At 70.9% G+C, this 41,052-nt stretch carries 40 protein-coding genes and 2 pseudogenes; 11 read left to right on the top strand and 31 right to left on the bottom strand.

Features of this window, described 5'->3' with window-relative positions; all coding sequences use genetic code 11:
- The first annotated feature begins 251 nt into the window (after positions 1–251).
- Complete coding sequence (locus tag ACFU3E_RS32855; RefSeq protein ID WP_384166623.1) at positions 252–1,499, top strand: ABC transporter substrate-binding protein; 1,248 nt, start codon at positions 252–254, stop codon at positions 1,497–1,499.
- 22 nt (positions 1,500–1,521) lie between these two features.
- Here ACFU3E_RS32855 and ACFU3E_RS32860 read toward each other — a convergent pair whose 3' ends face one another.
- The 4 genes from ACFU3E_RS32860 to ACFU3E_RS32875 are packed head-to-tail and all read right to left on the bottom strand — an operon-like array spanning position 1,522 to position 5,137.
- Positions 1,522–2,262 (bottom strand): ABC transporter ATP-binding protein, encoded by a 741-nt coding sequence (locus ACFU3E_RS32860; RefSeq protein ID WP_384166625.1) that lies wholly within the window; start codon positions 2,260–2,262, stop codon positions 1,522–1,524.
- 2 nt (positions 2,263–2,264) lie between these two features.
- Positions 2,265–3,149, bottom strand: a complete 885-nt coding sequence (locus tag ACFU3E_RS32865) for an ABC transporter ATP-binding protein (protein WP_384166627.1) — start codon at positions 3,147–3,149, stop codon at positions 2,265–2,267.
- The gene (locus ACFU3E_RS32870) at positions 3,139–4,131 is read right to left on the bottom strand and encodes a branched-chain amino acid ABC transporter permease (RefSeq protein WP_384166629.1); all 993 of its coding nucleotides are present in this window, start codon (positions 4,129–4,131) and stop codon (positions 3,139–3,141) included. Before ACFU3E_RS32870 ends, ACFU3E_RS32865 begins: the two co-directional genes overlap by 11 nt.
- Before the next feature lie 10 nt (positions 4,132–4,141).
- The gene (locus ACFU3E_RS32875; RefSeq protein ID WP_384166631.1) at positions 4,142–5,137 is read right to left on the bottom strand and encodes a branched-chain amino acid ABC transporter permease; all 996 of its coding nucleotides are present in this window, start codon (positions 5,135–5,137) and stop codon (positions 4,142–4,144) included.
- Between the two features lie 112 nt (positions 5,138–5,249).
- On the opposite strand from ACFU3E_RS32875, the gene ACFU3E_RS32880 reads away from it, so the two are divergent.
- Positions 5,250–6,170: a class I SAM-dependent methyltransferase gene (locus ACFU3E_RS32880; protein WP_384166633.1), complete on the top strand. Its 921-nt coding sequence runs from the start codon at positions 5,250–5,252 to the stop codon at positions 6,168–6,170.
- Between the two features lie 119 nt (positions 6,171–6,289).
- Positions 6,290–6,565, top strand: coding sequence for a DUF6332 family protein (locus tag ACFU3E_RS32885; RefSeq protein ID WP_384166635.1), 276 nt, complete (start codon positions 6,290–6,292; stop codon positions 6,563–6,565).
- Here ACFU3E_RS32885 and ACFU3E_RS32890 read toward each other — a convergent pair.
- Together ACFU3E_RS32890 and ACFU3E_RS32895 are read right to left on the bottom strand one after the other, a co-directional pair.
- Positions 6,535–6,837, bottom strand: a pseudogene (locus ACFU3E_RS32890) (DNA-binding response regulator); the annotation flags it as partial. The gene ACFU3E_RS32885 and the pseudogene ACFU3E_RS32890 overlap by 31 nt on opposite strands.
- 63 nt (positions 6,838–6,900) lie before the next feature.
- The gene (locus ACFU3E_RS32895) at positions 6,901–7,593 is read right to left on the bottom strand and encodes a TetR/AcrR family transcriptional regulator (RefSeq protein ID WP_384166637.1); all 693 of its coding nucleotides are present in this window, start codon (positions 7,591–7,593) and stop codon (positions 6,901–6,903) included.
- Between the two features lie 170 nt (positions 7,594–7,763).
- On the opposite strand from ACFU3E_RS32895, the gene ACFU3E_RS32900 reads away from it, so the two are divergent.
- Positions 7,764–8,213, top strand: a complete 450-nt coding sequence (locus tag ACFU3E_RS32900; protein WP_384166640.1) for a nitroreductase family deazaflavin-dependent oxidoreductase — start codon at positions 7,764–7,766, stop codon at positions 8,211–8,213.
- On the opposite strand, the gene ACFU3E_RS32905 is transcribed toward ACFU3E_RS32900, so the two are convergent.
- Complete coding sequence (locus tag ACFU3E_RS32905) at positions 8,197–9,438, bottom strand: geranylgeranyl reductase family protein (protein WP_384166643.1); 1,242 nt, start codon at positions 9,436–9,438, stop codon at positions 8,197–8,199. The genes ACFU3E_RS32900 and ACFU3E_RS32905 overlap by 17 nt on opposite strands.
- A gap of 394 nt (positions 9,439–9,832) precedes the next feature.
- Here ACFU3E_RS32905 and ACFU3E_RS32910 point away from each other — a divergent pair, with 394 nt between their 5' ends.
- Positions 9,833–11,188 carry a dipeptidase gene (locus ACFU3E_RS32910; protein WP_384166646.1) on the top strand — a complete coding sequence of 452 codons (1,356 nt, stop codon included), beginning with the start codon at positions 9,833–9,835 and terminating at the stop codon, positions 11,186–11,188.
- A 225-nt stretch (positions 11,189–11,413) separates the two neighbouring features.
- Here ACFU3E_RS32910 and ACFU3E_RS32915 read toward each other — a convergent pair whose 3' ends face one another.
- From ACFU3E_RS32915 to ACFU3E_RS32975, 13 genes are all read right to left on the bottom strand, one after another.
- Positions 11,414–12,499: an ABC transporter ATP-binding protein gene (locus ACFU3E_RS32915; RefSeq protein WP_384166649.1), complete on the bottom strand. Its 1,086-nt coding sequence runs from the start codon at positions 12,497–12,499 to the stop codon at positions 11,414–11,416.
- A 26-nt stretch (positions 12,500–12,525) separates the two neighbouring features.
- Positions 12,526–13,626 carry an ABC transporter ATP-binding protein gene (locus ACFU3E_RS32920; RefSeq protein WP_384166652.1) on the bottom strand — a complete coding sequence of 367 codons (1,101 nt, stop codon included), beginning with the start codon at positions 13,624–13,626 and terminating at the stop codon, positions 12,526–12,528.
- Between the two features lie 26 nt (positions 13,627–13,652).
- Positions 13,653–14,645, bottom strand: coding sequence for an ABC transporter permease (locus ACFU3E_RS32925; protein WP_384166655.1), 993 nt, complete (start codon positions 14,643–14,645; stop codon positions 13,653–13,655).
- A gap of 77 nt (positions 14,646–14,722) precedes the next feature.
- The gene (locus ACFU3E_RS32930) at positions 14,723–16,399 is read right to left on the bottom strand and encodes an ABC transporter substrate-binding protein (RefSeq protein WP_384166658.1); all 1,677 of its coding nucleotides are present in this window, start codon (positions 16,397–16,399) and stop codon (positions 14,723–14,725) included.
- 79 nt (positions 16,400–16,478) lie between these two features.
- Positions 16,479–17,510: an ABC transporter permease gene (locus tag ACFU3E_RS32935; protein ID WP_384166661.1), complete on the bottom strand. Its 1,032-nt coding sequence runs from the start codon at positions 17,508–17,510 to the stop codon at positions 16,479–16,481.
- A gap of 308 nt (positions 17,511–17,818) precedes the next feature.
- On the bottom strand, positions 17,819–18,862 hold the full coding sequence (locus ACFU3E_RS32940; RefSeq protein WP_384166664.1) for an NUDIX domain-containing protein: 1,044 nt from the start codon (positions 18,860–18,862) through the stop codon (positions 17,819–17,821).
- A gap of 145 nt (positions 18,863–19,007) precedes the next feature.
- Positions 19,008–19,208, bottom strand: coding sequence for a hypothetical protein (locus ACFU3E_RS32945; RefSeq protein WP_384166667.1), 201 nt, complete (start codon positions 19,206–19,208; stop codon positions 19,008–19,010).
- Between the two features lie 65 nt (positions 19,209–19,273).
- Entirely contained in the window at positions 19,274–19,510 is a 237-nt protein-coding gene (locus ACFU3E_RS32950; RefSeq protein WP_384166669.1) for a hypothetical protein, read from the bottom strand.
- A 50-nt stretch (positions 19,511–19,560) separates the two neighbouring features.
- Positions 19,561–19,836 (bottom strand): hypothetical protein, encoded by a 276-nt coding sequence (locus ACFU3E_RS32955; protein ID WP_384166671.1) that lies wholly within the window; start codon positions 19,834–19,836, stop codon positions 19,561–19,563.
- Between the two features lie 143 nt (positions 19,837–19,979).
- On the bottom strand, positions 19,980–22,382 hold the full coding sequence (locus ACFU3E_RS32960) for an ATP-binding cassette domain-containing protein (protein ID WP_384166674.1): 2,403 nt from the start codon (positions 22,380–22,382) through the stop codon (positions 19,980–19,982).
- Positions 22,383–22,479: 97 nt separating this feature from the next.
- Positions 22,480–22,896: a VOC family protein gene (locus tag ACFU3E_RS32965; protein ID WP_384166676.1), complete on the bottom strand. Its 417-nt coding sequence runs from the start codon at positions 22,894–22,896 to the stop codon at positions 22,480–22,482.
- Positions 22,897–22,906: 10 nt separating this feature from the next.
- On the bottom strand, positions 22,907–23,350 hold the full coding sequence (locus ACFU3E_RS32970; protein ID WP_384166679.1) for a helix-turn-helix transcriptional regulator: 444 nt from the start codon (positions 23,348–23,350) through the stop codon (positions 22,907–22,909).
- 156 nt (positions 23,351–23,506) lie between these two features.
- Entirely contained in the window at positions 23,507–24,460 is a 954-nt protein-coding gene (locus ACFU3E_RS32975; RefSeq protein WP_384166682.1) for an ROK family protein, read from the bottom strand.
- 193 nt (positions 24,461–24,653) lie between these two features.
- Between ACFU3E_RS32975 and ACFU3E_RS32980 the strand changes: the two genes are divergently transcribed.
- The gene (locus tag ACFU3E_RS32980) at positions 24,654–25,718 is read left to right on the top strand and encodes a LacI family DNA-binding transcriptional regulator (protein ID WP_384166723.1); all 1,065 of its coding nucleotides are present in this window, start codon (positions 24,654–24,656) and stop codon (positions 25,716–25,718) included.
- A gap of 7 nt (positions 25,719–25,725) precedes the next feature.
- Positions 25,726–26,541, top strand: coding sequence for a hypothetical protein (locus tag ACFU3E_RS32985; protein ID WP_384166685.1), 816 nt, complete (start codon positions 25,726–25,728; stop codon positions 26,539–26,541).
- On the opposite strand, the gene ACFU3E_RS32990 is transcribed toward ACFU3E_RS32985, so the two are convergent.
- Positions 26,487–28,346 carry a serine/threonine-protein kinase gene (locus ACFU3E_RS32990; protein ID WP_384166688.1) on the bottom strand — a complete coding sequence of 620 codons (1,860 nt, stop codon included), beginning with the start codon at positions 28,344–28,346 and terminating at the stop codon, positions 26,487–26,489. The two genes, ACFU3E_RS32985 and ACFU3E_RS32990, sit on opposite strands and share 55 nt — an antisense overlap.
- Positions 28,347–28,505: 159 nt before the next feature.
- Positions 28,506–29,807, bottom strand: coding sequence for a DUF6986 family protein (locus ACFU3E_RS32995; RefSeq protein WP_384166691.1), 1,302 nt, complete (start codon positions 29,805–29,807; stop codon positions 28,506–28,508).
- Positions 29,808–29,999: 192 nt separating this feature from the next.
- Between ACFU3E_RS32995 and ACFU3E_RS33000 the strand changes: the two genes are divergently transcribed.
- Positions 30,000–30,905, top strand: a complete 906-nt coding sequence (locus tag ACFU3E_RS33000) for an endonuclease/exonuclease/phosphatase family protein (RefSeq protein WP_384166694.1) — start codon at positions 30,000–30,002, stop codon at positions 30,903–30,905.
- 56 nt (positions 30,906–30,961) lie between these two features.
- Here ACFU3E_RS33000 and ACFU3E_RS33005 read toward each other — a convergent pair whose 3' ends face one another.
- From ACFU3E_RS33005 to ACFU3E_RS33020, 4 genes are all read right to left on the bottom strand, one after another.
- Positions 30,962–31,924, bottom strand: a complete 963-nt coding sequence (locus ACFU3E_RS33005) for an electron transfer flavoprotein subunit alpha/FixB family protein (RefSeq protein ID WP_104789089.1) — start codon at positions 31,922–31,924, stop codon at positions 30,962–30,964.
- Between the two features lie 55 nt (positions 31,925–31,979).
- Positions 31,980–32,768, bottom strand: a complete 789-nt coding sequence (locus tag ACFU3E_RS33010) for an electron transfer flavoprotein subunit beta/FixA family protein (protein WP_384166697.1) — start codon at positions 32,766–32,768, stop codon at positions 31,980–31,982.
- Between the two features lie 218 nt (positions 32,769–32,986).
- Positions 32,987–33,478 (bottom strand): flavin reductase family protein, encoded by a 492-nt coding sequence (locus ACFU3E_RS33015; RefSeq protein ID WP_384166700.1) that lies wholly within the window; start codon positions 33,476–33,478, stop codon positions 32,987–32,989.
- A gap of 83 nt (positions 33,479–33,561) precedes the next feature.
- The gene (locus ACFU3E_RS33020; RefSeq protein WP_384166703.1) at positions 33,562–33,975 is read right to left on the bottom strand and encodes a thioredoxin family protein; all 414 of its coding nucleotides are present in this window, start codon (positions 33,973–33,975) and stop codon (positions 33,562–33,564) included.
- Between the two features lie 85 nt (positions 33,976–34,060).
- Here ACFU3E_RS33020 and ACFU3E_RS33025 point away from each other — a divergent pair.
- Positions 34,061–34,469, top strand: a pseudogene (locus ACFU3E_RS33025) (DUF4395 domain-containing protein).
- A gap of 188 nt (positions 34,470–34,657) precedes the next feature.
- Complete coding sequence (locus ACFU3E_RS33030) at positions 34,658–35,386, top strand: lysophospholipid acyltransferase family protein (RefSeq protein ID WP_384166706.1); 729 nt, start codon at positions 34,658–34,660, stop codon at positions 35,384–35,386.
- A 22-nt stretch (positions 35,387–35,408) separates the two neighbouring features.
- On the opposite strand, the gene ACFU3E_RS33035 is transcribed toward ACFU3E_RS33030, so the two are convergent.
- The 5 genes from ACFU3E_RS33035 to ACFU3E_RS33055 form a co-directional block, all read right to left on the bottom strand.
- A complete protein-coding gene (locus ACFU3E_RS33035) occupies positions 35,409–36,110 on the bottom strand; it encodes a B3/4 domain-containing protein (protein ID WP_384166709.1) in 702 nt (233 codons plus the stop codon).
- A 12-nt stretch (positions 36,111–36,122) separates the two neighbouring features.
- Entirely contained in the window at positions 36,123–36,695 is a 573-nt protein-coding gene (locus ACFU3E_RS33040; protein WP_384166711.1) for a transglutaminase domain-containing protein, read from the bottom strand.
- 104 nt (positions 36,696–36,799) lie between these two features.
- Positions 36,800–37,870: a threonine aldolase family protein gene (locus ACFU3E_RS33045; RefSeq protein ID WP_384166714.1), complete on the bottom strand. Its 1,071-nt coding sequence runs from the start codon at positions 37,868–37,870 to the stop codon at positions 36,800–36,802.
- Positions 37,867–38,616, bottom strand: a complete 750-nt coding sequence (locus ACFU3E_RS33050; protein ID WP_384166726.1) for an SDR family NAD(P)-dependent oxidoreductase — start codon at positions 38,614–38,616, stop codon at positions 37,867–37,869. Before ACFU3E_RS33050 ends, ACFU3E_RS33045 begins: the two co-directional genes overlap by 4 nt.
- Positions 38,617–38,666: 50 nt before the next feature.
- A complete protein-coding gene (locus ACFU3E_RS33055; RefSeq protein ID WP_384166717.1) occupies positions 38,667–40,064 on the bottom strand; it encodes a DUF6421 family protein in 1,398 nt (465 codons plus the stop codon).
- Between the two features lie 249 nt (positions 40,065–40,313).
- Between ACFU3E_RS33055 and ACFU3E_RS33060 the strand changes: the two genes are divergently transcribed.
- The gene (locus ACFU3E_RS33060) at positions 40,314–40,997 is read left to right on the top strand and encodes a glycerophosphodiester phosphodiesterase (RefSeq protein WP_384166720.1); all 684 of its coding nucleotides are present in this window, start codon (positions 40,314–40,316) and stop codon (positions 40,995–40,997) included.
- Positions 40,998–41,052 lie beyond the last annotated feature (55 nt).

The raw sequence follows: 41,052 nt of genomic DNA on the forward strand, positions 1-41,052 counted from the left end.
ACACCGAGCCAAGAAGACACGCACCACCACAACCGACCTGACCAAGCACTACTAGGGGGCTTCCAGACGTGATCCGGACGCCCTGCGTGACCTGAGGAGGGAACGCGGGGTCGAGGCGAGAAGTGCAATCAGCCAAAAAAGTGTACATTCTACACTTTTCCTGACCTCGAATGAGTTCTACGCTCGTGTACAAATGGCGGGCGGAGGGCCGGCCAGTCGACCACCGCCGCCTGTAACGAGCGGAGGCGGAGATGAAAGCGTCGATACGGCGGTCCGCGGTCTTCGCAAGCGCGGCTGCTCTCGTGATAGCCGTCTGCGGTGCGACGGGCACTGCCCAGGCCGAGCCGGGCGATGGTGAGCTCCAGTTCGGCTACGTCCTGCCGGAGACGGGACAGCTGGCCTACCTCGGCCCACCCCAGATCGAGTCGCTGAAGTTCGCGATACAGAAGATCAACGACGCCGGCGGGGTCCTGGGCAAGTCCGTGCCGACTGTGGTCTCCAGTGACGAGGCGGGCCAGGAGGCCGTGGCCGCACAGTCGGCGGACCGGGTCCTCGCGGCAGGCGTGGACGCGATCGTGGGCGCCGCGGCTTCCGGTATGTCGCTGGCGTTCATCGACCGGGTGACCGGGGCGGGCGTCGTGCAGTGTTCGGGTTCGAACACCGCTCCCACCTTCACCGACTACGAGGACGACGGCTACTACTTCCGTACCGTCCCGAGCGACGCGTTGCAGGGGCCCGTCCTGGCGGATGTCGTCCGCGACGACGGCCACGACCGGGTGGCCCTGGTCGCACGGGCGGACGACTACGGGCGCGGCCTGATGGAGGCCACCCGCGACACGCTGGAGGAGCGCGGTGCGACGGTGACGCTCGCGGAGACCTACGACCCGAAGGCGACCAACTTCGACCAGGTCGTCCAGCAGGTGGAGAACTCCCGGCCGGACGCCGCCGTGGTGATCGCCTTCGAGGAAGGCACGCAGATCCTGCAGGGCATGATCGAGTCCGGCCTCGGGCCCGACCAGATCGGCGTCTACGGCGCCGACGGACTGCGCAGCGAGGAACTGCCCTCGCTGGTCGCCCCGGGCCAGCCGGAGAGGCTCTCCGGGATGAAGGGGACCGCGCCGGCCTCGGCGGAGAACGAGCAGTACGTGAAGGAGCTGAAGGAGTTCGCGCCGGATCTGAAGGAGCTGCAGTTCGCACCGCAGGTGTTCGACTGCGTGACGACGATCGCGCTCGCCGCCGAGAAGGCCGAGTCCGACGACCCGGGCGAGTACGTGAAGGAGATGAACGGGATCACCAAGGACGGCGAGAAGTGCAACTCCTTCGCCGCCTGCAAGGAGCTGCTCGCCGACGGCAGGGACATCGACTACGACGGTGTGAGCGGGCCGCTCGACTTCACCGACAAGGGCGAACCCGGCCAGGCGACGATCGAGGTGTACGGCTACGACGACGAGGGGAAGCTGCAGACCCTGCGCACCGAGACCAGCACGGCCGAGGAGTGACCGGGAGGACCGACAGCGGGAGTCAGCGGACGCGGGCGAGCGTGCCGAGGTAGAGCTCGATCACCTTCTCGTCGTGCAGCAGGGCCGTACCCGTGCCGGTGTACGCGTTGCGGCCCTGGTCGAGGACGTAGCCGCGGTCGCAGAGCTGCAGGCACCTGCGGGCGTTCTGCTCGACCATGAGCACGGCTACGCCCGCGCTGTTGATCATTCTGCACCGGTCGAAGACGTGGTCCTGGTGGAGCGGTGACAGGCCGGCCGACGGCTCGTCGAGCAGCAGCAGCTGCGGCTCCATCATCAGGGCGCGGGCCATCGCGAGCATCTGGCGTTCGCCGCCGGACATCGCGCCGGCCTTCTGCCTGCGGCGGTCGGCCAGCACGGGGAAGAGCTCCTCGATCGCCGTGACCCGCCGCGCGTGGTCCTTGGGCCGCAGATACACGCCCATCCGCAGGTTCTCCTCGACGGTCAGCGTGGGGAACACGTTCTGCAGCTGCGGTACGTAGCCCACGCCGCGCCGGACCAGCTCGTGCGCGGGCCGGCCGGTCACGTCCTCGCCGCGCAGCCGCACGGTCCCGCCGCGCACCCGCAGCAACCCGAAGACGGCCTTGACCAGCGTCGACTTGCCTGCGCCGTTGGGGCCGATCACGCCGACCACCTCGCCCGGCCGCACCTCGATGCTGCATCCGCGCAGCACGTCGACACCGGGGATGTAACCGGCGACGACGTCGTCGGCCGCCAGCACCGGTACCTGTTCCTCAGCGGACATCGCTACTCCTCCTCGCCCTTCTCCTCGGTCATCTCCTCGGTCGTCTCCGGCTCGTCGTGCCGCTTGCCCAGGTAGGCGTCGACGACGGCGGCGTTCCGGCCGATCGTGTGCGGTGGGCCCTCTGCCACCAGGCGGCCGTCGGCCATGACCGCCACCCAGTCGCTGATGCCCATCACCACGTCCATGTCGTGTTCGACGAAGCACACCGTCAGCCCCTCGTCCCGCAACCGCGTGATGTGTCCGAGCAGCGACTGGGTCAGCGCGGGGTTCACCCCGGCCATCGGCTCGTCGAGCAGGAGCATGACCGGCCGGGTCATCAGCGCGCGGGCCAGTTCCAGCAGTTTGCGCTGACCGCCGGAGAGCGTGCCGGCATGGTCGTCGCGCAGGGGCCCGAGCCGGAACCGGTCCAGCAGTTCGTCCGCCCGGCGCTCGAACTCCCGCTCCTGCCCACGCCACAGCGGCCGCAACAGCGCGGGCAGCACCCGCTCGCCACGCTGCCCCGGCGCGGCGAGCAGCAGATTCTCCAGCACCGTGAGCCGGGCGACCACCCTGGAGAGCTGGAACGTACGGACCAATCCGCGCCGCGCCACCCGGTGCGCCGGGGCGCCGGTGAGCGGCCGTCCGTCGAACGACCACCGGCCGCCGTCGGCCCGGTCGAACCCGCTCACCACGTTGAACAACGTGGTCTTGCCTGCGCCGTTGGGCCCGATGAGCGCCGTGATGACCCCGCGCTGCACCTCCAGGTGCTCGACCTGGACGGCGACGAGGCCACCGAAGGTACGGGTCACCTGGTCGAGGACCAGCAGGGGATCGGGCTTGCGCACCCCCGGCTCGGGATCGATCGCGGAGAGCCGGTCCGGGCGGGATCCGACAGGGTCAGCGGCCACTGAGCAGCATCTCCTTCCGGCTGCCGAGGATGCCCTGCGGCCGGAACGCGACCAGCAGGATCAGGGCGACCCCGACCAGGGCGAAGCGCACCGCGCCGACCTCCGAGGTACTGATGAGGTCCGGCGAGATGTACTCCGCGTTGATGGCCTGGCGGAGCGCGCTGTCGAGGAAGCTGAGGACGAACCAGAACAGGACCGCGCCGACGACCGGTCCGAGGATCCGCCCGGCACCCCCGAGGACGAGCAGCGTGTACAGGAAGAACGTGACGCCCGGATCGTAGCTGTCCGGGTTCACGGACTGCACCTGGATCGCCTGCATCATGCCCGCGACCGCCCCGATGACGCCGCCGAGCACGAGGCTCTGCATCTTGTACGCGTAGACGTTCTTGCCGAGGCTGCGCGCGGCGACCTCGTCATCACGGATCGACCGGATGACACGGCCCCAGGGGCTGTGGATCAGCAGGGCGAGCAGGCTTCCGACCACGAGCACCAGCGTCCACCCGACGATCATCACCCAGAGGTCGCGGGCACTGAACCTCACGAGCCACACACCGTAGGTGTCGGGCTCGATGGGGCTGAGCGCGTAGAAGTCGTTCGCGAACCTCTGCAGCCCGAACACTCCACCGGTGACCGGCTCGGCCCAGCTGGAGCGGTAGAACAGCCGCAGTGTCTCCCCCGCCGCGATCGTGGTGATCGCGAGGTAGTCGGCGCGCAGCCGCAGGGTGGGCAGGCCGAGGAGCAGGGCCAGCACGATCGCGCAGGCGATTCCGCCCAGGACGCCGAGCCACATCGGGCCGCCGTACGTCGACACGGTGATGGCGAGCCCGTAACCGCCGACCAGCATGAATCCGACCTGGCCGAAGTTCAGCAGTCCCGTGTAGCCGAAGTGCAGGTTCAACCCCATCGCGGCGAGCGCGTAGACGGCGGCGATGGGGCCGATTCCCGAGCGCAGGGCGTCGGAGACGATGTCCGAGAAGTCCATGGCGCACCCCTCACCCGACGCGTTCGGCCCGGCCGAGGATGCCCTGCGGCCGGACGAGGAGGACGAGGATGAGGACGAGCAGCGCCCAGGCGTACTGCAGGTCGACGGGGAACCACAGGGTGGACATCTGGGCGACGATTCCGATGACGAGGCTGCCGGCCATCGCACCGTAGGCGGAGCCGAGCCCTCCCAGGATGACCCCGGCGAACATGAGCAGCAGGAGCTTGAAGCCCATGTCCCAGGTGACGATCTCGACCAGGCCGAAGAAGACCCCGCCGAGCGCGGCCAGCCCGCCACCGAGCATCCACACGAACAGCACCACCCGCTGCACGTCGATGCCCGAGGCCTCCGCGAGGTCACGGTTGGCGGACACGGCCCGCACGGCCGTGCCGATCCGCGTCTTCTGCAGGAGCAAGGCGATGCCGAGCAGCACCACTACGGCGAGCAGGGTGACGGTGAGGTCCCGCGGGGTGATGCCGGCCGGTCCGATGCCGATCGTGCTCTGGATGTCGTACTGGGCGTAGGAGGCGGGCCGGGTTCCGTACAGCACGAGTACGACGTGGCGCAGCAGCAGCGAGAGCCCGATGGTGACGATGAACATGTTGATCAGCCCGGTGCCCCGAGCCCGCAGCGGGCGCCAGATGCCGCGATCGACCGCCGCGCCCAGCAGGGCGCCGAAGACCACCGCGGCGACAGCGGAGGGGATGAGGTGCCAGCCCGGACCGGCGGCGGAGACGTTGAGGAAGAACGCGAAGGTGGCGCCGATCGTGACGAACTCGCCGTGCGCGAAGTTGATCAGATGGATGGTGCCGAAGATCAGCGAGAGCCCGACCGAGGTGATCGCGATGATCACCCCGAACTGGATACCGTCGATCAGTGCCTGCAGAGAGCGCGCGGTGAACGTGGGGCCGCGCGGGACTTCCTCGCCCTGTGCCCGCGCGGAGATCGCGGGCGCCATCACGAGGACCAGGGCGAGGGCCGGCACGAGCATCCGCTGATAGCGCACTGTGGTTCCGGTACGTCACGAACGTCCCTTATGGGCCCAGTGTAAGCGCAGGTCGGGGCGGTGACACGGGCAGTGGGACCGGTATGGGCGTCCACGGAGCGGAGGATGCGGAATGGGTGACAGCGGGGACCTCGCGAGTGCGTACAACGACGACAGTGTGCTCTTCCGGGTGCTGCGGCACCTCGGCTGGGACAGCCTGGTCGACATCGGCTACTTCACGCTGCCCACCCTGCCGCTCGTGGTCCTGGCCGGGCCGGTGCCCTTTCAGCGCCGACTGGCTCGCCGGTCGCTGGCGTTGCTGGACGCCCGGCCCGGACAGCTCGTCCTGGATGCCGGATGCGGTCGTGGTGACACCACGGCGCGGTTGGGCGCCGCGGGATGCCGGGCGCTGGGGGTGGACGTCCAGCCCGCGCAGATCGACCGGGCACGTCGCCGCTTCGGCGGCGGTTCCGGCACGCGCTTCGCCGTCGCCGACGCCACGGCTCTGCCGCAGCGGGCAGCGGAGATCCCGCTGACAGATGGTTCCTTCGACCGCGTGCACTGCCTGGAGGCCGCCTTCCACTTCGGCCATGAGGGCCGTAGGTCATTCCTGAGCGAAAGCTTCCGGCTGCTCCGCCCAGGAGGCCGGCTCGTCCTCGTGGATGTCACGTCCCGGACGGACCAGCCGATCGGGACCCTCGACCCGAACGGCCTCGTACGCGGGACCTGGCACTTCGACGACCTCGAACCGTGCGAGCGGTACCCGCTGATGGCTGCCGCCGCCGGCTTCACCACGCGCCGGGTCCTCGACTGGACCACCCCCGTACTCCACCGGGCAGCCCGGCTCTGTGCCCTGTTCGCCGGCGCCGCGTCCACCCGGGCCGGCCGACAGGCCCTGTGCGTGCGGTGGCCCGGTCTCAGAACGCTCGACGTGCAGGACTGGGACGAGGTCATCACCGTCGTCCGAGCCCATCGGGCCATCGGGCGCGTCACGCGCTACACGGCGTACGTCCTCGACAAGCCCGCGTCCGGCGCCGCCGGCGTTGCCCTCTAGACGATCTGCGGACATACGGACGGCTGGAACCCGCACGCTCAGGGCAGGGGACAACGCCTCCCGAGGGCGCCCGGCGGGACGCGCTTGCCCACCGGGCGCCCTCCTGTTTGACTCGCCCTATGACCAGTCACGGGGGACGGCGCACGCAGGCCGAACGGGACGCGATCACCGTCGAGATCGGGTACGCGCTGTGCAGTGCGGCCTTCGCCGCGGCGGTCGTCTTCGGGGCCGTGGCCGGCCCCGCGCTGCTCTTCGACCTCCCGGACACACCGGAGCGTCTGCTGCTGCGCACCGGGGTGGTGCTCGCGCCCGTCCTCTTCGCTGCCCGGGTCGTCAGTGTGCTGGTCCGGTTCCGCTCGGCGGATCAGCCCGGCCGCACCAGCCCGGACTCGTAGGCGAGCACGACCAGTTGGGGCCGCTCGCGGGCGCCCGGCCTCACCGTGCGGCTGACGTGAGGCTTCCCGGTGGGCGGGCTGACGACCGGGCGGTGCGCGATCTCCTCGGTGGACAGGCCGATCCCGACCAGCGCCATCACCTCCCGCTCGGTGAGCCGCCCCGGGGTGCCGGCCGCCGCCGCTTCCCTGTCCCGGGAGGTGAACCCGGAGATCAGCCGCCGTGTCACGCCCGGCGACAGCAGCGCGTCGCCCGCGACCAGCGCCCCTACGGCGCCCGGGAGTCACGCGTACTCCCCGGGTCCGCGTAGGCCGCCCGCCCTCGCCGGACCGGCGGCCTACGCGGACCCGGGCGCCAGCCCCACGCCGCGGGCCAGTCGCCCCGCCGCGTGCCGGAAGAACCTCTCCCGGTCCTCCACCACCCGGTGGAACTGGCCGAACACCTCGAAGCCGACCAGTCCGTACAGCTGCGCCCAGGCCGCGACGAGTGCCGTCACGACCTCCGGCGGGAGGTCGGGGGCGAGGTCGGCGGCCATGCGGCCGGCCTCCGGGCGAAGGTCGGCCGGCAGCGAGGGCCGGGCAAGCCCCTGGCCCTGGTGGGCGTCGCGGGCGATGCCGATGAGCAGGAGGCCGACGCGGGCGGCGGCCGGGACGGTGGCGTCGGGGGCCGTGTATCCGGGGACGGGCGATCCGTAGATCAGCGCGTACTCGTGGGGGTGGTCCAGCGCCCAGCCGCGCACGGCCTCACAGACCGTGATCCAGCGCTCGAAAGGGCCGGCCGTTGCCTCGTGGGCCGCCTCTGCGCTCTCGCCGAGGGAGTCGTAGGCGTCGATGATGAGAGCGGTCAGCAGGTCGTCGCGGCTGGGGAAGTAGCGGTACAGCGCGGAGGAGACCATGCCGAGCTCACGGGCCACGGCCCGCAGGGAGAGCCGGGCGGCGCCCTCCGCAGCGAGCTGTCTGCGGGCCTCGTCCTTGATGGCCTCGGTGACTTCGATCCTGGCCCGGGCACGGGCGCCGTGTGCGGTGCTCATGCCGGGCAGTCTCCCATGAAAGCGGAGCAGTGCACACAAGCGAGAGCACTGAACAAAAAAGAGAGCAGTGCTCTTGCATCAGCGTGGCGACCTCGGGCAGACTGGCGTCAGAGAGCGAGAGCAGTGCTCACAGAAGAGAGCGCCTCTTCGCCGTCACCCGAGGGGGCCCCGTGTCCACGCACGTCCAGAAGCCCGGCTGGTTCACCGTCAACGTCCTCAACCGCATCGTGGCCTGGATGACCCGCCGCGGCATCAGCGTCTGGGGCTCACGGGTCCTCGCCGTCCGCGGCCGCAGGAGCGGCCAGTGGCGCACCACCCCGGTCAACCTGCTGGTCCTGGACGGCAAGCAGTACCTGGTCGCGCCCCGCGGCCACGTGCAGTGGACACACAACATGCGCGCGGCGGGCGGCGGCGAACTGCACCTCGGCAAGCGCGTGGACACCTTCACCGCGACCGAGGTCGGCGACGACGACAAGACCCCGATCCTGCGGGCCTACCTCAAGCGCTGGAAGGCGGAGGTCGGGGTCTTCTTCAACGGGGTCGGCCCCGGCTCCCCGGACGCCGAGCTGCGCCGCATCGCCCCCGACCACCCGGTCTTCGAGATCACTCCGACGAGCTGACCTCGCCGCCCGTCGCGGGACGGCGGTCCAGTGCGGTCAGGGCCCGCTGGGCCACCGGATACGTGCGGACGATCTCGCCCAGCGATGTCGAGCCCTGTGTGATCTCCTTGAACGCCTTCCAGGCCGGGCGGAAGCTCGTCAGCGCCGCGTGGAACAGCCCGGGACGGCGCTCGAACACCGTCAGCAGCCGCTTGCCGACGCTCATCTCCACCCCGAGCCCGGCCTTGACCGCGAACGTGTAGTTGAGAGCCTGCCGGCGCGTGTCCACGGCGTCGTGCGCCTCGGCGATCCGCACCGCCCATTCCCCTGCGAGCCTGCCGGACCGCAGCGCGAAGGAGATGCCCTCACGGGTCCACGGCTCCAGCAGCCCCGCGGCGTCTCCGCACACCAGCACCCGTCCGCGCGAGAGCGGCGAGTCGTCGGCGCGGCAGCGGGTCAAGTGTCCCGAGGAGATGCTGGGTTCGAAGCCCGCGAGACCCAGCCGGCCGATGAACTCCTCCAAGTACCGCTTCGTCGCGGCGCCTTCGCCACGGGCCGAGATCACCCCGACCGTCAGGGTGTCGCCCTTGGGGAAGACCCAGCCGTAACTGCCCGGCATGGGGCCCCAGTCGATGAGCGCCCGGCCCTTCCAGTCCTCGGCGACGGTCTCCGGCACCGGGATCTCCGCCTCCAGGCCGAGGTCCACCTGGTCGACCTTGACCCCGACATGCGCCCCTATGCGGCTGGCGCTGCCGTCGGCCCCGACCACGGCCCGCGCGAGCAGGACCTCGCCGCCCTGCAGGACCACGGCGACCGTGCGCCGGTCCGGGACCGCCGAGCCGTGCTGCTCGACCCGCTGGACCGTGACGCCCGTACGCAGCTCGGCGCCCGCCTTCTGCGCGTGCTCGACGAGCTGCTGGTCGAACTCGGGCCGGTTGATCAGCCCGAACAGCATCTGCTTGGAGCGGCGCGTGCGCGTGAAACGGCCGTTGCTGGAGAACGTCACCGCGTGCACCCGGTCCCTGAGCGGCAGCTCGAAACCGGGCGGCAGGGCGTCGCGCGAGGGGCCGATGATGCCGCCGCCGCACGTCTTGTACCGCGGCAGCTCCGCCTTCTCCAGCAACAGCACGCGTCTGCCGGCCACCGCCGCCGCGTACGCGGCCGAAGCCCCCGCGGGTCCCGCGCCCACCACGACGACGTCCCACACGTGCCGCACGTCGTCCGCCGAAGAGTTCTCGCTGCTCACGATGGTCTACTGCTCCCGATCAAGCCGCCTGCCGCTGTCTCCCGCATCCTACGGCGGCGGTCACCGCAGGCCGCTGTGGGAGGATCGGCGACGTGGGTGGCCCTCAGGGGTCCTTTCACTATGCCCGCCCGGGTCGCGCGGCCTGGCACCACGCCTCGCCGCGTTGCCGAAGAGCCCTGGTGGCTCCTCCCCCGAGCTCTCGCCTTCGCTCGAGCAGGGGGCACCCCCATCGACGGCTCTCCGGCGCCCTGCGATGCACGGCACCAGACCACGCGACCCGATCGGACGCTCATAGTGAAAGGACCCCTTGCACGGGGCCGCGTCCACACCACACGATCACCGCGTACCGAGAGGTACGCATCCGTACAACGTCGCACACACGAGGAGCGTGCCCATGTCGTCGAATCCGGTCGCCGAGACCGTCGCCTCGCTGATGCCCAGGGCGAAGGAGGAGCTCGCCGAACTGGTGGCCTTCCGGTCGGTGGCTGACTTCGACCAGTTCCCGAGGAGCGAGAGCGAGGGCGCCGCCCGCTGGGTCGCGGACGCACTCGCCGCCGAGGGTTTCGAGGACGTGGCCCTGCTCGACACCCCCGACGGCACGCAGTCGGTCTACGGCTGTCTGCCCGGCCCGGCGGGCGCGAAGACCGTCCTGCTCTACGCCCACTACGACGTGCAGCCGCCGCTGGACGAGGCCGCCTGGACGACCCCGCCCTTCGAGCTGACCGAGCGGGACGGGCGCTGGTACGGGCGCGGGGCCGCCGACTGCAAGGGCGGGTTGGTCATGCACCTGCTGGCGCTGCGCGCGCTGAAGGCGAACGGCGGTGTCCCCGTCCATGTGAAGGTGATCGCCGAGGGCTCGGAGGAGATGGGCACGGGTGGTCTGGAGCGGTACGCGGAGGAGCACCCGGACCTGCTGGCGGCGGACACGATCGTCATCGGCGACGCCGGCAACTTCCGGGTCGGCCTGCCGACCGTCACCTCCACCCTGCGCGGCATGACGATGGTGCGGCTGCGGGTCGACACGCTCGCGGGCAACCTGCACTCGGGCCAGTTCGGCGGTGCCGCGCCGGACGCGCTCGCCGCGCTCATCCGCGTGCTGGACTCACTGCGCGCCGAGGACGGTTCGACGACCGTCGAGGGGCTCTCCGGGGGCGCGGCCTGGGAGGGACTGGAGTACGCGCAGGAGCAGTTCCGGCAGGACGCCAAGGTGCTGGACGGTGTGGAGCTGATCGGGTCCGGGACGGTCGCCGACCGTATCTGGGCGCGCCCCGCCGTCACGGTGATCGGCATCGACTGCCCGCCCGTGGTCGGCGCCACCCCGTCCGTGCAGGCGAGCGCCCGAGCGCTGATCAGCCTGCGGGTGCCGCCGGGGGTGGACGCGGGCGCGGCGACCAAGCTGCTCCAGGCGCATCTGGAGGCACACACCCCGTGGGGCGCGCGGGTGAGCACCGAGCAGATCGGCGAGGGCCAGCCGTTCCGCGCCGACACCACCAGCCCGGCGTACCAGGCGATGGCGGCCGCGATGGCGGTGGCCTACCCGGGGCAGGAGATGCAGTACGCGGGGCAGGGCGGCTCCATCCCGCTGTGCAACACGCTGGCCGCCCTCTATCCGCGTGCGGAGATCCTGCTGATCGGGCTGAGCGAGCCGGAGGCCCAGATCCACGCCGTGAACGAGAGCGTGTCCCCCGAGGAGCTGGAGCGGCTGTCGGTGGCGGAGGCGCTGTTCCTGCGGAACTACGCGGCGAACTGACCGCTCTGCCCACAGCTGACACGGTCGCCGCCCCACCCGTCGACGGCACGGTGATGCCGGGGGTGTTCAACCTCGATCGCGCGCAGGTCCTCGCGGGCTGCCTGCGCCTGGCCGGACTGGACGCGGACGTGGCCTGCTTCGGCCACGGAGATCCGGTGACGGAGCAAGCGCGCCGCGCGCTGCGGAACGCGCGCACGGGTGGCGCGCCCCCGCGTGCGACCCCGCCTAGTCCAGGGCCGGGTCCAGGACGATGTCCTCCTCGCGTGCGGTGACGGACGGCTCCTCGGGGAAGTGGCAGGCGGTCAGATGACCCGAGGGGCTGCCCTCGACGCGCACCAGGGGCGGTTCCTCCAGGGCGCACTTCTCCTGTGCCTTCCAGCAGCGGGTGCGGAAGCGGCAGCCGGAGGGCGGGTCGACCGGGGAGGGCACGTCCCCGGCCAGCCGGATGCGTTCGGGCCGCTGTACGGCGTCCGGGTCGGCCTCGGGCACGGCGGACAGCAGCGCGTGCGTGTAGGGGTGCCGGGGCCGGGTGTAGAGCGACTCCCGGTCGGCGACCTCGACGATCTTGCCCAGGTACATCACGGCGACCCGCTCGGAGAAGTGCCGTACGACGGCCAGGTCGTGGGCGATGAAGAGGAAGGCGATGCCGAACTCCCGCTGGAGGTCCTGGAGCAGGTTGACGACCTGTGCCTGGATGGAGACGTCCAGCGCCGAGACGGGTTCGTCGGCCACGATCAGCTTCGGCCGCAGGGCGAGGGCGCGGGCGATGCCGATGCGCTGGCGCTGGCCGCCGGAGAACTCGTTCGGGTAGCGGTTGTAGTGCTCGGGGTTGAGCCCGACGGTCTCCAGGAGTTCCTGGGCGCGCTTCCTGTGGCCCTGGGGCGGGTTGATGCCGTTGAGCCGCATCGGTGTCTCGACGATGGTGCCGACGGTGTGCCGGGGGTTCAGCGACGCGTACGGGTCCTGGAAGATCATCTGGAGGTTGCGGCGGGCCTCCCGCATCCGCGCGGGCGACCGGTGCGTGATGTCCTCGCCGTCGAACACGACGGAGCCGCCGGTGGGTTCGAGCAGCCGGGTGATCAGGCGGCCCGTGGTCGACTTGCCGCAGCCGGACTCGCCGACCAGGCCCAGCGACTCACCGGGCCCGACCGAGAAGTCGATGCCGTCGACGGCGCGGACGGCCCCGATCTGCCGCTGGAAGATGATGCCCTGCCGGATCGGGAAGTGCTTCTGCAGACCGCGTACGTCGAGGAGGTTCTCGCCGGCAGGGCGGTCGGTGCTCTGCCCCGTGAGGGGCTGGGTGGTGCTCACGGCTTGCTCCCTTTCGTCCGCCGCCGTCACTGCGCGGCCCGTGCGGCTGCGGCGCCGCGGTCGTCCGGACCGGCCCCGCCGCGGATCTCCTGCTTGGCGTCGTCGCTGAGATGGCACGCGGCGAGGTGCCGTTCGCTGCCGGGGACGAGACGCAGTCCGGGCCGCTCCGCCGGGCAACGGCCCTCCGGGACCCGGCCCTTGTAGGCGCAGCGGGGGTGGAAGGAGCAGCCCTCCGGCAGGTTGATCAGGCTGGGCGGGGTGCCGGGGATGGGGTCGAGCCGTTCGCCGACGTCGCCGCCGAGGTGCGGCATCGACTGCAACAGGCCCCAGGTGTAGGGGTGCTGGGGCTGCTTGAGCACGTCGCGGGTGGTGCCGTACTCGATGCGGCGGCCGCCGTACATCACCAGGATGTCGTCGGCGACGTCGGAGACCACGCCGAGGTCGTGCGTGATGAGGACGACGGCGGAGCCGAACTCCTCCTGGAGGTCGCGGATCAGGTCCAGGATCTGCGCCTGGACGGTGACGTCCAGGGCGGTGGTGGGTTCGTCGGCGATGAGCAGGGCGGGGTCGCACACCAGCGACATGGCGATCATGGCGCGCTGGCGCATGCCGCCGGAGAACTGGTGCGGGTAGTCCCTGACGCGGCGCTCGGGCTGCGGGATGCCGACCCGCTTCAGCATCTCCACCGCACGGTCCTTCGCCTCCTTCCTGGAGACCTTGTGGTGCACCCGGTAGGCCTCGGCGATCTGGGAGCCGACGGTGAAGAAGGGGTGCAGCGCGGACAGCGGGTCCTGGAAGATCATGGCGACCGTGCGGCCGCGCAGGGCACGCATCCCGGCCTCGGGCAGGGCGACGAGTTCCCTGCCCTCCAGCCAGATCTCGCCGGAGACCTCGGCGCGGGTGCCCTTGTGCAGTCCGAGCAGGGCCAGTGAGGTCACCGACTTGCCGGAGCCGGACTCGCCGACGATGCCGAGGGTCCGGCCCTTGTCCAGGGCGAAGGAGACGCCGTCGACCGATTTGACGAGGCCGTCCTCGGTCGGGAAGTGCACCCTCAGGTCGCGTACGTCGAGGAAGGGTGCGGGCGGGGGTGTGACGTCCGCGGGCTGCGGTGAGGTCTGAACGGACACGGGTGTTCCTAAGGACGAAGAAGGACTCAGGCGAGGCGCACGCGCGGGTCGACGAGGCCGTACACCAGGTCGACGACGACGTTGGCCAGGACGACGAACGTCGCGGCGAAGAGCGTGGTGCCGAGGATGACCGGCAGGTCGGAGTTCTGGACGGAGTCGACCGCGAGCTTGCCGATGCCGTTGATGCCGAACACCGACTCGGTGATGACCGCGGAGCCGCCGATCAGGGAGCCGACGTCCATGCCGAAGATGGTGATGACCGGGGTGATGGCGGCCCGCAGTCCGTGCTTGAGGACGACGGTGGCGGCCGGCAGGCCCTTGGCGCGGGCGGTGCGCATGTAGTCCTCGGCGAGGACCTCCAGCATGGAGGAGCGGGTGAGCCGGGTGTACATCGCGAGGTAGACGACGACCAGGGTGGCCCAGGGCAGGATCAGGCCCTTGAACCAGCCGGCCGGGTCCTCGGTGATCGAGGTGTAGCCGGAGGTCGGCAGGATCTGGAACGTGTCGACGAAGAGGTAGAGCAGGAGCAGGCCGATGAAGTAGATCTGCACCGACACGCCGAACAGGGCCACTCCGACCGCCGCCTTGTCGGCGGCCCGGCCCCTGCGTACCGCGGCGACGGTGCCGAGGCCCACGCCCAGGATCAGGAAGGCGACCGCGGCACCGAGGCCGAGGGAGAGGTCCGCCGGGAAGTCCGACAGGAGGGTGGTCAGAACGGGGGTGTCGGTCTGGAAGGAGACGCCGAGGCAGGGCGCGCCGCAGTGGATGCGGACGCTCTGGTCGCCGAAGTCACGGCCGGCGAACAACCCCTTGAGGAACTCCCAGTACTGCGTGAGGTAGCTCTGGTCCAGGCCCAGCGAGTGCTTGATCTCCGCGAGGCGCGAGGGCGAGCAGGTCTTTCCGCAGGCCAGGAGTGCGGGGTCGGACGGCAGCGCGAAGAAGATGAAGAAGGTGATCGTGGTGATCACCAGCATGATCACGGCCGCTGCCAGCAGGCGTCTGATGAGGTAACGAAACATGGGGTGCCGGGACCTGACGTGAGTGGGATGCCCGCCGGCGGCCAGGCCGCCGGCGGGGTTCGGTGGAGACGGTTCCGTCAGTGCTTGATGTAGACGTGGACCAGGCTCGGCTCGGCCAGGATCGTGTCGGGGATGACCCCGCCGACCTTGGAGCCGGACATGTCGCTGAAGTTCATGTACGTCAGCGGGATCACGGCGGCGTCCTTCAGGACCTGCTCGTCCAGCTGACCGTAGGTCGCGTTGCGCTGCACGACGTCGGTCATCTTGGCGGCCTTGTCGATCAGGGCGTTGACCTTCGGGTCGTTCAGGTAGGAAAGGTCCTGGTTCGACTGCGGGTTCTTCTTGATCAGCCGGCCGTCGAAGAGGGTGGGCAGCACCGTGGAGGCGTTGGGCCAGTCGGCGATCCAGTCGCCCCAGGTCAGGTCGTACTGGTTCGTCGTGTTGTTGACGGTGCTGAAGTAGTTCGACGCGTCGATCGGGGAGATGTTGACGCGGATGCCGATGTGCTCCAGGGCGGTCTTCACGGCGTCGGCGAAGTGCTCCTGGGTGGGAGTGTTCTCGACGGCGATCGACATGGTGGGCTTCGGGTTGCCCGCCTGCTTCATCAGCGCCTTCGCCTTGGCGAGGTTGCCTGCCGGGTTGGAGCCGTACAGGTTGAACTTCTTGTAGCCGCCGATGCCGGGGCTCAGCATGGTGGTGGCGTAGTCGCCGTACGCGGAGCCGCCGAAGGCGCCGCGGACGGTGGTCTTGTCGATGGCGTACTCGATCGCCTCGCGGACGCGGATGTCCTTGACGCGGGTGGTGTTGATCGCGAGGTAGTTGATGCCGGGCGCGGCGATCTTGTAGTAGCGGCTCTTCAGGGACGGGTCGTTGGCGAGCTGTGCCAGGTCGGATCCGGCGATGGGCCACTGCTGGATCGAGGTCTGGGCTGTCCCGGCGTCGGCCTTGATCTGCTGGTCGATGGCGGACTCGTCCTGGCCGAACGTGACGTCCATCTCGTCGACGTTCTGCTGCCGTATCGGGTCGGTCGACTGAGACCAGTACTTATTCCTGGTGAGGACGAGTTCCTTGTTCTTGGTGTACGACTTGATCATGTAGGGGCCGTCGGACCAGACCTTGGTGTCGTAGGTCGAGCCGGTGTCACGGGCCTTGGGCACGGCGGCCCAGCCGGTCATCGAGGTGGTCTCGTTGAAGTCGGCCACCGGCTGGTTCAGATGGAAGACGATCGTGTACTTGTCCGGCGTCTGGATGGAGTCGAGTTCCTTGCCCTGGTACGGGCCCTTGTAGTCGGCGCCGCCGACGAGCCACTGGGCCGCGTAGGGCGGGCCGCCGTTGATGTCGGAGGAGAAGAACCGCTCGACGCCGTACTTGACATCCGGTGCGGTGACCTCGGTGCCGTCCTGGTACTTGACGCCGTGGCGCAGACGGAAGGTCCAGACGGTGGCGCCCTTGGAGGGTGTGCCGGTGCCGGTGGCCAGGTCGCCGACCAGCTTCGGCTTCGAGCCTGTCTCGTCCCAGCCCGTGAGGGCCCGGACGATCTCCTGGTCCATGCTCGAGCCCTCGGTCGTGTAGACGCGCTGGGGGTCGAGGTGGTCGAAGTCGGCCTTGTTCAGGACGGTCAGGGTGCCGCCCTTTCCGGGGGAGCCGCCGGCGCTGTTGCCGGAGGACCCTCCGCATGCGGTGGCTCCGAGGGCGATCGCGACGGCGGTTGCCGTGAGAGCGACCGTGTGCGATCTGCGCGTGCTGCGCGTCATGGGGGAAACTCCGTTCTTGCTGCGGGCTCGGCGCGTGTTCGTGGGGCCGCCGGCCGAGACTCGGGGGGTGGCTGGTGGGTCAGCCGCGCCGGGCGCGGGGATCCAGGGCGTCCCGGACGCCGTCCCCGAGCAGGTTGAGCGCCAGGACCAGGAGGAGGAGCAGGACGCCGGGCACGAAGAGGTACGTCGGGTCCTGCAGGAAGAACTGGGAGGCGTCCGACAGCACGGCTCCCCAGTCGGGGTTGGGCGGGATGACACCGACGCCCAGGTACGACAGCGCCGCCTCGGTGGTGATGTTCTGCGGGACGGCGAGCGCGAAGGAGATCAGGATCGGCGCCCACAGGTTGGGCAGCAGCTGCCGGAAGAGGATGTGCCGGCGGCCGGCGCTCATCAGCCGCGCGGCGTCGACGAACTCCCGCTCGCGCAGGGACAGTACCTGCCCGCGCACCAGACGGGCGGTGTACGCCCAGGCGAAGACCGCGATGTTGAGGACCAGGACGAGCAGCCGGAGGTTCTCGTCGGTGCCGCCGTGGCTGTCGGTCTGCAACGCGTTCTGGATCACCGGGGTGAGCGCGATGATGAACAGCAGCTGCGGGAACGCCAGCATCACGTCCATGATCCGGGACAGCAGGGAGTCGACCCGGCCGCCGAAGTAGCCGGCGGCGAGCCCGGCCACGACACCGACCGCGGTGGACAGTACGGCCGAGGCGAATCCCACGTAGAGGGAGGTGCGCAGGCCGTAGACGATGCGGGCGAACAGGTCGTAGCCGGTGCCCGGTTCGACGCCGAGGAGGTGCTGGGCGCTGATGCCGCCCAGTGATCCGTAGGGGACGTTGCCCGTGTCCGGATTGATCGCCTTGTTGTCGGGGGTGATCGGTCCCCAGCCGGTCAGTGCGGTGAGTACCGGCGCGAGGAGGGCGATCGCGATGAACAGGAGGGTGGCCGCCAGGGCGGCCGTGGTGACCTTGTCCCGCCTGATCCGCCGCCAGGCCGTCCGGGCCGGTGAGCGTCCGGCGACGACGGTGCCGCCGGGTCTGGAGTCCTGCGTCGACGGCTCGGTCAGCAGCGCGGTGCCGCCGCCGGTGTCGACCGGCTGGTGTTGCGTGGTCATCGTTCGGACATCCCGGATCTGCCCCTGGGGCAAGGAAATTGAGTGGCGGTCGTTGCTTCCGCCGTGAGACTCTGCGGACTTTCGCAATGGCGTGCGAGTCCGGTCAAGCCGCGCAGGGGTGAGAAAAGGGATTGTTTGCGGACATGGAGAAGTGTTGGCGAGAGCGGGGAATGTGATTACCCACCGCGTGAGTGTGTGCGGGAGATTCCTTGGGAAGTGATTGGCCGTGACTCCGGCGCCGTTTCCTTTTGCTTTTCCCTCGGAATCCCCCGTGCCGGGTAAAGGGCGCGCGAGCGGCGAGCCCGGTGTCAGCCGACCGGCACCCCGGCTTCCAGGTAGAGCGCGGCTCCGCGTTCGCGGGCCCGCAGGGCCCAGCGCAGCCGCTCGTAGCGCACCGGGGGCAGCAGGTCGGCGGCCTCCTGCTCGGTGACGAACCGCCAGGCGCGCAGCTCCGGGCCGGGCAGCAGCAGCCGCCCGGCCTCCGCGGAGTGCAGGAGGCCGCCGTCGAAGAGGAGGCGCAGACCGCCGAACCCGGGGGGTGCGGGGCGCTCCCAGTCGACGACGAGCAGGCTCGGCACCTCGTCGAGGCTGATGCCGGTCTCCTCGGCGACCTCCCGCATCCCGGCCCGCGCGGGCGCCTCGCCGGGTTCGACGACGCCGCCGGGGAATTCCCAGCCGGCCTTGTACGTGGGGTCGACGAGCAGCACCCGGTCCTGCTCGTCGAAGAGGAGCACTCCGGCGGCGACGGTCTCGGCGGTGGGCTCGGGCGTCTGCACGATGTCGCAGACGGGCACGGAACCGCTGGTGACGGCCTCGGCGATCCGGACGGCCGTCTCGTACGGCGTGAGATCGCCGGTGTCGACCGGATGGGCGTCGGCGGTGAGCCAGGAGGCGAGGGCGGCCCGGTACGGCTCGATGTGGTCGAAGGACCACTGGCGTATGCGTATCTCGCCGTCGGGCAGGTCCCGCGGAACCTCACGGCCCGCTATCCGCTCCCGCAGTATCGTTTCAGCCGGAGCGAGCAGGATGTGGCTGACCGGAATCCTGCGCGCGGCCAGGCCGCCGAAGATCTCGTCGCGGTATTCCTGGCGCAGCAGGGTCATGGGGACGACGAGGGTCCCGCCGAGTTCGGCGAGCATCGCGGCCGCCGTGTCGATCACCAGCCGCCGCCAGATCGGCAGGTCCTGGAAGTCGCCGACCTCGGCGAGGTGTTTGGGTGGCAGCAGCTGGGCGAGCGCGCCGCCGATGATCTCCGGGTCGAAGAGCGTGCTGTTCGGGATCAGTTCGATCAGTTCCCGTGCGGTGGTGGTCTTCCCCGCACCGAACGCGCCGTTGATCCAGACGACGGTCACAGGTCCCCCTCTTCTGTTGGCCCCCTGAGGCTTGCCCGCTCCACCCTGCCACGGAAACCAGCCGCAGTTGAGGGCGCATGACGACGGCGCCGGCGCCCCCTCACGCGGGAGCGACGGCGCCGTGGCTGCGGGGCCGTGCGGCTCGTCAGCCCTTCTTCTTCGCCTGGGCGCCGTCCTCCCGGTCCAGGGACAGGCTGTCCTTGGCGACGGTCTCGTCGAGGCTCTTGAGGGTCTCGTCGACGCTCAGGGTGCCGAGGCTGTCCCCGAGGGCGTGGGACGGGGTGACGGCCGCGACGACGAAGCCGGTGGCGAGGGAGGCGATGGCGAGCATGCTGCGCTTCTTCATGCCCGACTCAACTGCCGGACCCGCCCCGGGGTCACGCAGCCGCGTACGACCGGGCGAGGCGGGCGCTACGCGGAGTCGCCGTCCCGGTCGGTCGCCCACACTCCCGGACCGCCGCCGCGCCACTCGATCAGCCCCGTGGCGGCCACGTACGCCGCGTCCGCGTCCTCGATCCCGGCGCGCCGCAGGAACTCGGCGACGTCGAGCGGCCCGTAGGCGATGCCGAGGAACTGGTCGTCCACACGGACCCGCCGGCCGCCGTCCGCGGCGGGCGGGTAGACCACGACGGGCTTCACGGACGCCATGGCACCAGGGTGCGCGGGGACGGTGCCGGCCGCGCGCCGGGATGGGCCGTTCAGCCCGCCTTCCGCGACGGCCGGAACTCGTGGACGTCGGCGGTGAGGGTGCCGTCCTGCTGCTCGTAGTGGGACAGGGCGAGGCCCAGGCCGAAGAAGGTGGGGGCCCATTCGCCGACGAAGATGCCCCAGCGGTCGGCACGGGCGACACCTGTGCCGGATTCCATCTTCCGCGAGCCCACCCAGGCGACCACACTGAGGCCGATGGAGGCCATGCCGGCCATGTAGGCGTGCTCGCTGCGGACGCCCATCTCGTGCATCTTCTTGATGATCATCAGCGGCTCCGTTCCGTGGGGGATTTCAGGAGACGGAGTGCCCTCGACCGGCGCCGATATTCGCATGATTTGTACTTGATGTCCGACATGGAGGCCGTGAGGCGAGCCCTCGAGTGCTGGCCTCACGGCCGCAAAGGCCTCCGTCAGGCGCCCACGTAGGCCGCCAAGTGCTCCCCGGTCAGCGTGGAGCGGGCCTCGACGAGGTCGGCCGGGGTGCCCTCGAAGACGATCCGGCCGCCGTCGTGGCCCGCACCGGGGCCGAGGTCGATGATCCAGTCGGCGTGCGCCATGACCGCCTGGTGGTGCTCGATCACGATGACCGACTTGCCGGAGTCGACGAGCCGGTCGAGCAGGCCCAGCAGCTGCTCCACGTCCGCGAGATGGAGACCGGTGGTCGGCTCGTCGAGGACGTACACGCCGCCCTTCTCGCCCATGTGCGTGGCCAGCTTCAGCCGCTGCCGCTCGCCGCCGGACAGGGTGGTGAGCGGCTGGCCGAGGGTGAGGTAGCCGAGCCCTACGTCCGCGAGCCGCTCCAGGATCTTGTGTGCGGCGGGCGTGCGGGCCTCTCCGCTGCCGAAGAACTCCTCGGCCTCGGCCACCGGCATCGCCAGCACCTCGCTGATGTCGCGGCCGCCGAGGCGGTACTCCAGCACCGACGCCTCGAACCGCCTGCCCTCGCACTCCTCGCACGGGGTGGCGACGCTCTGCATGATCGCCAGGTCGGTGTAGATGACACCGGCACCGTTGCAGGTGGGGCAGGCACCCTCGGAGTTGGCGCTGAACAGCGCCGGCTTCACCCCGTTGGCCTTGGCGAAGGCCTTGCGGACCGGGTCGGCCAGCCCGGTGTACGTCGCCGGGTTGCTGCGCCGGGAGCCGCGGATCGGGGTCTGGTCGATCGCCACCACGCCCTCGGCCCCTGCTTGCCGGGGCATCGCGCCGTGCACGAGCGAGCTCTTGCCCGAGCCGGCGACACCGGTGACCACGGTCAGGACGCCGAGCGGGATGTCGACGTCGACGCCCTGCAGGTTGTTGGCCGCGGCACCCCGGATCTCCAGCGCGCCGGTGGGCCTGCGGACCGTCGCCTTGATCTTGGCCCGGTCGTCGAGGTGCCGGCCGGTGACGGTGTCGCTGCCGCGCAGCCCCTCCAGGGTGCCCTCGAAGCAGACGGTGCCGCCCGCCGTGCCGGCGCCGGGGCCGAGGTCCACGACGTGGTCGGCGATGGCGATCGTCTCCGGCTTGTGCTCCACGACCAGCACGGTGTTGCCCTTGTCGCGCAGGCGCAGGAGGAGGTTGTTCATCCGCTGGATGTCATGGGGGTGCAGGCCGATGGAGGGCTCGTCGAACACGTAGGTGACGTCGGTGAGCGAGGACCCGAGGTGGCGGATCATCTTGGTGCGCTGTGCCTCGCCGCCGGAGAGCGTGCCCGAAGAGCGGTCGAGCGAGAGGTAGCCGAGCCCGATCTCCACGAACGAGTCGAGGGTGTGCTGGAGCTTGGCGAGCAGGGGCGCCACCGACGGCTCCTCGAGCCCGCGCACCCACTCCGCCAGGTCGCGGATCTCCATCGCGCAGGCGTCGGCGATGCTGACCCTGCCGATCTTCGAGGAGCGGGCGAGCTCACTGAGCCGGGTGCCGTCGCAGTCCGGGCACCGGGTGAAGGTGACCGCCCGGTCCACGAAGGCCCGGATGTGCGGCTGCATCGACTCGCGGTCCTTGGACAGGAACGACTTCTGGATCTTCGGGATCAGCCCCTCATAGGTGAGGTTGATGCCGTTGATCTTCACCTTGGTCGGCTCGCGGTGGAGGAAGTCGTGCCGCTCCTTCTTGGTGTACTCGCGGATCGGCTTGTCCTTGTCGAAGAAGCCCGACTCGGCGATGACCCGCACCACCCAGCCGCCCCCGGTGTAGGTGGGGATGGTGAACGGGTCCTCGGAGAGCGACTTGGAGTCGTCGTAGAGCTGGGTGAGGTCGATGTCGGAGACCGTCCCACGGCCCTCGCAGTGCGTGCACATGCCGCCGGTGCGGCTGAAGGTCACCTTCTCCGTCCTGGTCTTGTCGGCGCCGCGGTCGACCGTCATGCCACCGCTCGCCGAGACCGACGCGGTGTTGAAGGAGAACGCGCCGGGCGGGCCGATGTGCGGCGTGCCCAGCCGGCTGAAGAGAATCCGCAGCATCGCGTTGGCGTCGGTGGCGGTGCCGACCGTGGAGCGGGGGTCGGAACCCATGCGCTGCTGGTCGACGGCGATCGCGGTCGTCAGCCCGTCCAGCACGTCGACCTCGGGCCGGGCCAGGTTCGGCATGAAGCCCTGCAGGAAGGCGCTGTAGGTCTCGTTGATCAGCCGCTGCGACTCCGCCGCGATCGTGTCGAACACCAGCGAGCTCTTGCCCGAGCCGGAGACACCCGTGAACACCGTGAGCCGTCGCTTCGGGATCTCGATGCTGACGTCCCTGAGGTTGTTCTCGCGCGCGCCGTGCACGCGGATCACGTCATGGCTGTCGGCAACGTGCGGCCCGGGCGACTGTCTGTCCGTCGTCGTGGCCTTGCTCATGGTGTCTCCATCTGTCGGGCGGGGCTGCCGCGCTCGGACGATCTCGTTCCCCCGCGCCGGTCGCCGAGGGACGGCGCGGGGAATGCGGTGCGGGGGGCTACTGCGCCTTCAGCTGCTGGATGCGGACCATGTTGCCCGCGGGGTCGCGGAAGGCGCAGTCGCGAACGCCGTAGGGCTGGTCCACCGGCTCCTGGACCACCTCGGCGTCGCCCGCCTGCACCCGCTCGAAGGTGCCGTCGACGTCGGTGGTGGCCAGGACGATGCTGGCGTAGGTGCCCTTGGCCATCATCTCGGCGATGGTGCGGCTCTCGTCCTCGGTGATGCCGGGGTCGGCGGCCGGCGGGTGCAGCACGATGTTCGTGCCGGGCTGGCCGACGGGACCCACCGTGATCCAGCGCATGCCCTCGTATCCGACGTCGTTTCTGACTTCGAAACCGAGGGTGTCGCGGTAGAACGCCAGGGCGGCGTCCGGGTCGTCGTGGGGAAGGAAACTGGCGTGAATGTGAAGGTCCATGGCCATCACGCTAGTTTCGGCTCGGGGCGGGCGCTTCTCGATTCCTGATCGGTCTGGTCACCTGCTTCGCCACGCACGACGGAATGCCCGCCGTCGCGCGCGCCGCCTCGCGCCGGTAGGCACTGGGCGGCATGCCGACCAGCTCGGTGAAACGGGTGCTGAAGGTGCCCAGCGACGCGCAGCCGACCTCGAAGCACACCTCGGTGACGCTGAGGTCCCCCCGGCGCAGCAGCGCCATCGCGCGCTCGATGCGCCGCGTCATGAGGTAGCTGTAGGGCGACTCGCCGTACGCCTGCCGGAACTCGCGGCTGAGGTGCCCGGCCGACATGTGCGCACCCCGGGCGAGTGCCTCGACGTCCAGAGGCTTCGCGTACTCCCGGTCGATCCGGTCCTTGACGCGGCGCAGCCGGGCGAGGTCACGCAGGTGCTGCGCCGAGGCGGGTCTGCTGCTCACAAGCGTGATCGTGCCACATCGCACGCACGTGCGGTTGATTTCCGGCTATACGGACCGAACCGGTCCGTATAGCCCCGGGGTCACCGTCAGCACCCGCACCGGCCCGCATCACGCCACCGCAGGCTGAACGTTCCTGCCCGATCAGCCGACCCGGTCTCACACCCCGGCCGCCGCCGCGTCCGTCCGCTTCGCCAGGGCTGCCGCCGCCGCGCCCACCAGCCCGGCGTCGGTTCCCATCTGCGCGGGCGCCACGGTCAGGTGCCGGACGAAGGACAGCGTCGCGTAGGTGCCGAGGGCCTTGCGCAGGGGCGCGAGGAGAAGGTCGCCCGCCTTGCCCACTCCCCCGCCGATCACGGCGATGTCGATCTCCGCGAGGGTCGCGGTGGCGGCGATACCGGCGGCCAGGGCCTGGGCGGCCCGCTCGAACGACCCGACGGCGACCGGGTCGCCGGACCGGGCGGCGGCGGCCACCGCGGCGGCGGACGTGTCCCCGTCAGGGCCGGGCCGCCAGCCGTTCTCCAGGGCGCGCCGGGCGATGTTGGGGCCGCTCGCGATGCGCTCCACGCAGCCGCGCGAGCCGCACGGGCAGAGGTCGCCGTCGAGGTCCACGCTGATGTGGCCGATGTGGCCCGCGTTGCCGGTGGGCCCGGGATGCAGCCGGCCGCCGAGCACCAGACCGCCGCCGACACCCGTGGAGACGACCATGCACAGCGCGTTGTCGTGGCCGCGGGCGGCGCCCTGCCAGTGTTCGGCCGCCGTGATCGCCACCCCGTCGCCTATCAGCTCGACGGGCAGGCTCCCGGCGGCGGCCCGGACCCGCGCGACGAGCGGGTAGTCACGCCAGCCCGGCACGTTCACCGGGCTCACCGTGCCCGCCGAGGCGTCCACCGGTCCGGCACTGCCGATGCCGACTGCCGTGACACGCTCCCACAGCGGCGACGCGGTGAGCTCGCCGAGCACCTCCTCCACGGCCCGCATCACGGTGCCGCCGTCCTCCCGGGCAGGCGTCGGCCGCTGGGCGCGGACCAGGATCCGGCCGTGGCCGTCCACCAGGGCGCCGGCGATCTTGGTGCCGCCGATGTCGAGCGCGGCCACGAGGTCGGTGTGCATCAGAGTCGGATCTCCCCGTCGGGCATGAGAAAAACGCCGAGAATGGCCATCAAGCAGGGCAGGCAGCAGGCCGGTCCCGCGGCGGTGCACGGGCCGACGATTGCGGTGGACAGTCTCCCCCGAGCCTGACAACGTTGTCCAGGCTCTATGCTCGACGCCACATCCTCATACAAACCCAGGATCGACGCACCCCCTGGACGACAGGACAGGACACCGCACCGTGCCCCAGACTCCCCTCCGATCCGCCACGCGCTACGGCACCCGGCCGACCATGAAGGACGTCGCGGCACGCGCCGGAGTCGGCCTCAAGACGGTCTCCCGCGTCGTGAACGGCGAGCCGGGGGTCACCCCCGAGACGGAGCGGCGGGTCCAGGAGGCGATCGACGCCCTCGGCTTCCGGCGCAACGACAGCGCGCGGGTGCTGCGCAAGGGCCGTACGGCGAGCATCGGCCTGGTCCTGGAGGACCTCGCCGACCCCTTCTACGGGCCGCTGAGCCGGTCGGTGGAGGAGGTGGCCCGCGCGCACGGTGCCCTGCTGATCAACGGCTCCAGCGCCGAGGACCCCGAGCGCGAACAGGAGCTGGTGCTGGCCCTGTGCGCACGGCGGGTGGACGGGCTGGTGGTGATCCCGGCCGGGGACGACCACCGGTACCTGGAGCCGGAGCTCAAGGCGGGTGTCGCCACGGTGTTCGTGGACCGGCCGGCCGGGTACATCGACGCCGACGTGGTCCTGTCGGACAACTTCGGCGGCGCCCGCGACGGCGTCACCCACCTCATCGCGCACGGGCACCGCCGGATCGGCTTCATCGGCGACATGCCCCGCATCCACACCGCCGCCGAGCGGCTGCGCGGCTACCGGGCCGCGATGGAGGACGCCGGCATACCGGTGGCGGAGTCCTGGATGTCCCTCGGCGTCACCGGCCCCGAGCGGGTACGCGGAGCCGCCGAGGAGATGCTGAGCGGCCCCGACCCGGTCACGGCGATCTTCGCGGGCAACAACCGGGTGACGGTCACCGTGATCCGGGTGCTCGCCGAGCAGGTCCGCCGGGTCGCCCTGGTCGGCTTCGACGACATCGAGCTCGCCGACCTGCTCCAGCCTGGCGTCACGGTCGTCGCCCAGGACGCGTCGGACATCGGCCGCACCGCGGCGGAACGCCTCTTCCGGCAGCTGGACGGCTCCCTTGTCACCCCCGAGCGCATCGAGCTGCCGACCCGGCTGATCACCCGCGGCTCGGGCGAGATCCCCCCGGCGGACTGAGCGGCCCGTGGACGACGCCACCGATCGCACGCTGCGAGCACTGGGCCTGGCCGAGGCGCCGCGCGAGCACCCGCTGCTGTATCCGGGCGCGTGGCCCGCTGATTCCGGGCTCCTCGACGGAGACCGCTTCCTGCCGCTGGAGCGGCTGGTGTACGAGGACCGCACGCCGGTCATCGCCATCGGCTCCAACGGCTGCCCGGGGCAGTTGCGGCACAAGATGGCGGAGTTCGGGATCAGGTCGCCGCTGCCGATGGCGAAGGCCCGGGTCACGGGGGTCGACGCCGGCGTCTCCGCGCATGTGAGCCGCACGGGGTACGTGTCGGCCTCACCGGTCGGCGCCCCGGACACTGTGCGGGAGCTGTTCGTCCTGTGGCTCGACGCGGAGCAGCTCGCGGTGATCGACACGAGCGAGGGCGCGCCGGTGCCGGGCGGCAACTTCGACCGGGCCTGGCTGCCGTCGCCCGACATCCGCATCGTCCTCGCGGACGGCACGCGCCTGCCCGGGGCGTACGCCTACGTCAACCGGCACGGCGTCCTCCACGACGGCACGGGCACTCCGCGCACGCACCCGGGTGAGCGGGAACTGCTGACCGAGCTCCTCGTCGGCTTGCCGCGCCTGCGGGAGCTGTTCGGTGTCGTGCCCGAGGAGTTCTGCGCGCGGGCCCGCGGCGACCGGCGGCTGTGCGAGCGGGGCACGCGGCTGTTCATCGAGGAGAAGCTGGTGACGGCCTCGGGTCTCGAGCGGTACGTGGCCGTCTCGGCGCGCGTTCAGCAGAGCGGGAGCCCGGGGACCGGCGCGTCGTTGTCGCCGCCCTTGATGTAGACGTCGCTGACCCAGACGTCGGTGTTGCCGCTGTCGTCGTCGGTCTTCGCCCACCAGACGTTGGTCCACTCCCCGGACGACTCGCGGCGGCCCAGGTTCTGCTGACAGTAGAAGTAGTTGGTGCCCGCTTTGAGGATGCCGGCCTTGGTGCCGGAGGCGGTGTAGGAGTCTGCGGTCTTCCAGACCTGGCAGTTGTACTTGCCGCCGCCGATGGCGTGGCAGACCGGGGCCGGGGTGGTCGGGCCTCCTGTCGTGGCGCCGGCGGCGGAGCCGCCCCCGGAGGTGCCGCCGCCGGCGGACCGGTCGGGGTCCGGGGTGGTCGCCCGGCCGGTGGGCTCGGGGCTTTTGTTGTCGCGGGGCTTCTCGGACGGTGCCTTGCCCTTGTCGTCGCCCTGTTGCGTCGCTCCCGGGGCGTTCGAACCGTCGTCCGCACCACCGGGCTCGGCGGCCCCGGCGTCCGCACGGGCGGCGTCGGTCCGCGCCCCGGTCTCCTTGCCGCCGGAGTCGCCGAGCAGGGCGGCCGTGGTACCGGCGGTGGCGAGGACGACGGTGACGGCCACGGCGGCGAGCAGGACGCGTGCCTTGCGGCGGGACGCGGCACGGTCGGCGTTCATCGGGGCGGTGGCGGCGGAAGCACCGGGGGCGGCGCTGCCGGGATCGACCGGACCGAAGCCCTGGGGGCTGGTGCCCGGGCCCTGCGGACCGAAGCCTTGCGGCGCCGGGTGGCCGGGGCCGGCGTGGCCCGGCCCGCCCTCCCCCGCCGCTCCCGCGGCTCCGAACGCGGCTGCCGCGCCGAAGCCCGGTGTGTCCGTGCCCTCTCGAGGTCCGGCGGCGCCCTGCCGAGGAGGTCCGAACCCCGGCGGTGCCGACGGGACGCTGCGCTCCGTCTCCGCGCGCGGGGGTGAGACCGCGGGGCCTCGCAAGGAAGAGGTCGGCGTGTCCGTGCCGCCGCCGTCCGCGACCGCCTGGAGCAGTGCGCGGGCCTGGTCGGCCTCGGGGCGGGACTCGGGACGCTTGTCCAGCAGCCGCCGGAGGACGGGCGCGAGGGGGCCGGCGCGGCGGGGCTCCGGCAGCGGCTCGGTGACGATCGCGGTGAGCGTGGAGAAGGTGGATGTGCGGCGGAAGGGCGAGGAGCCCTCGACGGCCGCGTACAGCGTGGCGCCCAGGGCCCAGATGTCGGAGGCGGGGCCCGGGTCGGCTCCCTGGGCGCGCTCGGGGGCCAGGTAGTCGAGGGAGCCGACGAGTTCGCCGCTGCGCGTGAGGTGCGTGGCCGAACCGTCCCCCGGATCGTCCATCGTGGCGATGCCGAAGTCGGTGAGGACGACCCGGCCCGAGCGGTCGAGCAGGATGTTGCCCGGCTTGACGTCACGGTGCAGGACGCCCGCGGTGTGGGCGGCGGCCAGCGCGTCCATGACCTTCGCCCCGATCCCGGCCGCCTCACCCGGGTCCAGGGTGCCGCGCTCACGCAGCACGTCGTCCAGGGACGGCCCGTCGACCAGTTCCATGACGATGACCGGGCGGCCGTCGACCTGGGCGATGTCGTGCACGGCGATGACGCCGGGGTGGCGCACCCGGGCCGCCGCACGGGCCTCGCGCTGCATCCGCAGCTGCAGGCCGGCCAGTTCGGGACCGGCCGCGTCGGTGTAGGTGCGCAGTTCCTTGACCGCGACCTCACGGCCCAGGACCTCGTCGACGGCCTTCCAGACGACGCCCATGCCGCCCCGGCCCAGCTGGGCCGAGACGCGGTAACGCCCTGCCAGCAGCCGGCCGGCCCCGTCCGCCTGCCCGTACTCCCCCGTTGACACCGCTGCCCCGTTCCTGTGACCCACCGGATGCACTGACACGCCCGTACGTGGCGTACAGACTACGGGGCGGCAGTGGCGGCGACAGCAGGTGAGGGCGGCTGTGACAGGGCCGGTACGTGCCGTCCGGTACGTCGTACGGACGCCGTCAGGCGGAAGCCGTCAGGCGGAGGCCGTCAGGTCTCCCCGCCGGGGCACCGCGAAGCTCTCCAGGTCGGCGCGGGTCAGTCCGGTCAGCCGGGCGACCTCCCCGATGTCCAGGGCGCCGCAGTCCAGGCCGCGCAGCAGGTAGCCGCTGAGGGCCTTGGCGGTGGCGGGCTCGTCCATGACGTCGCCGCCGGTGCGGTTGGCGTAGCGGGCGAGGCGGGCGGCGGCCTGCTCGAAGCCCTCGCGGTAGAAGGCGAAGACAGCCGCGTAGCGGGTGGGGATGTGGCCGGGGTGCATGTCCCAGCCCTGGTAGTAGGCGCGGGCCAGAGCGCGGCGGGTGAGGCCGTAGTGCAGGCGCCAGGCGTCGTGGACCTTCGCGGTGGGGCCGACCGGCAGGACGTTCGTCGAGCCGTCCGAGACGCGGACACCGGTACCGGCCGCCGCGACCTGCATGACGGCCTTGGCGTGGTCCGCGGCGGGGTGGTCGCCGGCCTGGTGGGCGGCGGAGACGCCGAGGCAGGCGCTGTAGTCGAAGGTGCCGTAGTGCAGTCCGGTGGCGCGGCCCTCGGCGGCCTGGATCATGCGGGCGACGGTGGCGGTGCCGTCGGCGGCCAGGATGGACTGGCTGGTCTCGATCTGGATCTCGAAGCCGATCCGGCCGGGTGCGAGACCGTGCGTCTTCTCGAAGGCGTCCAGCAGCCGCGCCATGGCGGTGACCTGCTCGGCGTACGTCACCTTGGGCAGGGTGAGCACCAGCCCGGCGGGCAGACCGCCGGACTCCATCAGGCCGGTGAGGAAGATGTCGAGGGTGCGGATGCCCCGGGCGCGTACGGGCACCTCCATGCACTTCATGCGGATGCCCATGTACGGGGCGGCCGTGCCGTCCGCGTAGGCCTCGGCGACGATCCGGGCGGCCCGGGCGGCGGCCTGGTCCTCCTCGGCGTCGGGGCGGTTGCCGTAGCCGTCCTCGAAGTCGACGCGCAGGTCCTCGATCGGTTCGCGCTCCAGCTTGGCGCGCACGCGCGCGTGGACGGGCTCGGCGAGCTCCTCGGAGAGACCGAGGACGGCGGCGAAGGACGCGGCGTCGGGAGCGTGCTCGTCGAGGGCGGCCAGCGCCCGCTCGCCCCAGGTGCGGATGGTGTCGGCAGCGAAGACGTCTCCGGGGACGTAGACGGTGTGCACGGGCTGACGGGTGCCGGGGTCTCCCGGGTAGCGGCGCTCCAGTTCCGCGTCGACGGGGGCGAGGGAGGCGCTGATCTCCTCGCTGATGGCACCCGCGAGACTCGTCGCCACGTTCTCCTGCCGGCCCTGCCCCATTCCACACCCTCCATTTTCCGTAAAGCGGAATCAAAAATCCGCAGAACGAAGCTAACTGCCGATCTTCACCCTGGTCAACACCGTCTTGAAGGGCGGTTCCCCATCCTTCACCCTTGGTCACCGCCGACCCGCCCTCATCTTCCGTATTCAGAAGGCAAGCTTCATCCTGACGTGCAAGGGGAGGGAGACCACGTGCCGAACGAGGTCGGAGTGACGCGCCGCCACGGGCTCAAGGCGGCGGCGGCCGTCGCCGTCGCAGGACCGCTGCTCACCACCGCGGGCCCCACACAGCCCGCGTCCGCCGGCGAGCACCCGGGCGCCCTGGACGTCATGACGTTCAACGTCCGCTTCGGGACCGTCGTCGACAGGACACCGCGCTGGGAGGTGCGCCGACCGGTGATGCGAGAACTGCTGCGCCGCGAGCGACCGCACGTCATCGGCACCCAGGAAGGGCTCTACCGGCAAGTGCGCGCGATCGAGAAGGATCTCGGCGAGCACTACGACTGGATCGGCACCGGACGCGGGGGCGGCAGCAAGGACGAGTTCATGGCGGTCTTCTACGACACGCGCAGACTTGAGCCGATCGAGTTCGACCACTTCTGGCTGTCCGACACCCCGTACGCGATCGCCTCGAACACCTGGGACGCGGACTGGCTGCGCATGGTGACCTGGGTCCGTTTCGCCGATCTCGCCGACGGGGGACGGGAGTTCTACGTCCTCAACACCCACCTGGACAGCGTCAGCCAGTACGCCCGGGAACGCGCGGCGGGGCTCATCGGCGAGACGATCGCCGCGTGGGACCGGTCGTCACCGGTCATCGTCACCGGCGACTTCAACGCGGCCGCCCACGACAACCGGGTGCACCACCTCATGCTGGACATCGGACTGGTGGACGCCTGGGACGCGGCGGCCTCGCGGGGTCCGGCGTACGGGACGCACCACGGCTACCGGGCGCCCAGGCCCGGCGGGCGGCGCATCGACTGGATCCTCACCACGCCCGGGGTGACCACGCACTGGGCCGGGATGAACACCTTCAGCGCGGACGGGACGTATCCGAGCGACCATCTGCCGGTGCAGGCCTCGATGACCCTGGGATGAGAAGAGCCCCCGTGACCGTTCGCGCGGTCACGGGGGCCTTCTGCGGCCCGGGTCGATCAGCCCTTGCGGGTCTTGATCTCCTCGGTCAGGGCCGGGACGACGTCGAAGAGGTCGCCGACGACGCCGTAGTCGACGAGGTCGAAGATCGGGGCCTCGGCGTCCTTGTTGACGGCCACGATCGTCTTCGAGGTCTGCATACCGGCGCGGTGCTGGATCGCGCCCGAGATGCCGTTGGCGATGTACAGCTGCGGCGAGACGGACTTGCCGGTCTGGCCGACCTGGTTGGTGTGCGGGTACCAGCCGGCGTCCACCGCGGCACGCGAGGCACCGACAGCGGCACCGAGGGAGTCGGCGAGCGCCTCGATGATCGCGAAGTTCTCCGCGCCGTTGACGCCACGGCCACCGGAGACCACGATCGCGGCCTCGGTCAGCTCCGGACGGCCCGTCGACTCACGCGGCGTACGGCCGGTGACCTTGGTGCCGGTGGCCTGCGCGGAGAAGGACACGGACAGCGCCTCGACCGCACCGGCGGCCGGGGCGGCCTCGACGGCGGCGCTGTTCGGCTTGACCGTGATGACCGGGGTGCCCTTGGAGACACGGGACTTGGTGGTGAAGGACGCGGCGAACACCGACTGCGTGGCCACCGGGCCCTCGTCGCCGGCCTCCAGGTCGACGGCGTCGGTGATGATGCCGGAGCCCAGGCGCAGCGCCAGACGGGCGGCGATCTCCTTGCCCTCGGCGGAGGACGGGACCAGCACGGCGGCCGGGGACACGGCCTCGTGGGCGGCCTGCAGCGCGTCGACCTTCGGTACGACCAGGTAGTCGGCGTACTCGGCGGCCTCGTGCGTGAGGACCTTGACCGCGCCGTGCTCGGCGAGCGTGGCGGCGGTGTCACCGGCGCCGTTGCCCAGCGCGACGGCGACCGGCTCGCCGATGCGGCGGGCCAGGGTCAGCAGCTCCAGGGTGGGCTTGCGGACGGCGCCGTCCACGTGGTCGACGTAGACGAGAACTTCAGCCATGGGACTTCTTCTCTCCTGCTTGCGAAAGATGAGGGGCGGTCAGCGAATGCCGGGCTCAGATGAACTTCTGGCCCGCGAGGAACTCAGCGAGCTGCTTGCCGCCCTCGCCCTCGTCCTTGACGATCGTGCCCGCGGTGCGGGCCGGGCGCTCGGCCGCGCCGTCGACCGCGGTCCAGGCGCCCTCCAGGCCGACCTCCTCCGCCTCGATGTCGAGGTCGGACAGGTCCCAGGACTCCACCGGCTTCTTCTTGGCCGCCATGATGCCCTTGAAGGACGGGTAACGGGCCTCGCCCGACTGGTCGGTCACGGACACGACCGCCGGGAGGGAGGCCTCCAGGCTCTCGGAGGCGGCGTCGCCGTCGCGACGGCCCTTGACCGTGCCGTCCTCGACGGAGACCTCGGAGAGCAGGGTGACCTGCGGGACGCCCAGGCGCTCGGCGAGCAGCGCGGGCACGACGCCCATGGTGCCGTCGGTGGAGGCCATACCGGAGACGACCAGGTCGTAGCCGGCCTTCTCGATCGCCTTGGCCAGGACCAGGGAGGTGCCGATGGCGTCGGTGCCGTGGATGTCGTCGTCCTCGACGTGGATCGCCTTGTCCGCGCCCATGGACAGCGCCTTGCGCAGGGCGTCCTTGGCATCCTCGGGGCCCACCGTCAGAACGGTGATCTCCACGTCGTCGTCGGAGTTCTCGGAGATCTGCAGCGCCTGCTCGACCGCGTACTCGTCGAGCTCGGAGAGCAGACCGTCCACGTCGTCCCGGTCGACGGTCAGGTCATCGGCGAAGTGCCGGTCGCCGGTGGCGTCGGGCACGTACTTCACAGTGACAACGATCCTCAAGCTCACGCCGGCTCTCCTACTGCATCGTCATTTCCATGCTGCCTACTTGCAGGCAGCATAGGCGCCTCTAGCGTCCGATCCCGGTCGGGGCGACCCACGCCCCGAGCGAAATATTACTCGTCAGTACACCCAGTTCGTTCCCGCTAAGCAAGCGCTTTGAACTGTGACCTTCGCAACGCAGCGTAACCGGAACTCGACGGTCACGCAGCCCGGGGGCACCTGGCTCAGTCACCCAGACGCTGGAATCGTCCCTGGTGGTAGAGGAGCGGACGGCCGGTGCCCGTGGGGTCCCCGTGCACGACCTCGGCGAGCACGATCCGGTGGTCCCCGGCGGGCACGCGCGCGACGATCCGGCCGACCAGCCAGGCCAGCACCCCGTCGAGGACGGGAACGCCCTCGGGCCCCTCCCCCCAGGCGGTGGGCGGACCGAAGCGGTCGGCGCCGCTGCGGGCGAAGGTGGCGGCCAGCTCCTGCTGGTGCTCACCGAGGATGTGGACGCCGACGTGGTCCGCCGCCGCGATCGCGGGCCAGCTGGAGGCGCCGGTGCCGACTCCGAAGGACAGCAGGGGCGGCTCGGCGGAGACGGACGTCAGGGACGTCGCGGTGAAGCCCACCGGACCCGCCTCGCCACGAGCGGTGATGACGGCGACCCCTGCCGCGTGCCGCCGGAAGACCGAGCGCAGGAGGTCGGGCGTGGCGAGAAGGTCCGCAGGCATGGGGTCAGGCTGACGATAACTGGTACGCGCGGTCAAGCTGGTTCCGTGATGTGGGAGATGGCTCACTGGCGGCGTCACACCCGTCACACCGCCTCCCCCAGCGCGGCGATCACGTCGGCCTTGCGCGGCTGCCCCGTGGCCCGCCGCACCACGCGGCCGTCGGCGTCCAGGACCAGCACGGTCGGGGTCTTCAGGACGTCCAGCCGCCGTACGAGATCCAGGTGGGCCTCGGCGTCGATCTCGACGTGGGTCACGCCCGGCACCAGGCCGGCGACCTCGGCGAGAACCCGCCGGGTCGCCCGGCAGGGCGCGCAGAACGCGCTGGAGAACTGCACGAGCGTGGCCCGCTCGCCGAGTTCCGCGCCCAGTCCCGCCGCATCGACCCGCTTGCCGTCGTCGCGCCCGCGCACCCGCACTCTCCCGCCCCGCCGCCGTTGCGGCACTCCGAAGGCGCTCGCCGCCGCGAGCACCACCACGCATACCACCAGTCCGGTCATCACCTGCTGCAAGCGTTCACGAGACCGCAAAGATTCCCGGCCCCTCCACCCGGCCGCCCTGCGGAACGCTTGGTTCCCATGGGGCATCGATGTGAGGGGGCCGCGTTTCGGCGCGGCCGTCACGACCGCAGTCCTGGCGGTCGTTCTGGTCACGGGGAACGCCTGGCTGCTGACCTGGCAGACGCTGGCGTTCCCGCTCGGCGCCGCGGGCGGGGTGAGCCGCCCCCTACGGCCTGCTGTTCGCCAAGGCCGTACGGCCGCGACTCGGGCCGCCGACGGAATTCGAGGCGCCCGAACCGCCGCGCTTCGCCCAAGTGGTGGGGCTGTTTCTCGCCGGACTCGGGCTCGTCGGCCCCGCCCTGGGGCCCGGCCGGCTGGGACTCGCGGCGACCGGTGCCGCGCTCGCCGCCGCCTTCCTCACTGCGGCGTTCGGGTACTGCCTGGGCTGCGAGTTGTACCTGCTCGTGCGGCGGGTGACGGTCCGCGCGGAGTAATGGGAGCGCAAAAGCACGAGGTGGGAACCGGCGGGCGACGTGACGAGAATCTCCCCGCCGACAGGCACGAGGACTGGCTACCCGGCCGTTCTTCGGGCACGATCTGCGGCAAGCCGTAAACCTACGGCTGCGTAACTTTTCCACTGGGAATCCCTTCCCAGGCAGAGCAGGAAGGGTCCGACCCGCCCATGGCAGAGCTCGTCTACCGTCCCGTCGTCGGTTTCGCCCGCACGCTGTTCAAGGTGTGGGACCTCAAGATCGACTGCCAGGGTTCGGAGAACATCCCGCGCTCGGGCGGCGCCGTGCTGGTGAGCAATCACATCAGCTACCTGGACTTCGTCTTCGACGGCCTGGCGGCGCTGCCGCAGAAACGTCTCGTGCGTTTCATGGCGAAGGAGTCCGTCTTCCGGCACAAGATCTCCGGCCCGCTGATGCGCGGGATGAAGCACATCCCCGTGGACCGCAAGCAGGGCGAGGCGGCCTACGCCCACGCCCTGGACTCGCTGCGGTCGGGCGAGATCGTCGGGGTCTTCCCGGAGGCGACGATCTCGCAGTCGTTCACGCTGAAGAGCTTCAAGTCGGGCGCCGCGCGCCTGGCGCAGGAGGCCGGCGTCCCGCTGATCCCGATGGCGGTGTGGGGCACACAGCGGCTGTGGACCAAGGGCCAGCCGCGCAACTTCAAGCGCAGCCACATCCCCATCACGATCCGGGTGGGCGAGGCGATCGAGGCCTCCCGCGACAAGTACGCGGGCGCCATCACACGCCAGCTGCGCGAGCGCGTCCAGGAGCTCCTGGAGGCCGCCCAGCGCGCCTACCCCGTCCGTCCGAAGGGCCCGGACGACACCTGGTGGATGCCGGCCCACCTCGGCGGCACGGCCCCGACGCCGGAGCAGGTGCGGGCGGCCGAGGCGCACTGACGCCGCCCCGGGCCGGGCTAGCTCAGGCGGAGGGCTCCGGAGCGCGGACGGCGATGTCCGCTCCCGGGCTGAACTTCGACAGCAGCTCGGCGAGTTCCGCCGCGGCCGCCGCCACCTCGGCGACCCGCATCGGTGTGAGGCCCTCCAGCAGGAAAATGCCCGATGTCGTCTGCTCGGTGAGCCGGGTGCGCGGGCCCTGGCGCCAGTTCCAGCGGCGGCAGGTCACGCCCGCGTCGTCGCGCCACACCACTTCGCCCACGTCGGGGTGCTCGACGGTCCCCTCGCCTCCGGCGACGGTCACGAAGTCCTCCTCCCCCGTGGCGCGGATCAGGCGCATGCCGCCCTGGATGCGGTCGGCGTCCTCGCCGCCGACGGGGATCAGGTGGGCGACGGAGATGGCGTTGTAGAGGTCGACGAGCAGGTTGATCCGGGGCAGCCCGGCCTCCGAGAGGGCCCGCTTGGCCAGCGCCTCCGCGGAGTTGCGGGTACGGGACGGCTTCGAGCCGAACGCCGTGTAGGTCTCGCGCCAGGCGGCCATGTGCGGGTCCTCGTGCGGAGCGCGGCCGTCCAGCCGTACGGCGAGCCGGCGCGCCGCGTCGTCCAGCAGCGCCGAGCTGGCGTCGCTGCTCGGCCCGTTGACCAGGCCGTGCGCCTCGATCGCGACGTGGGTGAAACCCGGCGCGAGAGCGCGTACGTCGTCGGACACGGTCAGCGTGAGCGTCATGGTCGCCTTGCCTCAGAGTGCGGTGGGGAGTGTCTGCCACAGGTGCGGCCGGTCGCGAGCTGCCGTGAGGGCGTCCAGGACGACCGGATGCGGTGCAGCATACAGGACTGGATAGTCCAGTTCATTGGACGCAAGGTCGGGCGTGAAGGCGAGCCGTTCACCGTCGAGGGAGAACCGGGCGTCGACACCGGGCCTGTTGCCCCGGGGGTCCTGCCGGTGCCACGCGCCGTCGAACCGCACGGCCACCAGGCCGTGCACCACCTCGAACTTCTGGTAGCACAGCGCGGCGGGGATGCCCTCGGCCCGGAGCAGCGCGGCCAGCGCGTGGGCCTTGGCGTAGCAGATGCCGGTGCGCTGCTCCAGGACATCGGAGGCGCGCCAGGTGACACGGAGATCGCCGGAGTCCTGCGAGTGCGGGATGGCGTCGCGCACGAACTCGAAGGCCGCTTGCGCATACTCATACACGTCGTCAGCCCCGACGGCGAGCTTCGCCGCCGTCTCGCGCACGAGCGGGTGATGGTGGTCGATCGCCTCGTCGGCTGCCACAAAGGCAGAAAGGTCCGGTGTTTGCTGGATCAGCTGCATGCGGGCAGAGCGTAGAGAGGGACCCACTCCACGGTCAATCTTTTTACGCCCTGCAGCATACGTATGCACCATCGGCGGTGCGCGGATCGTCGATGGCGACGGCCCTAGCGGGCCATCTCCTCCTTCAGCGCCGCCAGGAACGCGTCCACGTCCTCCTCGGTCGTGTCGAAGCCGCACATCCAGCGGACGTCGCCCGCGGCCTCGTCCCAGAAGTAGAAGCGGAACCGCTTCTGGAGGCGCTCGCTCACGTCATGGGGCAGCCGGGCGAAGACCGCGTTGGCCTGCACCGGGTAGAGGATCTCCACACCGTGCACGGCCCGCACGCCCTCGGCGAGGCGCTGAGCCATCTCGTTGGCGTGACCGGCGTTGCGCAGCCACAGGTCCCGGGCGAGCAGGGCCTCCAGCTGCACCGACACGAAGCGCATCTTGGAGGCGAGCTGCATGGACAGCTTGCGCAGATGCTTCATGTGGCTGACGGCGTCCTGGTTGAGGACCACGACGGCCTCGCCGAACAGGGCGCCGTTCTTCGTGCCGCCCAGGGAGAGGATGTCGACGCCGGCGGCGTTGGTGAGCGTCCGCATCGGGACGTTCAGGGTGGCGGCGGCATTGGCCAGCCGGGAGCCGTCCAGGTGCACCTTCATGCCGTGCGCGTGGGCGTGCTCGCACAGGGCGCGTATCTCCTCCGGCGTGTAGACCGTGCCCAGTTCGGTGGCCTGGGCGATGGAGACCACCTGCGGCATCGCCCGGTGCTCGTCGTCCCAGCCGAACGCCTGCCGGTCGATCAGTTCGGGCGTGAGCTTGCCGTCGGGCGCCGGAACGGTCAGCAGCTTCAGGCCGCCGACCCGCTCCGGGGCCCCGCACTCGTCGACGTTGATGTGCGCGCTCTCCGCGCAGATCACCGCGCCCCAGCGGTCGGTGACCGCCTGGAGCGCGACGACGTTCGCGCCGGTGCCGTTGAAGACCGGGAACGCCTCGGCCGTGGGCCCGAAGTGGCTGCGGATCACGTGCTGGAGGTTCTCGGTGTACGCGTCCTCGCCGTAGGCGACCTGGTGCCCGCCGTTGGCCAGGGCCAGGGCTGCGAGGACCTCCGGGTGGGCCCCGGCGTAGTTGTCGCTGGCAAACCCGCGGACCTCGGGGTCGTGATGACGGCGGGCGTCGGTCTTCGGCGGGTTCACGGCTTCTCGGTGAGCCACAGACGGTTTCCGTTCACTTCGGCGGCGGGCTTCTCCCAGACCTCGGTGATGGCCTCGGCCAGGTCCTTGACGTCGGTGAAGCCCGCGAACTTCGCGTTGGGGCGGTCGGCGCGCATCGCGTCGTGGACCAGCGCCTTCACCACCAGGATCGTAGCCGCCGAGGTCGGGCCCTCGGTGCCCCCGGCCTTGCGGAAGGCGTCGGCCAGGGCGAGCGTCCAGGCCTCGGCGGCGGCCTTGGCGGCGGCGTAGGAGGCGTTGCCCGCCGTCGGCTTCGAGGCACCGGCGGCGCTGATCAGCACGTACCGCCCGCGGTCGCTGCGCTGCAGGCCCTCGTAGAACGCCAGCGAGGTGTGCTGAACGGTGCGGATCAGCAGCAGCTCGAGGAAGTCCCAGTCGTCGAGACTCGTCTTGATGAAGGTCTCACTGCCGCGCCAGCCGCCCACGAGGTGGACGAGGCCGTCGACGCGGCCGAAGTCCTTCTCGATGTGGGCGGCCCAGTCGCGCGTGGACTGCAGGTCCAGCAGGTCGACCGGTTCGCCGGTGACCGTCGCGCCTCCGGAGGCGTACCGAGCCGCGTCCACGGCCTCCGCCAGCCGCTCCGGGTCGTTGTCCGCGGCGGCGACCGTCGCCCCCGCCTCGGCCAGCCTAAGGATCGCCGCCCGGCCGGCGGGACCGCCCGCTCCGGCCACCGCGATCACCGCACCGCTGAGAGCTCCGTTCCCCGCCATCTTCTTCGCCTCCTGAGCAGCGTTCCCGGTCTCGTGGAAGACTCCGCCGCTCACGCGGCGATCCGCTCGGCGCTGTCCGCCGTGATGCCCTTGGTGGAGGCGATCACGTGCTTCAGCTTCCTGGACAGTGCCTCATAGAACATGCTCAGCGGAAACTCGTCCGGAAGCACGTCATCGACGAGTCTGCGCGGCGGCTGCGTCGTGTCCAGGGCGTCGGGACCCTTGGCCCACTTCGATCCCGGGTGCGGGGAGAGGTAGGTGGAGACCAGCTCGTAGCCGGCGAACCAGTGGACGAGCTTCGGGCGGTCGATGCCGTCGCGGTACAGGTCCTCGATCTCGGCGCACAGCTGGTTGGTGACCTGCGGGGCGCGCTCCCAGTCGATGGTGAGCTTGTTGTCGGTCCAGCGGACGACATCGTGCTTGTGCAGGTAGGCGAAGAGGAGCTGGCCGCCGAGGCCGTCGTAGTTGCGCACGCGCTCACCGGTGACCGGGAAGCGGAACATCCGGTCGAAGAGGACCGCGACCTGCACGTCACCGGCCTGCGGGACGCCGTCGGCCGAGAGCTTCACGGCCTCCCTGAAGGCGGTGAGGTCGCAGCGCAGCTCTTCCAGGCCGTACATCCAGAACGGCTGGCGCTGCTTGATCATGAAGGGGTCGAAGGGCAGGTCGCCGTGGCTGTGGGTGCGGTCGTGGACCATGTCCCACAGGACGAACGCCTCCTCGCAGCGCTTCTGGTCGTGGACCATCGCCGCGACGTCCTCGGGCAGCTCCAGGCCCAGGATGTCGACGGCGGCGTCGGTCACGCGGCGGAAGCGGGCGGCCTCGCGGTCGCAAAAGATGCCGCCCCAGGTGAACCGCTCCGGGGCCTCGCGCACGGCGATGGTCTCGGGGAACAGGACGGCCGAGTTGGTGTCGTAGCCCGCCGTGAAGTCCTCGAAGGTGATGCCGCAGAAGAGCGGATTGTCGTAACGGGTGCGCTCCAGCTCGGCCAGCCAGTCCGGCCAGACCATGCGCAGCACGACCGCCTCGAGGTTGCGGTCCGGGTTGCCGTTCTGCGTGTACATCGGGAAGACGACCAAGTGCTGCAGGCCGTCCGCGCGGTTCGCGGCGGGCTGGAAGGCCAGCAGGGAGTCGAGGAAGTCGGGCACCTGGAAACCGCTGTCGGCCCACCGGGTCAGGTCCTTGACCAGGGCCTCGTGGTAGGCGGCGTCGTGCGGGAGCAGCGGGGAGAGCTCCAGGACGGCGTCGGTGACCTGGCGGACCGCGAGCTCGGCGTCGGCCGGGTCGGGCGCGCCCTCGGCGTCGAAGTCGATCGACCCGTCCTTGGACTGCCATGGCCGGATCCGCTCCACGGCATCCTTGAGCACGGGCCATGCCGGGTGCTCCACCACCCTGGCCACGGGAGGAAGACCTTCCTCCGAACCCACCTGCACAAGAATTTCCGTCATGTCCCACCTTCCACGGGAGAATCTCACGTATGCAGACCGTATACACACGAGGTTCCTCCCAGCAAGGGCGAACCCGGGAAAATATCCTGCCCGACCCTGTATCTCACCGCACTTTTTCCTGTCGGCCCTGCTCCTGCCCGGATGTGCGGCGACCATGCCCTCACTCTCTGCACAGGGCGGGTCCAGGCGATACGGTCAGGGGGGCCGTCAGGCCACCAGTGCCGCCTGTCGACGGAAGAGAGTCGCGTCTTGAACTTCCTCACCATCGGTCACCGCGGAGTCATGGGTGTGGAGCCCGAGAACACCCTCCGGTCCTTCGTCGCCGCCCAGGAGGCGGGCCTCGACGCCATCGAGCTCGATCTGCATCTGAGCAAGGACGGCGCGCTCGTCGTCATGCACGACACGGATGTGGACCGCACGACCGACGGCACCGGGCCGATCGCCGAGAAGACCCTCGCCGAGCTGCGCGCCCTGGACGCGGGCCGGGGCGAGCGGGTCCCGGTCTTCGAGGAGGTCCTGGAGGCCGTTCAGTCGCCGCTCCAGGCGGAGATCAAGGACGCGCAGGCGGCGCGGGCGCTGGCCGAGGTGATGAACCAGCGCGGGCTGGCCGGCCGGGTGGAGGTGTCCTCCTTCCACGACGAGGCGATCGCCGAGATCAAGCCCCTGGTGCCGGGCGTGCGCACCGCGCTGATCGCCAGCCGCTACGGCACCGACATCGTGGACCGTGCCGTCGAGGCCGGTGCCGAGACCGTCTGCCTGAATATCCGCCGGCTCACCCTGGAGATCGTGGAGCGGGCCCGCAAGGCCGATCTGAAGATCATCGGCTGGGTGGTGAACACGCAGGACCAGCTGCGACTCGTCCGCGCCTTCGGCCTGGACGGCGCGACCACCGACCACCCGGACATCAAGCGCACGGGCCGTTTCACAGCCTAGTGTCGTTTGGATCAGACCGCGGACGCGGGGTCTGGCACGCGCCTCTGCCGCGTTG

This window comes from Streptomyces sp. NPDC057424 (genome assembly GCF_042803315.1).
Classification (GTDB): domain Bacteria; phylum Actinomycetota; class Actinomycetes; order Streptomycetales; family Streptomycetaceae; genus Streptomyces.

Bases quoted from the DNA above. Each gene is read 5' to 3' on its own strand.
- ACFU3E_RS32870 (WP_384166629.1), bottom strand. From the start codon at position 4,131: ATGGACTTCTCGGACATCGTCTCCGACGCCCTGCGCTCGGGAATCGGC.
- ACFU3E_RS32855 (WP_384166623.1), top strand. From the start codon at position 252: ATGAAAGCGTCGATACGGCGGTCCGCGGTCTTCGCAAGCGCGGCTGCT.
- ACFU3E_RS33015 (WP_384166700.1), bottom strand. From the start codon at position 33,478: ATGCCTGCGGACCTTCTCGCCACGCCCGACCTCCTGCGCTCGGTCTTC.
- ACFU3E_RS33055 (WP_384166717.1), bottom strand. From the start codon at position 40,064: ATGACGGAAATTCTTGTGCAGGTGGGTTCGGAGGAAGGTCTTCCTCCC.
- ACFU3E_RS33020 (WP_384166703.1), bottom strand. From the start codon at position 33,975: ATGACCGGACTGGTGGTATGCGTGGTGGTGCTCGCGGCGGCGAGCGCC.
- ACFU3E_RS32950 (WP_384166669.1), bottom strand. From the start codon at position 19,510: ATGGCGTCCGTGAAGCCCGTCGTGGTCTACCCGCCCGCCGCGGACGGC.
- ACFU3E_RS32955 (WP_384166671.1), bottom strand. From the start codon at position 19,836: ATGATCATCAAGAAGATGCACGAGATGGGCGTCCGCAGCGAGCACGCC.
- ACFU3E_RS33050 (WP_384166726.1), bottom strand. From the start codon at position 38,616: ATGGCGGGGAACGGAGCTCTCAGCGGTGCGGTGATCGCGGTGGCCGGA.
- ACFU3E_RS33035 (WP_384166709.1), bottom strand. From the start codon at position 36,110: ATGACGCTCACGCTGACCGTGTCCGACGACGTACGCGCTCTCGCGCCG.
- ACFU3E_RS32960 (WP_384166674.1), bottom strand. From the start codon at position 22,382: ATGAGCAAGGCCACGACGACGGACAGACAGTCGCCCGGGCCGCACGTT.
- ACFU3E_RS32935 (WP_384166661.1), bottom strand. From the start codon at position 17,510: ATGACCACGCAACACCAGCCGGTCGACACCGGCGGCGGCACCGCGCTG.
- ACFU3E_RS32925 (WP_384166655.1), bottom strand. From the start codon at position 14,645: ATGTTTCGTTACCTCATCAGACGCCTGCTGGCAGCGGCCGTGATCATG.
- ACFU3E_RS33040 (WP_384166711.1), bottom strand. From the start codon at position 36,695: ATGCAGCTGATCCAGCAAACACCGGACCTTTCTGCCTTTGTGGCAGCC.
- ACFU3E_RS32930 (WP_384166658.1), bottom strand. From the start codon at position 16,399: ATGACGCGCAGCACGCGCAGATCGCACACGGTCGCTCTCACGGCAACC.
- ACFU3E_RS32880 (WP_384166633.1), top strand. From the start codon at position 5,250: ATGGGTGACAGCGGGGACCTCGCGAGTGCGTACAACGACGACAGTGTG.
- ACFU3E_RS33030 (WP_384166706.1), top strand. From the start codon at position 34,658: ATGGCAGAGCTCGTCTACCGTCCCGTCGTCGGTTTCGCCCGCACGCTG.
- ACFU3E_RS32885 (WP_384166635.1), top strand. From the start codon at position 6,290: ATGACCAGTCACGGGGGACGGCGCACGCAGGCCGAACGGGACGCGATC.
- ACFU3E_RS32860 (WP_384166625.1), bottom strand. From the start codon at position 2,262: ATGTCCGCTGAGGAACAGGTACCGGTGCTGGCGGCCGACGACGTCGTC.
- ACFU3E_RS32975 (WP_384166682.1), bottom strand. From the start codon at position 24,460: ATGCACACCGACCTCGTGGCCGCGCTCGACATCGGCGGCACCAAGATC.
- ACFU3E_RS32895 (WP_384166637.1), bottom strand. From the start codon at position 7,593: ATGAGCACCGCACACGGCGCCCGTGCCCGGGCCAGGATCGAAGTCACC.
- ACFU3E_RS33005 (WP_104789089.1), bottom strand. From the start codon at position 31,924: ATGGCTGAAGTTCTCGTCTACGTCGACCACGTGGACGGCGCCGTCCGC.
- ACFU3E_RS32910 (WP_384166646.1), top strand. From the start codon at position 9,833: ATGTCGTCGAATCCGGTCGCCGAGACCGTCGCCTCGCTGATGCCCAGG.
- ACFU3E_RS32965 (WP_384166676.1), bottom strand. From the start codon at position 22,896: ATGGACCTTCACATTCACGCCAGTTTCCTTCCCCACGACGACCCGGAC.
- ACFU3E_RS32995 (WP_384166691.1), bottom strand. From the start codon at position 29,807: ATGGGGCAGGGCCGGCAGGAGAACGTGGCGACGAGTCTCGCGGGTGCC.
- ACFU3E_RS32945 (WP_384166667.1), bottom strand. From the start codon at position 19,208: ATGAAGAAGCGCAGCATGCTCGCCATCGCCTCCCTCGCCACCGGCTTC.